Source organism: Streptomyces triticisoli (assembly GCF_003270085.1).
Taxonomy (GTDB): domain Bacteria; phylum Actinomycetota; class Actinomycetes; order Streptomycetales; family Streptomycetaceae; genus Streptomyces; species Streptomyces triticisoli.
Map to the genome: position 1 here is coordinate 1 of NZ_QFDQ01000011.1, position 56281 is coordinate 56281.

At 71.6% G+C, this 56281-nt stretch carries 50 protein-coding genes and 4 pseudogenes (1 of these 54 cut by a window edge); 23 read left to right on the plus strand and 31 right to left on the minus strand.

Going from position 1 to position 56281, the window contains the following annotated elements:
- Positions 1–119: 119 nt before the first annotated feature.
- On the minus strand, positions 120–3125 hold the full coding sequence (gene uvrA, locus DEP02_RS02275; RefSeq protein WP_112465677.1) for an excinuclease ABC subunit UvrA: 3006 nt from the start codon (positions 3123–3125) through the stop codon (positions 120–122).
- 234 nt (positions 3126–3359) lie between these two features.
- Between uvrA and DEP02_RS02280 the strand changes: the two genes are divergently transcribed.
- Together DEP02_RS02280 and DEP02_RS02285 are read left to right on the plus strand one after the other, a co-directional pair.
- Positions 3360–4046, plus strand: a complete 687-nt coding sequence (locus DEP02_RS02280; RefSeq protein ID WP_112465620.1) for a maleylpyruvate isomerase family mycothiol-dependent enzyme — start codon at positions 3360–3362, stop codon at positions 4044–4046.
- A 55-nt stretch (positions 4047–4101) separates the two neighbouring features.
- Positions 4102–4758, plus strand: a complete 657-nt coding sequence (locus DEP02_RS02285) for an MBL fold metallo-hydrolase (protein WP_112465621.1) — start codon at positions 4102–4104, stop codon at positions 4756–4758.
- Between the two features lie 201 nt (positions 4759–4959).
- On the opposite strand, the gene aroQ is transcribed toward DEP02_RS02285, so the two are convergent.
- The 7 genes from aroQ to DEP02_RS02320 all read right to left on the minus strand — a co-directional run bounded on the left by aroQ (position 4960) and on the right by DEP02_RS02320 (position 14109).
- Positions 4960–5442 (minus strand): type II 3-dehydroquinate dehydratase, encoded by a 483-nt coding sequence (gene aroQ / locus DEP02_RS02290; protein ID WP_112465622.1) that lies wholly within the window; start codon positions 5440–5442, stop codon positions 4960–4962.
- A gap of 77 nt (positions 5443–5519) precedes the next feature.
- Positions 5520–6620: a calcium:cation antiporter gene (locus DEP02_RS02295; protein WP_198668253.1), complete on the minus strand. Its 1101-nt coding sequence runs from the start codon at positions 6618–6620 to the stop codon at positions 5520–5522.
- Between the two features lie 67 nt (positions 6621–6687).
- A complete protein-coding gene (locus tag DEP02_RS02300; RefSeq protein WP_198668254.1) occupies positions 6688–7692 on the minus strand; it encodes a TerC family protein in 1005 nt (334 codons plus the stop codon).
- A 285-nt stretch (positions 7693–7977) separates the two neighbouring features.
- Complete coding sequence (locus DEP02_RS02305; protein WP_112465624.1) at positions 7978–10233, minus strand: TerD family protein; 2256 nt, start codon at positions 10231–10233, stop codon at positions 7978–7980.
- Positions 10234–10292: 59 nt separating this feature from the next.
- On the minus strand, positions 10293–10871 hold the full coding sequence (locus DEP02_RS02310) for a TerD family protein (RefSeq protein ID WP_112465625.1): 579 nt from the start codon (positions 10869–10871) through the stop codon (positions 10293–10295).
- 170 nt (positions 10872–11041) lie between these two features.
- Positions 11042–13162 (minus strand): excinuclease ABC subunit UvrB, encoded by a 2121-nt coding sequence (gene uvrB, locus DEP02_RS02315; RefSeq protein WP_112465626.1) that lies wholly within the window; start codon positions 13160–13162, stop codon positions 11042–11044.
- A gap of 53 nt (positions 13163–13215) precedes the next feature.
- Positions 13216–14109, minus strand: a complete 894-nt coding sequence (locus DEP02_RS02320; protein ID WP_112465627.1) for an MHYT domain-containing protein — start codon at positions 14107–14109, stop codon at positions 13216–13218.
- A gap of 280 nt (positions 14110–14389) precedes the next feature.
- Here DEP02_RS02320 and DEP02_RS02325 point away from each other — a divergent pair, with 280 nt between their 5' ends.
- Both DEP02_RS02325 and DEP02_RS02330 read left to right on the plus strand, forming a co-directional pair.
- Positions 14390–15265 (plus strand): glycerophosphodiester phosphodiesterase, encoded by an 876-nt coding sequence (locus DEP02_RS02325; protein WP_112465628.1) that lies wholly within the window; start codon positions 14390–14392, stop codon positions 15263–15265.
- Between the two features lie 80 nt (positions 15266–15345).
- The gene (locus DEP02_RS02330; RefSeq protein WP_112465629.1) at positions 15346–15897 is read left to right on the plus strand and encodes a methylated-DNA--[protein]-cysteine S-methyltransferase; all 552 of its coding nucleotides are present in this window, start codon (positions 15346–15348) and stop codon (positions 15895–15897) included.
- Positions 15898–15928: 31 nt separating this feature from the next.
- On the opposite strand, the gene DEP02_RS02335 is transcribed toward DEP02_RS02330, so the two are convergent.
- Positions 15929–16357, minus strand: coding sequence for a VOC family protein (locus tag DEP02_RS02335; protein WP_112465630.1), 429 nt, complete (start codon positions 16355–16357; stop codon positions 15929–15931).
- A 131-nt stretch (positions 16358–16488) separates the two neighbouring features.
- The gene (locus tag DEP02_RS02340) at positions 16489–17130 is read right to left on the minus strand and encodes a nucleoside/nucleotide kinase family protein (RefSeq protein ID WP_198668260.1); all 642 of its coding nucleotides are present in this window, start codon (positions 17128–17130) and stop codon (positions 16489–16491) included.
- Positions 17131–17239: 109 nt separating this feature from the next.
- Here DEP02_RS02340 and DEP02_RS02345 point away from each other — a divergent pair, with 109 nt between their 5' ends.
- Positions 17240–18730 (plus strand): glutamate synthase subunit beta, encoded by a 1491-nt coding sequence (locus tag DEP02_RS02345; protein ID WP_112465631.1) that lies wholly within the window; start codon positions 17240–17242, stop codon positions 18728–18730.
- A 20-nt stretch (positions 18731–18750) separates the two neighbouring features.
- Here the strand turns inward: DEP02_RS02345 and DEP02_RS02350 are convergent, their stop codons facing one another.
- The 3 genes from DEP02_RS02350 to DEP02_RS02360 all read right to left on the minus strand — a co-directional run bounded on the left by DEP02_RS02350 (position 18751) and on the right by DEP02_RS02360 (position 20812).
- Positions 18751–19608 carry an SAM-dependent methyltransferase gene (locus DEP02_RS02350; protein WP_112465632.1) on the minus strand — a complete coding sequence of 286 codons (858 nt, stop codon included), beginning with the start codon at positions 19606–19608 and terminating at the stop codon, positions 18751–18753.
- Positions 19609–19702: 94 nt separating this feature from the next.
- Positions 19703–19951, minus strand: a complete 249-nt coding sequence (locus DEP02_RS02355) for a DUF397 domain-containing protein (protein WP_112465633.1) — start codon at positions 19949–19951, stop codon at positions 19703–19705.
- The gene (locus DEP02_RS02360; protein ID WP_112465634.1) at positions 19952–20812 is read right to left on the minus strand and encodes a Sco1979 family transcriptional regulator; all 861 of its coding nucleotides are present in this window, start codon (positions 20810–20812) and stop codon (positions 19952–19954) included.
- Between the two features lie 274 nt (positions 20813–21086).
- Here DEP02_RS02360 and DEP02_RS02365 point away from each other — a divergent pair, with 274 nt between their 5' ends.
- On the plus strand, positions 21087–21704 hold the full coding sequence (locus DEP02_RS02365) for an ATP-binding protein (protein ID WP_198668255.1): 618 nt from the start codon (positions 21087–21089) through the stop codon (positions 21702–21704).
- Positions 21695–22150 (plus strand): hypothetical protein, encoded by a 456-nt coding sequence (locus DEP02_RS02370; RefSeq protein WP_112465636.1) that lies wholly within the window; start codon positions 21695–21697, stop codon positions 22148–22150. Before DEP02_RS02365 ends, DEP02_RS02370 begins: the two co-directional genes overlap by 10 nt.
- 76 nt (positions 22151–22226) lie before the next feature.
- Here the strand turns inward: DEP02_RS02370 and DEP02_RS34275 are convergent.
- A pseudogene (locus DEP02_RS34275) lies at positions 22227–22481 on the minus strand (MarR family transcriptional regulator); the annotation flags it as partial.
- Here DEP02_RS34275 and DEP02_RS02375 point away from each other — a divergent pair.
- Positions 22473–23073 (plus strand): annotated as a pseudogene (locus tag DEP02_RS02375) (ABC transporter permease); the annotation flags it as partial. The pseudogenes DEP02_RS34275 and DEP02_RS02375 overlap by 9 nt on opposite strands.
- Before the next feature lie 54 nt (positions 23074–23127).
- Here the strand turns inward: DEP02_RS02375 and DEP02_RS02380 are convergent.
- Complete coding sequence (locus tag DEP02_RS02380; protein WP_112465637.1) at positions 23128–23313, minus strand: DUF8839 family protein; 186 nt, start codon at positions 23311–23313, stop codon at positions 23128–23130.
- Positions 23314–23577: 264 nt separating this feature from the next.
- Positions 23578–23898, minus strand: a pseudogene (locus DEP02_RS35755) (DUF397 domain-containing protein); the annotation flags it as partial.
- A gap of 25 nt (positions 23899–23923) precedes the next feature.
- Here DEP02_RS35755 and DEP02_RS34290 point away from each other — a divergent pair.
- Positions 23924–24082 (plus strand): annotated as a pseudogene (locus DEP02_RS34290) (ATP-binding protein); the annotation flags it as partial.
- Here DEP02_RS34290 and DEP02_RS02395 read toward each other — a convergent pair.
- Both DEP02_RS02395 and DEP02_RS02400 read right to left on the minus strand, forming a co-directional pair.
- Positions 24054–24782, minus strand: coding sequence for an SDR family oxidoreductase (locus DEP02_RS02395; protein ID WP_112465639.1), 729 nt, complete (start codon positions 24780–24782; stop codon positions 24054–24056). The pseudogene DEP02_RS34290 and the gene DEP02_RS02395 overlap by 29 nt on opposite strands.
- A gap of 147 nt (positions 24783–24929) precedes the next feature.
- Positions 24930–26144 (minus strand): NAD(P)/FAD-dependent oxidoreductase, encoded by a 1215-nt coding sequence (locus DEP02_RS02400; RefSeq protein ID WP_112465640.1) that lies wholly within the window; start codon positions 26142–26144, stop codon positions 24930–24932.
- 247 nt (positions 26145–26391) lie between these two features.
- Here DEP02_RS02400 and DEP02_RS02405 point away from each other — a divergent pair, with 247 nt between their 5' ends.
- Entirely contained in the window at positions 26392–26697 is a 306-nt protein-coding gene (locus tag DEP02_RS02405) for a hypothetical protein (RefSeq protein ID WP_232838925.1), read from the plus strand.
- Positions 26698–26728: 31 nt separating this feature from the next.
- Here the strand turns inward: DEP02_RS02405 and DEP02_RS02410 are convergent, their stop codons facing one another.
- Positions 26729–28240 (minus strand): FAD-dependent oxidoreductase, encoded by a 1512-nt coding sequence (locus tag DEP02_RS02410; protein WP_112465642.1) that lies wholly within the window; start codon positions 28238–28240, stop codon positions 26729–26731.
- 70 nt (positions 28241–28310) lie between these two features.
- On the opposite strand from DEP02_RS02410, the gene DEP02_RS02415 reads away from it, so the two are divergent.
- Positions 28311–28952, plus strand: a complete 642-nt coding sequence (locus DEP02_RS02415; protein WP_198668257.1) for a TetR/AcrR family transcriptional regulator — start codon at positions 28311–28313, stop codon at positions 28950–28952.
- 283 nt (positions 28953–29235) lie between these two features.
- Here DEP02_RS02415 and DEP02_RS02420 read toward each other — a convergent pair whose 3' ends face one another.
- Positions 29236–30030 (minus strand): nucleotidyltransferase domain-containing protein, encoded by a 795-nt coding sequence (locus tag DEP02_RS02420; RefSeq protein WP_112465644.1) that lies wholly within the window; start codon positions 30028–30030, stop codon positions 29236–29238.
- 104 nt (positions 30031–30134) lie between these two features.
- Here DEP02_RS02420 and DEP02_RS02425 point away from each other — a divergent pair, with 104 nt between their 5' ends.
- A complete protein-coding gene (locus DEP02_RS02425) occupies positions 30135–30566 on the plus strand; it encodes a RidA family protein (protein ID WP_112465645.1) in 432 nt (143 codons plus the stop codon).
- Positions 30563–31024, plus strand: a complete 462-nt coding sequence (locus DEP02_RS02430; RefSeq protein WP_198668258.1) for a GNAT family N-acetyltransferase — start codon at positions 30563–30565, stop codon at positions 31022–31024. Before DEP02_RS02425 ends, DEP02_RS02430 begins: the two co-directional genes overlap by 4 nt.
- Before the next feature lie 57 nt (positions 31025–31081).
- Here DEP02_RS02430 and DEP02_RS02435 read toward each other — a convergent pair whose 3' ends face one another.
- Positions 31082–32386 (minus strand): FAD-binding oxidoreductase, encoded by a 1305-nt coding sequence (locus DEP02_RS02435; RefSeq protein WP_112465646.1) that lies wholly within the window; start codon positions 32384–32386, stop codon positions 31082–31084.
- A 188-nt stretch (positions 32387–32574) separates the two neighbouring features.
- On the opposite strand from DEP02_RS02435, the gene pdxR reads away from it, so the two are divergent.
- A complete protein-coding gene (gene pdxR / locus DEP02_RS02440; RefSeq protein ID WP_112465647.1) occupies positions 32575–34005 on the plus strand; it encodes a MocR-like pyridoxine biosynthesis transcription factor PdxR in 1431 nt (476 codons plus the stop codon).
- A 100-nt stretch (positions 34006–34105) separates the two neighbouring features.
- Here pdxR and pip read toward each other — a convergent pair whose 3' ends face one another.
- Complete coding sequence (gene pip, locus DEP02_RS02445; RefSeq protein WP_112465648.1) at positions 34106–35071, minus strand: prolyl aminopeptidase; 966 nt, start codon at positions 35069–35071, stop codon at positions 34106–34108.
- Positions 35016–35813: a uracil-DNA glycosylase gene (locus tag DEP02_RS02450; protein ID WP_112465649.1), complete on the minus strand. Its 798-nt coding sequence runs from the start codon at positions 35811–35813 to the stop codon at positions 35016–35018. The genes pip and DEP02_RS02450 overlap by 56 nt, the downstream gene beginning before the upstream one ends.
- Positions 35814–35868: 55 nt before the next feature.
- Between DEP02_RS02450 and DEP02_RS02455 the strand changes: the two genes are divergently transcribed.
- Positions 35869–36333, plus strand: a complete 465-nt coding sequence (locus tag DEP02_RS02455; RefSeq protein ID WP_232838926.1) for an RNA-binding S4 domain-containing protein — start codon at positions 35869–35871, stop codon at positions 36331–36333.
- A gap of 41 nt (positions 36334–36374) precedes the next feature.
- Here DEP02_RS02455 and DEP02_RS02460 read toward each other — a convergent pair whose 3' ends face one another.
- A complete protein-coding gene (locus DEP02_RS02460; protein WP_198668259.1) occupies positions 36375–37073 on the minus strand; it encodes a class I SAM-dependent methyltransferase in 699 nt (232 codons plus the stop codon).
- Positions 37074–37205: 132 nt separating this feature from the next.
- Between DEP02_RS02460 and DEP02_RS02465 the strand changes: the two genes are divergently transcribed.
- Entirely contained in the window at positions 37206–37460 is a 255-nt protein-coding gene (locus DEP02_RS02465; RefSeq protein WP_112465652.1) for a DUF6343 family protein, read from the plus strand.
- A 13-nt stretch (positions 37461–37473) separates the two neighbouring features.
- Here DEP02_RS02465 and DEP02_RS02470 read toward each other — a convergent pair whose 3' ends face one another.
- The 4 genes from DEP02_RS02470 to rpsA form a co-directional block, all read right to left on the minus strand.
- Positions 37474–37836, minus strand: coding sequence for a tetratricopeptide repeat protein (locus tag DEP02_RS02470; protein ID WP_112465653.1), 363 nt, complete (start codon positions 37834–37836; stop codon positions 37474–37476).
- 55 nt (positions 37837–37891) lie between these two features.
- Entirely contained in the window at positions 37892–38506 is a 615-nt protein-coding gene (gene coaE / locus DEP02_RS02475; RefSeq protein ID WP_112465654.1) for a dephospho-CoA kinase, read from the minus strand.
- Between the two features lie 18 nt (positions 38507–38524).
- Positions 38525–39463: a PAC2 family protein gene (locus DEP02_RS02480; protein WP_112465655.1), complete on the minus strand. Its 939-nt coding sequence runs from the start codon at positions 39461–39463 to the stop codon at positions 38525–38527.
- Positions 39464–39731: 268 nt separating this feature from the next.
- Positions 39732–41225 carry a 30S ribosomal protein S1 gene (rpsA, locus tag DEP02_RS02485; protein ID WP_112465656.1) on the minus strand — a complete coding sequence of 498 codons (1494 nt, stop codon included), beginning with the start codon at positions 41223–41225 and terminating at the stop codon, positions 39732–39734.
- A 355-nt stretch (positions 41226–41580) separates the two neighbouring features.
- On the opposite strand from rpsA, the gene DEP02_RS02490 reads away from it, so the two are divergent.
- Together DEP02_RS02490 and hrpB are read left to right on the plus strand one after the other, a co-directional pair.
- Positions 41581–42411 carry a class I SAM-dependent methyltransferase gene (locus tag DEP02_RS02490; RefSeq protein WP_112465657.1) on the plus strand — a complete coding sequence of 277 codons (831 nt, stop codon included), beginning with the start codon at positions 41581–41583 and terminating at the stop codon, positions 42409–42411.
- A gap of 4 nt (positions 42412–42415) precedes the next feature.
- Positions 42416–44908 carry an ATP-dependent helicase HrpB gene (gene hrpB, locus DEP02_RS02495; RefSeq protein WP_112465658.1) on the plus strand — a complete coding sequence of 831 codons (2493 nt, stop codon included), beginning with the start codon at positions 42416–42418 and terminating at the stop codon, positions 44906–44908.
- A 13-nt stretch (positions 44909–44921) separates the two neighbouring features.
- On the opposite strand, the gene DEP02_RS02500 is transcribed toward hrpB, so the two are convergent.
- The gene (locus DEP02_RS02500; protein WP_112465659.1) at positions 44922–46709 is read right to left on the minus strand and encodes a lytic transglycosylase domain-containing protein; all 1788 of its coding nucleotides are present in this window, start codon (positions 46707–46709) and stop codon (positions 44922–44924) included.
- Between the two features lie 193 nt (positions 46710–46902).
- Here DEP02_RS02500 and DEP02_RS02505 point away from each other — a divergent pair, with 193 nt between their 5' ends.
- Complete coding sequence (locus DEP02_RS02505; protein ID WP_112465660.1) at positions 46903–47787, plus strand: DUF4184 family protein; 885 nt, start codon at positions 46903–46905, stop codon at positions 47785–47787.
- On the opposite strand, the gene DEP02_RS33215 is transcribed toward DEP02_RS02505, so the two are convergent.
- Together DEP02_RS33215 and polA are read right to left on the minus strand one after the other, a co-directional pair.
- Positions 47699–48118 (minus strand): hypothetical protein, encoded by a 420-nt coding sequence (locus DEP02_RS33215; RefSeq protein ID WP_157977356.1) that lies wholly within the window; start codon positions 48116–48118, stop codon positions 47699–47701. The genes DEP02_RS02505 and DEP02_RS33215 overlap by 89 nt on opposite strands.
- 313 nt (positions 48119–48431) lie before the next feature.
- Positions 48432–51158, minus strand: coding sequence for a DNA polymerase I (polA, locus tag DEP02_RS02510; RefSeq protein WP_112465661.1), 2727 nt, complete (start codon positions 51156–51158; stop codon positions 48432–48434).
- A gap of 638 nt (positions 51159–51796) precedes the next feature.
- Here polA and DEP02_RS02515 point away from each other — a divergent pair.
- The 4 genes from DEP02_RS02515 to DEP02_RS02530 all read left to right on the plus strand — a co-directional run.
- A complete protein-coding gene (locus DEP02_RS02515) occupies positions 51797–54076 on the plus strand; it encodes an FdhF/YdeP family oxidoreductase (RefSeq protein WP_112465662.1) in 2280 nt (759 codons plus the stop codon).
- Between the two features lie 109 nt (positions 54077–54185).
- Positions 54186–54707 carry a hotdog fold thioesterase gene (locus DEP02_RS02520; RefSeq protein ID WP_112465663.1) on the plus strand — a complete coding sequence of 174 codons (522 nt, stop codon included), beginning with the start codon at positions 54186–54188 and terminating at the stop codon, positions 54705–54707.
- Positions 54708–54836: 129 nt separating this feature from the next.
- Positions 54837–55487 carry a Tat pathway signal sequence domain protein gene (locus DEP02_RS02525; protein ID WP_112465664.1) on the plus strand — a complete coding sequence of 217 codons (651 nt, stop codon included), beginning with the start codon at positions 54837–54839 and terminating at the stop codon, positions 55485–55487.
- Positions 55488–55775: 288 nt separating this feature from the next.
- Positions 55776–56281: the 5' end (the start) of a branched-chain amino acid ABC transporter substrate-binding protein gene (locus tag DEP02_RS02530; RefSeq protein WP_112465665.1), read on the plus strand. 724 nt of this gene lie beyond the right edge of the window; only the first 506 of its 1230 coding nucleotides appear in the window; it begins with the start codon at positions 55776–55778; the stop codon falls past the right edge of the window.

The window sequence follows — 56281 nt, forward strand, 5'->3', positions numbered from 1 at the left end:
GCCGCCGTACGCGGCGGAGGTGGGCGCGCCGTAGCGGGCGCTGCCGGCGTCGGCGTGAGCGGCGCCCCGCGGGTGGCCTCCCGTGGGGCGCCGCTCACTGTGCACGTGCGCGTGCGGGTTCAGGCCTTGCGGGCCCGGGTCGTCTTCTTGGCGGGCGTGCTGTCGACGGCCTTCGCCGCCGTGCTCGTCCGGGCCGTGGCCGTCCTCCGGGTCGTCGATGTGGCCGCCACCGCCTTCTTGGCGGCGGCCTGGCGCGTGGCCGGGATCGCGGCGTCGCTGATGCTGTCCGGCTGCAGGATCTCGCGCAGGAACTTCCCGGTGTGGCTGGCGGGGACGCCGGCCACCTGCTCGGGCGTGCCCTCGGCGACGACCAGCCCGCCGCCGGCGCCGCCCTCGGGACCCATGTCGACGACCCAGTCGGCGGTCTTGATCACGTCGAGGTTGTGCTCGATGACGATGACCGTGTTGCCCTTGTCGACCAGACCGGACAGCACCCTGAGCAGCTTGCTGATGTCCTCGAAGTGCAGGCCGGTGGTGGGCTCGTCCAGGACGTAGACGGTGCGTCCGGTGGAGCGGCGCTGCAGCTCGCTGGCGAGCTTCACACGCTGTGCCTCACCGCCGGACAGGGTGGTCGCGGACTGGCCGAGCCGGACGTAGCCGAGGCCGACGTCCTTGAGCGTCTTGAGGTGGCGGGAGATCGCCGGGACCGCCTCGAAGAACTCGGTCGCCTCCTCGATCGGCATGTTCAGCACGTCGGCGATGGACTTGCCCTTGTAGTGGACCTCCAGGGTCTCCCGGTTGTACCGGGCGCCGTGGCAGACCTCGCAGGGGACGTAGACGTCCGGGAGGAAGTTCATCTCGATCTTGATCGTGCCGTCGCCCGCGCAGTTCTCGCAGCGGCCGCCCTTGACGTTGAAGGAGAAGCGGCCGGGCAGGTAGCCGCGGACCTTCGCCTCGGTGGTCTCGGCGAACAGCTTGCGGACGTGGTCGAACACCCCGGTGTACGTCGCCGGGTTGGACCGCGGGGTGCGGCCGATGGGCGACTGGTCGACGTGCACCACCTTGTCGACGAGGTCGTCGCCGTCCACGCGCGTGTGCCGGCCGGGCACGTTCCGCGCGCCGTTGAGCTCGCGGGCCAGGTGCGTGTAGAGGATGTCGTTGACCAGGGTGGACTTGCCGGAGCCGGAGACGCCGGTGACGGCCGTGAACACACCCAGCGGGAAGGACACGTCGATGTCCTTGAGGTTGTTCTCACGGGCGCCGTGCACGGTGAGCCGGCGGGAGGGGTCGCGGGGGCGCCGGACGTCGGGCACCGGGATGGACTTCTTGCCGGCCAGGTACTGGCCGGTGTGCGACTCGGCGTTGGCCAGCAGCTCCTTCAGGGAGCCGCTGTGCACGACCTTGCCGCCGTGCTCGCCCGCGCCGGGGCCGATGTCGACGATCCAGTCGGCGGTGGTGATGGTGTCCTCGTCGTGCTCGACGACGATGAGCGTGTTGCCCATGTCGCGCAGCCGGACCAGGGTCTCGATCAGCCGGTGGTTGTCGCGCTGGTGCAGGCCGATGGACGGCTCGTCCAGGACGTACAGCACGCCGACGAGGCCGGAGCCGATCTGGGTGGCCAGGCGGATGCGCTGGGCCTCGCCGCCGGAGAGCGTGCCGGCCGCGCGGTTCAGCGAGAGGTAGTCCAGGCCGACGTCGACCAGGAACCGCAGCCGCTCGTTGACCTCCTTGAGCACGCGCTCGGCGATCTTCTTGTCGCGGGCGTCGAGCTTCAGTTCGCGCAGGAAGTCGGCGCAGTCGCTGATCGACATCGCGGAGATCTCGGCGATCGACCTGCCCATGAGCGTGACCGCGAGGACGACCGGCTTCAGGCGTGTGCCCTCACAGGTTGGGCAGGGCACCTCGCGCATGTAGCCCTCGAAGCGCTCGCGGCTCGCGTCGCTCTCGGCCTCGCCGTGGCGGCGCTTGACGAAGGGGACGGCGCCCTCGAAGGGGGTCGTGTAGACGCGCTCGCGCCCGTACCGGTTGCGGTAGCGGACCTCGATCTGCGTCTTGTGGCCGTACAGCAGGGCCTTCCTGGCGCGCTGCGGCAGGCCCGCGAAGGGGATGTCGGTGCGGAAGCCGAGGGCGTCGGCGAGGGCCCCGACCAGCCGGCCGAAGTAGTCCTTGGTGTGCCCGTGCGACCAGGGGTGGATGGCGCCCTCGTCGAGGCTCTTCTCCTCGTCGGGGACGATCAGTTCGGGGTCGACCTCCATGCGCGTGCCGATGCCGGTGCACTCGGGGCAGGCGCCGAAGGGCGAGTTGAAGGAGAAGGAGCGGGGCTCCAGCTCCTCGAAGGACAGGTCGTCGTACGGGCAGTACAGGTGCTCGGAGTACATCCGCTCGCGCTCGGGGTCGTCCTCGGGCAGGTCGACGAAGTCGAGCACGACCATGCCGCCCGACAGGCCGAGGGCGGTCTCGACGGAGTCGGTCAGGCGGCGCTTGGCGCTGCCCTTGACGGTGAGTCGGTCGACGACCACCTCGATGGTGTGCTTCTCCTGCTTCTTCAGCGTGGGCGGGTGGGAGAGCTGGATGGTCTCGCCGTCCACGCGCGCGCGGGAGTAGCCCTTGGTCTGCAGATCGGCGAAGAGGTCGACGAACTCGCCCTTGCGCTCGCGCACCAGCGGCGAGAGCACCTGGAAGCGGCTGCCCTCCGGCAGCTCCAGGACCCTGTCGACGATGGCCTGCGGCGACTGCCGGGAGATCGGTCGGCCGCACTCCGGGCAGTGCGGCTTGCCGATGCGGGCGAAGAGCAGGCGCAGGTAGTCGTAGACCTCGGTGATGGTGCCGACCGTCGAGCGCGGGTTGCGCGAGGTCGACTTCTGGTCGATGGAGACCGCCGGGGACAGCCCCTCGATGAAGTCGACGTCCGGCTTGTCCATCTGGCCGAGGAACTGGCGGGCGTACGAGGAGAGCGACTCCACGTAGCGCCGCTGGCCCTCGGCGAAGATGGTGTCGAAGGCCAGGGAGGACTTGCCCGACCCGGACAGGCCCGTGAAGACGATGAGCGAGTCCCGAGGCAGGTCGAGCGAGACGTTCTTCAGGTTGTGCTCGCGCGCGCCACGGACGATGAGACGGTCGGCCACGCCGGTCCGCACCTTTCTTGAGAGAAGTGACAGGGGCGGGGCCCCCGTGCTTTCTCAGAGTAGGGGGAGCCACTGACAACGCCGGGCGGGATTCCCGGATGCGCCCGGATGTTCAACGATTTCCGGCTCTCCGGCATGCCCGATGCCGCACCCGACCTTATAGGACGTGCATTCGATTTACGGGTGCGGTCTGCCTCCTTCACCCGATGGTGTGACCCGGCTAATGTCGGCGCCATGATTGATCACGCGCGCGACCTGGAATCCCTGCAGGACGCAACCGAGCGACTGCTGACCGCAGTCGGCGCCTTGGACAACGCGGCTGTGAGCGACCCGTCACGGCTGCCCGGCTGGACCCGGGGCCACATCCTGGCCCACCTGGCCCGCAACGCGGACGCGCTGGTGAACGTCCTCGAGGGGCGCCCCATGTACGCCTCCGCCGAGGCACGGGACGCCGACATCGAGCGGGACGCCCCGCGCCCCCTCGACGTGCAGCTCGCCGACGTGCGCGAGAGCGCGGCCCGCTTCCGGCGGGTGGCGGCCGAGCCCGCGGACTGGTCCCGCACCGTGGAGCTGCGCAACGGCGTCACCGACTCCGCGTCCCGGGTGCCGTTCCGGCGCTGGGTGGAGGTGGAACTCCACCACGTGGACCTGGGGGTCGGTTACGAGCTGGAGGACCTGCCGGCGGAGTTCGTCGAGCGGGAGATCGAGTTCCTGGCCCGGCGGTTCGCCGGGCACCCGGACGTGCCGCCCACCCGGCTGACGGACGGCACACGCGCGTGGGACACGGGCCGGGAGGCGGAGGATCCCGCCGTCACCGCCACGGGGGGACGGGCGGACCTGCTCGGCTGGCTCGCGGGACGCCGCGACGGATCCGCCCTGAAGACGACGGGCGGTGCGCTCCCGGCGCTTCCCCCGCTGTAGTGCTGTAGCCGCGTGCACGGTCCCCGGGCCGCTCCCCCGCTATAGGCTGACGACCATGATGTACAGCGGAGAGGTGAAGGTCGGCGGCCCGGCGGACGTGCACGAGCTGAAGGACCTGATGATCACCAAGATCGCGGTCGGCCCGATGGACAACAACGCCTACCTGCTGCGCTGCCGGGCCACGGACGAGCAGCTGCTGATCGACGCGGCGAACGACGCGCACACACTGCTCGGCACGATCGGCGACGACGGCATCGCCTCGGTCGTCACCACGCACCGGCACGCGGACCACTGGCAGGCGCTCGCGGAGGTCGTGGCGTCCACGCGCGCGCGTACGTACGCGGGCCGGGACGACGCCGCGGGCATCCCCGTGCCGACCGACGTCCTCGTCGACGACGGCGACACGATCCGGGTGGGCCGGGTGGAGCTCACCGCACGCCACCTCGTCGGCCACACCCCGGGCTCGATCGCGCTGGTCTACGACGACCCGCACGGGCACCCGCACGTGTTCACCGGGGACTGTCTCTTCCCCGGCGGCGTGGGCAACACCCACAAGAACCCGAAGGCGTTCGCGAGTCTCATCCACGACGTCGAGACGAAGATCTTCGACGTGCTCCCGGACGAGACGTGGGTGTACCCGGGCCACGGCAACGACACGACACTGGGCACGGAACGCCCGCACCTTCCGGAGTGGCACGCGCGCGGGTGGTGAGCCGGCGTACGGGCGTGCCCTCGCCCCCCCGTGTGAACCCTTCGCACGCGCCGGTGGTGCGCACCCGCTGGTCACTCACCTCGGTGCGCGGTCAACTGGCAGTAGCCCCGCACAGGATGACGGCTCCTGCGCGGTACGGGCCGCCGGTCCTCATTTCCCGCCCTCGGCCGGCGGCCCCGGCCGCGCGCGACGGGGCGTGGCCTACGTGTCCGCCTGCCCCGTGCCGGCCAGCGCCGCCACCCGTTCCACCGCGAAGGCGTACCCCTGCACCCCGCACCCGGCGATGACACCGTCGGCGCGCAGCGAGACGTAGGAGTGGTGCCGGAACTGCTCGCGCTGGTGGATGTTGGAGATGTGGACCTCCACCACCGGCAGTCCGTCGCAGGTGTTGAGGGCGTCCAGGATCGCCACGGAGGTGTGCGAGTAGGCGGCGGGGTTGATGACGATCCCGCAGTGGTTCTGGCGGGCCTCGTGGATCCAGTCGACCAGCTCCCCCTCGTGGTTGGACTGGCGGAAGTCGACCGTGCCGCCGTGCACGGCCGCCGTCTTGACGCACAGCGCCTCGACGTCCGCGAGCGTGCCGGAGCCGTAGATCTCCGGCTGGCGCCGGCCGAGGAGGTTCAGGTTGGGGCCGTTGAGGACCATGATGGGCGCGGTCGCCAGGGTGCGGGTGGGGCGGGTCATGTCGGGCCTCCGGTGAGATCGGCGCTTCGGTGGAGGTCTATCACGGAGCGCCGATCTCACCGGTGGCCAGTCCGCCGCTAGGGGTTGACCGCCAGTTCCAGATAGGCGGCCAGCAGCACCAGGTGGACACCGCCCTGCAAGGGGGTGGCCCGTCCCGGGACCACGGTGAGGATGCCGACGCCGACGGTCAGTGCGAGCAGCACCATGTGGGTGGAACCGAGGCCGAGGATCAGCGGCCCGGGCAGCCAGATCGACGCGATCGCCACCGTGGGGATGGTGAGGCCGATACTGGCCATCGCCGAGCCGAGCCCGAGGTTGAGGCTGATCTGCACCCTGTCGCGGCGGGCGGCGCGCACCGCGGCGATCGTCTCCGGCAGCAGGATGAGCAGCGCGATGAGCACACCCACCACGGAGTGCGACATCCCGGCGCTCTCGATGCCGCTTTCGATGGCGGGCGACACACCCTTGGCCAGGCCGACGACGCCCACCAGGGCCATGCAGAGCAGGGCCAGGCTGGTGAGCGCGGCCCGGGTGGTGGGCTTTTCGATGTCCGTCTCCGCGTTGATGACCTCGCCCTGGCGGGTCAGCGGGAGGAAGTACGAGCGGTGGCGCACGGTCTGGGTCGCGACGAACAGGCCATAGAGCACCAGGGAGGCCGTCGCGGCGAAGATGAGTTGGCCCGGGGAGTACTCCGGCCCGGGCTTGCTGGTGGTGAAGGTCGGCAGCACGAGGCAGAGGGTGGCCAGGGTGGCGACCGTCGCGAGGGCCGCGCCGGAGCCCTCGGGGTTGAAGATGGCGACCTTGTGGCGCAGCGAGCCCACGAGCAGGCTCAGACCGACGATGCCGTTGACGGTGATCATCGCCGCGGCGAACACGGTGTCACGGGCGAGCGTGGCGCTCTTGTCGCCGCCGTCGAGCATCAGGGTCACGATGAGCGCGACCTCGATGACGGTGACGGCGACCGCGAGGATGAGGGATCCGAAGGGTTCGCCCACCCGGTGGGCGACCACCTCTGCGTGGTGCACCGCGGCCAGGACCGAGCCCGCGAGGACCAGGATCAGCAGCCCGATGCCCCAGCCGGGCAGGGAACGCTCCCAGGTGAGCACCAGTAGGATGACCGCGAGCGCCGGAACGGTGCTCGTCCATGTCCCCATGAGGGCCCTGAGCCGCGCGGTCACGGTTCGATCCTCGCAGGGCTCCGGACCCTTCGCATGCGCGGTGCACACTCCCGCGTCGTCCTGGTGGTCAGGCATGGGCACGGTCCTCTGCCGCGTCGCCGTGGTGTTCCCGCACCTCCTCCACCTCGGCCTGTTTCCTGGCGGTGATCAGGCTGGTGACCGTGGTGACGGCCAGGACAGCGCAGATCACGCCGAGGGAGACCGGGATGCTGATCTCCGGGACGCTGACGCCGGACTCGTGCAGCGCGTGCAGCACCAGCTTGACGCCGATGAAACCGAGGATCACCGACAGCCCGTAGGACAGGTGGACCAGCTTCTTCAGCAGGCCGCCTATCAGGAAGTACAGCTGCCTGAGGCCCATCAGGGCGAAGGCGTTGGCGGTGAAGACGATGTACGGGTCCTTGGTCAGGCCGAAGATCGCGGGGATGGAGTCGAGGGCGAACAGGATGTCGGTGGTGCCGATCGCGAGCATCACGACCAGCATCGGCGTCATCACGCGCTTGCCGTTCTGCTGGATCCACAACTTGGTGCCGTGGTAGCGGTCGGCCACGCCGAAGCGGCGCTCGGCTGCCTTGAGCAGCCTGTTCTCCTCGAACTCCTCGTCGTCGCCCCCGCCGGAGCGGGCCTCCTGGATGAGCTTCCAGGCGGTCCAGATCAGGAAGGCGCCGAAGATGTAGAACACCCACGAGAAACTCGCGATGATCGCGGCGCCGGCGGCGATGAAGACGGCCCGCAGCACCAGGGCTATGAGCACGCCGACCAGCAGCACCCGCTGCTGGTACTTCGACGGCACGGCGAACTTCGCCATGATCAGAACGAAGACGAAGAGGTTGTCGACGCTCAGCGACTTCTCGGTGATGAAGCCCGCGAAGAACTCGCCGGCCGGCCGGCCGCCGGCGAAGAGGAGCAGGCCGAGGCCGAAGAGACAGGCCAGGGCGATCCAGACGGCGGTCCAGATCCCGGCCTCTTTGACCGACACGTCATGGGGCTTGCGGCCGATGAAGAAGTCGACCGAGATGAGGGCGGCCAGGCCCACGATGGTCAGGATCCACAAGGTCAGGGAAATATCCACAGCGCCTCCGGCAGGTGCGTCACTCGCAAACGACTTGGCGTCCTACTGCCGGAGGTCTCTTCCACCCGTGCGGCCGGGCGCGTGAGGCGCCGGGATCCAGCGGGCCGACGCCCCGGGATCCGTCCGGATCCGTACTGACGGGACGCCGCAGGAGGTAGGGAATACTCCCCTCCGTACGAAGAAACTGTAACCGCTCACCCAAGGGAAGGTAAAGCCGCAAACCGGGGAAGTTTCGAAAGTCCAGCTCAGGTGGCTTTACCGTTCCTTGGGCGTCTCGGGTCGCGGTCAGCGGTTCCAGTCGCGTCGGGCCGTCGCCACCTGGGTGAGCACCAGCTGGAGCACCTGGCTGCCCTGCGGGACCGCCGGTGGCTCGTAGGTCCAGGCGTGCCCGACCCAGGGGTCGGCGAGGTGGTCGTCGGGCACCGGGGTCAGTCGCAGCAGGGAACGCCACAGCGGGTCGAGCAAAGGACCGTAGGCGGCGGCGTCCTCGCGGTCGGCGACCATCAGCAGGTGGACCCCCACGGCCGGGCCCTCGTCGGCGAGGTAGCGCAGCTGGGTCACGGCGCGGTCGTCGAATCCGTGCGGGAAGTCGTTGACGATCAGCAACTGCTCGGAGGTGTCGAAGCCGGGCGGCAGCGCGTCGGGGGCGCCTCCGCGCACGGCCATCTGCACCAGGTCGACCCGCTGGGTGAGCCTGCTCAGGACGTCCGCGACCCCGGCGGCGCCGGCCGCGGGCGGTCCCGCGAGCACGTCCGCGTGCACCAGGGGAGCGAGGGCCCGCGCTCCGGATCCGGCCGGGTCGATGACGTGGACGTCGAACTCGCCGGGCGGATGGACGGCGAGCAGCCGGGCCGCGTGGGCCACGGCTGCCTCCATCGCCAGGCGGCGCACCTCGCCCTCGTCGGCGAACGGCTCGTCCTCGAACACGGACGGCAGGCGGCCGCTGTCGATCCACAGTCCGCGCTGCAGCGGCAGCCGGACCAGCAGGGGGATGCGCAGGGACGGGCTCTCCGGCAGGTGCAGGTCCCCGAGGCGTACGGCCATCGGGATCTCCATCGGCACCCGGTAGCCGTGCCAGACCGGGTTGTCCCAGCGCGCGTACGCCGGTGGCAGTGCCGGTTCGACGACCTCGGACTCGGCGGTGAGCTGGTCCAGGTCGCGGTCGAGGGCCGCCCTGGCCTGGTCGACGAGTTGCGTGTGCTTGGCACGGGCCGCCTCCCGGGCGGTCTCGGCCCGTCCGCCGATGCGGCTGCGCGGGTCGGCCAGTACCTGGTCGATCTCCTTCTCCATCCGCGACTCGGCGAAGTCCACGGCACTGCGGTAGGCGGCCGTGGTCCGCGCCAGGTCCTCGAACATGCCCCACACCTGGTTGTAGAGCCGCTCGTCCATGGACCATCCGGTCGCGTCCCCGGCCACGGGCTGAGCGGGCGCGGTGGGCGGCGTCGCACTCCGCTGCCGCGGGTGACGGTAGTCGACCGGACCGCCCGCGGGGGCCGTGGGCGTGGAGGGCGGGGGTACGGCCGCGGGGGCCGGGGTGCCGGAGGCGCCCGGGTCGGCCGACTGCGGCACCGGCTCTCCGGGCGCGGTCGGCTGCGGCGCCGCGCTCTGCCGCCGCGGGTGACGGTAGTCGACCGGGCCGCCCGCGGGGGCCGGGTGTCCGGAGCCGTCCGGCCGGGCCGCCTGCGGGGCTCCGCGGCCCGGAGAGGACTGGTCCGGATACGGCGGCTGCGTCGCCGACTGCCCGGGGACGCCGGAGGCCGGGCCGTCATGGGAAGCCACGGGCTGCGTCGGCACGTGGCCCGTGGAGACCGCCGGGTCCGCCTGATCCGGGCCGAAGGCCGGTGCCTGTCCGGAACGGTCACCGTCCGCCGCACGCGGCGCGGAGGCCACCGCCGACTCGGACCGGTCCGGGCCTGCTGCCCGTGCCGGGGTCCGGCGAGGACGGTCGCCGTGCTGGGTGCGTGGTGGAGGGGGTGCTATGGAGCGGGCCAGGCCCTGGGTCACCGCTTCCTCCACGGCGGTTGCCAGGCGGTGGGGCTCGGGCAGGTGCTGGTGGGTGAGGAGTTCGGGGAGGCCGCCGGTGTAGCCCTGGCCCACCGCGCGCACTTTCCAGGCGTCCTGCCGGCGGTAGAGCTCCAGGGCGATCACGGCGGACTCCGCGTCCAGGCCGGTGATCGTGTAGGTGACGAGTTCGGTGCCGTCCAGGGCCGTGACGGCGACGAAGGGGGCGGGGACCGCGCCGAAGCGGGCCGGGCCGCCGCCCGCGGTGGGCAGGGCGAGCAGGACGTCGACGCGGTGCACCGCCTCGGGCACGGCGGCCAGGTCGACGGCGAGCCGGTGCTCGGCGGCGGCCTGGCGGGAGACCTCCAGGCCGGGCAGGACGGGGGCGCCGGGGTGGACCACCCACTCGGCGCCCCGCACTCTGCCGCTGTCGTCGCCGAGTGTGGCCGCGGCCACGACCGGACTGCCGGCCGAGATCCGGATCTCCAGGCGGACCTCGGAGAGCGGGTGGTTCTGCCCCCGCACCAGCTCGGCCGTCATCGCCCTCGTCCCCCTGATGTCACTGGTGTCGCTGGTGTCGTGTGTTTACAGGCGCGGGCTCACAGGTGCGGCAGGATGACCGGGATCAGGTCCTGGAAGGTACGGCCGTTGGCGGGGGCGCCGAGGGCCGTCATCGTCCAGGCGCCGTTCACGCGGTGCACCTTCGCCATGATCTGGGCGGTGTAGTTGCCGCCGCCCGCGAGGGTGTAACGGGCGAGCTCCTCGCCGTTGGTCTCGTCGACCAGGCGGCAGAACGCGTTCTGCACCTCCTGGAACGTCTGGCCCGTGAAGGAGTTCACGGTGAAGACGATCTGGTCGATGTGGACCGGCACGCGCTCCAGGTCGACGAGGATCGACTCGTCGTCACCGCCCTGGCCGGCGCCGCCGACCAGGTTGTCGCCGGTGTGCCGCACCGAGCCGTCGTCGCTGACCAGGTGCTGGAAGAAGACGACGTCGACGGGCTGCTTGCCGGCGAACAGCACGGCGGAGGCGTCGAGGTCGATCTCGCGCGTGCGCGAGCCGAACAGGCCCCGGCGAGGCGCCGCCTGCCAGCCGAGACCCATGCGGACCGCGGTCAGGCTGCCCCCGTCGTTCTTCTGCAGACTGATGGCCTGACCCTTGGTCAAATTGACGGTCACGGCTGATACCCCTCTCGGACTGCTCCCCTGTCGCCGCGGATTCCACGGCTTCCAAGAACCCTACGCAGGAGCGCGGACATCACCGCACTCCGGTCCGCATTTTGTGTCGGTCTTGCAACACAGCGCATCCGGTCCGCGCCCCACCGGCCCCGCCACCACAGGGTGCGAGGTCAGGCCAGGCCCGCTTCCCGCATCTGCCGCAGTTCCTTCTTCATCTCCGAGACCTCGTCCCGCAGCCGCGCCGCGATCTCGAACTGCAGATCGGCCGCGGCGGCGCGCATCCGCTCCGTCATCTCCTCGATCTGCTCGGCGAGTTCGGCCGCCGGCCGGTCGGTGGGCACCGTCACCTTCGCCTTGCCCTTGGCGGACTTGGCGGACTTGGCCGGCACGGGGGCCTTCGCGTCCTTGCCGTCCTTGCCCTTGCGGTACCCGGTGCCGAGCAGCTGCTCGGTGTCGACCTCCTCGCGGGCGATCTGCGCGACGATGTCGTTGATCTTCTTGCGCAGCGGCTGCGGGTCGATGCCGTTGGCCTTGTTGTACGCGATCTGCTTCTCCCGGCGGCGGTTGGTCTCCTCGATGGCCTTCTCCATCGCCGGGGTGATCTTGTCGGCGTACATGTGGACCTGGCCCGAGACGTTGCGCGCGGCGCGGCCGATGGTCTGGATGAGTGAGGTGCCCGAGCGCAGGAAGCCCTCCTTGTCGGCGTCGAGGATCGCCACCAGGGACACCTCGGGCAGGTCCAGGCCCTCGCGCAGCAGGTTGATGCCGACCAGGACGTCGTACTCGCCGGTGCGCAGCTCGCGCAGCAGTTCGACCCGGCGCAGGGTGTCGACGTCGCTGTGCAGATAGCGCACCTGGATGCCGAGCTCCAGGAAGTAGTCGGTCAGGTCCTCGGCCATCTTCTTGGTGAGCGTGGTGACCAGGACGCGCTCGTCCTTCTCCACACGGTCCCGGATCTCGTGCACCAGGTCGTCGATCTGGCCCTCGGTGGGCTTGACGACGACCTGGGGGTCGACCAGGCCGGTGGGGCGGATGATCTGCTCGACCTGGCTGTCGGAACGCGACAGCTCGTACGGCCCGGGGGTCGCCGACAGGTACACCGTCTGGTCGATGCGCTGCTGGAACTCCTCCCACTTCAGCGGCCGGTTGTCCAGGGCGGAGGGGAGCCGGAAGCCGTGCTCCACCAGGGTGCGCTTGCGGGAGGCGTCGCCCTCGTACATCGCGCCGATCTGGGGGACGGTGACGTGCGACTCGTCGATGACGAGCAGGAAGTCCTCCGGGAAGTAGTCCAGCAGCGTGTGGGGCGGGGTGCCCGGTGCACGGTCGTCGAAGTGCATCGAGTAGTTCTCCACGCCGGAGCAGGTGCCGATCTGGCGGAGCATCTCGATGTCGTACGTGGTGCGCATGCGCAGCCGCTGGGCCTCCAGCAGCTTGCCCTGCTTCTCCAGCTCGGCCAGGCGCTCGGTCAGCTCCTTCTCGATGCCGTTGATCGCCCGCTCCATGCGCTCGGGGCCGGCGATGTAGTGGGAGGCCGGGAAGACGTACAACTGCTGGTCGTCGCTGATGATCTCGCCGGTGATCGGGTGCAGCGTGGACAGCGCCTCGATCTCGTCGCCGAACATCTCGATGCGGACGGCCAGCTCCTCGTAGACCGGGAAGATCTCGACGGTGTCGCCACGCACCCGGAAGGTGCCGCGGGTGAAGGCCATGTCGTTGCGCGTGTACTGGATGTCCACGAAGCGGCGCAGCAACTCGTCCCGGTCGGTCTCCTCGCCGACCCGGAGGGGGACCATGCGGTCCACGTACTCCTGCGGCGTACCCAGGCCGTAGATGCAGGAGACGGAGGCGACCACGACGACGTCGCGGCGGGTGAGCAGCGAGTTGGTCGCGGAGTGGCGCAGGCGCTCGACCTCCTCGTTGATCGAGGAGTCCTTCTCGATGTAGGTGTCCGACTGGGGGACGTAGGCCTCGGGCTGGTAGTAGTCGTAGTACGAGACGAAGTACTCGACCGCGTTGTTCGGCAGGAGCTCGCGGAACTCGTTGGCCAACTGGGCGGCCAACGTCTTGTTGGGCGCCATCACGAGGGTCGGGCGCTGGAGCCTCTCTATCATCCACGCGGTGGTGGCGGACTTGCCGGTGCCGGTGGCGCCGAGCAGGACGACGTCCTTCTCGCCCGCCCGGATGCGCCGGGCGAGCTCGTCGATGGCCTGCGGCTGGTCGCCGCTGGGCCGGTAGGGGCTGACGACCTCGAAGGGCGCCACCGTGCGTTCGATGTGTGAGACGGGCCGCATGACATCCACCGTACGACCCGCCACTGACATCGATATTGCTGGGCGGATCCCGGTCAGCGGTTCTGCGGGGCGCGGAGGCGTTCGCGGGCCGGGCCGGGGTGCGGGGCGCGGGCCGGGCCGCGGCGGGTGCGGGACAGGGGGCGGCCGGTGGCGTGGGGGACGAGTTCACCGGCCGGGACGCCCGGCTTGTGCTCGGCGGGGGCCCAGTCGGGCCCGCCCAGGACCATCTGCCGGTCGAACAGGACGACGGCACCGGCGAGCAGCAGGAGGGTGAGCGGGCCGACCATCATCGGCGCGAGCAGGACGGCCGGTGACTCGCCGTCGGCGGGGGTGCCGCCGGTGCCGTGCAGGTGGACGCTGACGGCGGCCATGCCGGTGTAGTGCATGCCGCTGACGGCGAGCCCCATGACCAGGCTCGCGCCGACGCTCCACAGCGGTCCCCTGACCTGTCCGGCCGCCCAGAGGGCGGCAGTGGCGGCGACGACGGCGATGACGACGGAGGCGGCGACGGTGAGGGTGTCGTACTCCAGGGTGCCGTTGAGCCGCATTCCGGCCATGCCCAGATAGTGCATGGTGGCGATGCCCAGGCCGGTGATCGTGCCGCCGGTGAACAGCGCGGAGCCGGTCGCGCCCCGGTAGCCGACGATGAAGATCCCGACGCCCACCATGACGATGGCGACGGCCAGGCTGACGTACGTCGTCGGCCGGTCGTAGTGGACGGGCGCCTCCTCGACGGTGAAGCCGGTCATCGCCACGAAGTGCATGGTCCATATGCCGGAGCCGATCGCCGCCGAGGCCAGGGCGAGCCAGCCGGGGCGCCAGGAGTTCGCGACCAGCAGGGCGCGGGTGGTGCAGCGCAGGCCGAGGGCCCCGCCCAGGCAGGCCATGACACAGGCCACCACCGGGGTGACGAGCCCGTAGCTGAATCCGTCGACCGTGCCTTGCATGCGCGGCTGCCCTTCCGCCCTCTTGAGTCCCGGAATGTCGCGAGATGCCCCCCAGTCCCAGGACCGCCACGCGGTCAGGGCTGACGCAGAGAGTATGACTCCCCCGGATCGGCCGAACGATTTTGCGGCAAAGAAACACGACCTCGCCGCAGATGTGTGGCAACGGTGGGCACACGGGGGTCAACTCCGCGTACGTCGCGTTCTCCGCGCGGTCGCGCCTTATTTACCGTCTGCTGTCATCCTTGTGCTGTCCGTGACCGTTTTGTCGCGAGGAGTACGCATGCGCGCGTGTGCAGTCGCCGTCACGACCACCGCACTGGTGGGGGCCACTCTGCTGTTGCCCACGTCCGAGGTGCGGGCCGCCGGAACCCCTGAACGGCCCCCGGTGGTCGTCGCCCACCGGGGCGCCTCCGCCTACGCCCCGGAGAACACCCTGGCCGCCGTCGACAAGGCCGCCGCGCTCGGCTTCTCCTGGGTGGAGAACGACGTGCAGCGCACCAAGGACGGCCGGCTCGTGGTGATCCACGACGACAGTCTGCGGCGGACGACCGACGTCGAGAAGGTCTTTCCCGGCCGGGCGCCGTGGAAGGTGAAGGACTTCACCGCCGCGGAGATCGCCCGCCTGGACGCGGGCAGCTGGTTCTCCCCCGCGTACGCGGGCACGCGCGTGCCGACGCTGGAGCAGTATCTGCGCCGGGTCGAGCACCACCACGAGAAGCTGCTGCTGGAGATCAAGAACCCCGAGCTGTATCCGGGCATCGAGCAGCAGCTCCTGAAGGAGCTGGCCAACGACGGCTGGCTCGACCAGCGGCATCTGGCGGACCGGCTGATCGTGCAGAGCTTCAGCGCGGACAGCCTGCGGATCGTGCACGAGCTGAAGCCCGCCGTCCGGACCGGCTTCCTCGGCCGTCCGGCCGTGGCGGACCTGAACCGGTACGCGGCCTTCGCGGACCTGATCAACCCGTCCCACGGCACGCTCTCCGCGGATTACGTGAAGGCCGTCCACGCCCATGTCGGACCGCACCTCAAGCCGCTGAAGGTCTTCGCCTGGACGGTGGACGACGCCGCCCGTGCCCGGACCGTCGCCGGCTACGGCGTGGACGGGATCATCACGAACAAGCCGGACGTGGTGCGGGCGGCGCTCGACGATGCGTGAGCGCCCCGCTCAAGCCGCCGCGGGAGCGAGCCCGGGGCAGAGCCGGGAGCGTTGTCAGTGGCGGGCCGTAGCGTAGTCCCATGGACAGCCACGAGCACAGTGAACAGGTCGTGTGGGCCGTCGTCGACACCGGCATCGGCCCCCTGCTGCTGGCCGCGACCCGCCAGGGCCTGGTCAACGTCGTGTTCCACGCCACCGACGCGATACGGGACCAGGCGCCGGCCCGGCTGGCGTCCCGGCTGGGCGGCGAGCCGGTCGAGGAGTCCGGCTCCCCGCTACTGGCGGAGCCGATACGCCAGGTCCGGGCGTACTTCGCGGGCGAGCGGCGCGACTTCGAGCTGCCGCTGGACTGGTCGCTGGTCTCGGGCTTCAACCGGCAGGTGCTGCGCGAGCTCGCGTCGACCGTGCCGTACGGCACGGTCGTCGGGTACGGCGATCTCGCCGAGCGGGTCGGGCAGCCCGGTGCCGCGCAGGCGGTGGGCGCGGCGATGGGCTCCAATCCGCTGCCGGTGGTGGTGCCGTGCCACCGGGTGGTCGAGAGCGACGGGGGCATCGGCGGATTCGGGGGCGGTCGGGAGACCAAGCGGAGGCTGCTCGCACTGGAGGGAGTGCTGCCCGAGCCGCTGTTCTGAGGTCCCTGCTCGTCCAGAGCTCCTTGCTCGTCTAGTCGTAGTGACGGGCCTCGAAGATGTTCCCGTCGGGGTCGCGGAAGTAGAAGCTGCGCCTGGCCTTGCCGCGTGCGCCGTAGGCGTCGTAGGAGAAGTCGGTCATGGGGACGTCGTGTTCCTGGAGGCGGGTGCGCAGGGCGTCGAAAGCGGCGGCGGGCAGGGACAGGCAGACGTGGTTCACCGGGTGGCCCGCGCTGTCGCCGGCGCCGGGGAGCATGTCCATGCGCCGCACCATGTCGTGCGGGGCGAGGTCGAGGATCGTCTCCTCGTTGAGGCGTACGGAGGGGAAGGAGACCTTGCCGGCGGCGAACTCGTCGACCCGTAGCGGCTCCAGGCCGACGGTCTTCTCGTAGAAGCCGGCGGCGGCGACCGGGTCGCGCACCCACAGGACGACGTGGTCGAAGCGTGGGGCGTTGTCCGTCATGTTGTCCGTCATGCCTTACAGGCTGGTGGCGTGCCGTGCGGGGCGCAAGGGGGCGACGGTGAGTCGACGGTGCCCGTCGGCTGGGACTGCGCCCCGTGCTGTGCCCACCCGGCCCGTCCGCCGTCATCGCCTCAGCCGTTCCAGGCCGGACGGCGTGGGTCGTCCGCGCGTACCAGGACGTCGGCGGTGGCGGCCGGGGCGGTTTCGGTCTCGTAGCGTTCGAAGGCGGGGAGGGTCCAGTGGTCCGGCTCGGGGGTGTGGCGGCGCAAGGCGCCCGGGGAGAGGAGGAGGTGGACGGTCAGGTCGAAGGGGAACCAGTGGCGCAGCAGGAGAGGGCCGTGCAGCAGGAGCACGGCTCCGGGCGGGAGCTGGACGTAGGGGCTGCGGGTGGCGCGGTCGGTGACCGGGTCCCACAGGTCGGGCAGGACACGGCCGTCACCGCCGGGTTCGAGGGGGCCGAAGACCTCGCGCCACAGGGCACCGGTGTCGAGCCAGCCGTCGTAGTAGGAGTCCACGTCCCGGTGGCCGTGTTCCAGGCGGAGGGAGGCCGGGCGCAGGAAGCCCTCGGTGCCGACGACCAGCGAGGGCCGGCCGAGCGGGCGCAGCGCTTCGGCGACGCGTCCGGCGAGGTCGCCGGGGCGGGCGGCGGGGGCGCCGTCGAAGGCGACGCGCGGCCAGGGGCTGCCGTCGCCGAGCTTCAGGTCGAGCAGGCGCTCGGCGAGGCGGTCGGCGAGCCGTTCCCAGGTGATCGCTTGAAGTCGCACACCGCCCATGATGCGGCAGGCCTCGCCCTTCCCACCGGGCCCGCCGGGCACTGTGCGCACGCCGCTCGCGGACGTATCGTGGCCGGAAAGACGTGGTGCCCAGGCAAGGGGGACGGCCATGGCCGATCCCAAGGGTTTCATGACCACACCCCGTCGGGAGTGGCCGCGCCGGCCGGTCGAGGAGCGGGTGCGGGACTGGCGCGAGGTATATGTGCCGGGCGGGTTGCTGCCGATCATCAGCAAGCAGGCGGACCGGTGCATGGACTGCGGGGTGCCGTTCTGCCACGAGGCCTGCCCGCTGGGCAATCTGATCCCCGAGTGGAACGACCTGGTGTCCCGGGAGGACTGGCGGGCGGCGAGCGACCGGCTGCACGCGACCAACAACTTCCCCGAGTTCACGGGGCGGTTGTGTCCAGCGCCGTGCGAGGCGGGGTGCGTGCTGGCGATCAACCAGCCGGCCGTCACCATCAAGAACGTGGAGTGCGCGATCGCCGACCGGGCATGGGAGGAGGGGTTCACCCCGCCGCAGCCGCCGGACCGGCTGTCCGGGCGGACCGTCGCGGTGATCGGTTCGGGGCCGACGGGGCTGGCCGCGGCGCAGCAGCTGACCCGTGCGGGGCACACGGTCGCGGTGTACGAGCGGGACGACCGGCTCGGTGGGCTCATGCGGTACGGCATCCCCGCGTTCAAGATGGAGAAGCACCATCTGGAGCGGCGGCTGGAGCAGATGTGGGCCGAGGGGACCAAGTTCCGTACGTCCACGGTGGTGGGGCGGGACGTGGGGGCGGCGGAGCTGCGGGCGCGCTACGACGCCGTAGTGATCGCGACGGGAGCGACTGCGTGGCGGGAACTTCCGGTCCCCGGGCGGGAGCTGGCCGGGATCCACCAGGCGATGGAGTACCTGCCGCTGTCCAACCGGGTGTGCGAGGGGGATCTCGACACCTCCCCCGTGTGCGCCGCCGGCCGGCATGTCGTGATCGTCGGCGGCGGGGACACGGGGTCCGACTGCCTGGGCACGGCGGTGCGGCAGGGCGCCGCGTCCGTGACGCAGCTGGACATCTACGCCCAGCCGGGCACGGAGCGCGACGACGACACCGAGCCGTGGCCGACGTACCCGAAGATCTACCGGCTGTCGGCCGCCCACCAGGAGGCGGGCGCCCTGCGCACGGCGCCCGCCGCGGACGCCGACGCGCGGCTGTTCGCGGCGTCGACGCTCCGCTTCACCGGTGACGCCGAGGGACACGTGTGCGCGTTGCACCTGGTCGAGGTCGACGCGCGGCGCCGCCCCCTGCCGGGCACCGGGCGCACGCTCCCCGCCGACCTCGTCCTGCTCGCGCTGGGCTTCTCCGGCCCGTCCCGGGAGGACGGCCTGATCGCCCAGCTGGGCCTGGACCTCACGCCCCGCGGCACGATCGCCCGCGACGGCGCCTTCGCGACCAACGTCCCCGGCGTCTTCGCCGCCGGGGACGCGGCCCGCGGCCAGTCCCTCATCGTCTGGGCCATCGCCGAGGGCCGCGCGGTCGCGGCAGCCGTGGATCACTACCTGACCGGCGCCCCTTCACGACTCCCGTCCCCGATCGGCCCGTACGACCGCCCGATGCGGGTCTAGCAACGCGACCGGGCCGGGCGTCACGGCTTGCGGGCCACCGCCCCGTACCCCGGGATCACCCCGTCGTCCTGGCCCGGGACCGGGTCGCCCAGCTCCGGGTGCCACTTGTGGACGATCTCGACGCCCGGGTCCACCAGCTCCAGGCCGTCGAAGAAGCGGGTGAACTCCTCGCGGGAGCGCAGGGCCAGGGTCACGCCGGCCGCCTTCAGTCTGGCCGTGGCCTCCGTCGCTGAATCGTCCGGGCTGAAGTCGGCGGTGGCGTGGGTCATCATCACGTAGCTGCCGGACGGGAATTCGGCGAGGAGACGGGAGACCAGTTCGTGGGCGCCGTCCTCGTCGGGGATGAAGTGGAGCAGGGCGATCATGGAGAGGGCCACGGGCCGGCCGAGGTCCAGGACCTTCCGGGCGCCCTCCATGATCGTGGCCGGGTCGCGCACGTCGGCCTGGAGGTACTCCGTGACGCCCTCGGGCGTGCTGCGCAGCAGGGCCGCCGCGTGGGTCAGCACGATGGGGTCGTTGTCGCAGTAGACGACGCGCGCGTCGGGCGCGACCTCCTGGGCGACCTGGTGGAGGTTCGGCTCGGTCGGGATGCCGGTGCCTATGTCCAGGAACTGCCGTACGCCCTGCCCGGCCAGCCACCGCGTGGCCCGGTGCATGAACGCGCGGTTGACCTTGGCCATCACCGGCACCCGCGGTTCGAGGGCCACCATCTGCCGGCCCAGCTCCTCGTCGACGGGGTAGTTGTCCTTGCCGCCGAGGTACCAGTCGTACATCCGTGCGGGGTGCGGCCTGCTCGTGTCGATCGCGATCCCGTTCTCGACCTCGATCCTGTTCCCGGTCTCGTTCCCGGTCCCGTTCTCGTTCTCACGCGCGGTCATACGACACCTCTTAAGCATCCAAGGAAGAAGGGGCAGAAGGAAGTCATGATCAAGTCAACACCACATCAAGGGAGTTGAGAGCAGAACAAAAAACTCAGGCGAGCAGGAAGTCCGCCACCCCCGCCTTCGCACCCTCGATGAACGCCGTCATCTCGTCCGTCGTGTAGATGAGCGCCGGCCCGTCCGGGTCGGTCGACTGGCGGACCGCGATCCGGCCGTCGGCCAGCTTCATCGCCTCCAGGCAGTTGCCTCCGTTGCCACCGCTCCACGGCTTGTGCCAGCCCTCGCTGCCCAACTCGCGGGCGGGCATGCCGTTGTAGATGCGCTGGTAGACGCGTTCCATTCAGAGCTCCTTGCGGAGATCCCGGAGGATCTCCTTCGTGCGATGTGCTGTGGCGGCCTGCGCCGCCATGCGGTCCATGACCTCGAGGTGGGTCGCCACCTCCTGGCGCGCGTCCAGGTAGACGGCACCGGTCAGGTACTCGCTGTAGACCATGTCCGGCAGTTCGGGCATGGCGAATCGGAACAGCACGAAGGGCCCGTACGTGCCCGGGTGCGGCCCCGAGGAGAACGGGGCGACCTGGAGCGTCACATTGGGCAACTTCGTGGCCTGAAGCAACTTGTCGACCTGTGCACGCATCACCTCGGGGCCGCCGACCCGGCGGCGCAGCGCGGTCTCGTCCATCACCGCCCAGAACCTGGGCGCGTCGGGACGGGTGAGCAGGTCCTGGCGTTGCATGCGCAGCGCGACATGGCGCTCGATGTCCTCGGGGCTGGTCTGGCCGATGGCCCCGGACTTGAGCACGCCGCGCGCGTAGTCCTCGGTCTGCAGCAGGCCGGGGACGAAGTGCGGCTCGTACGACCGGATGAGCGTGGCGGCGCCCTCCAGGCTGACGTACATCGAGAACCAGCCCGGCAGGATGTCGTGGAAGCGCTGCCACCAGCCGGGGCGGTTGGCCTCCTCGGCGAGCCGCATGAAGAGCCCGGCCTCGTCGTCGGGGACGCCGTACGCCTTCAACAGCAGTTGCAGGTAAGGGATTTTGAGGGCGACCTCGGCCATCTCCATACGGCGTACGGTCGCGGGGGCGACGTGCAGGACGCGGGCGGCCTCCTCACGCTTGAGCCCCGCACGCTCCCGCAGGTCCAGCAGGCGCCGGCCGAGCACGACCTGCCCGACGGTCGGCGCGGACCGCGGCTCACTCACACTCCACCTCCACGACTCGGGGACAGCCTTGCGACGCCGTTCGACGATCCGTTCCGGGGGTCGAGCAAGGCCCCCCGGGCGATCCCCAGGAGGCTCCCCCGGCGATCCCGGGGCGGCACCAACTGGCGCCACTCGACGCGCTGTTGCGTGCAGTGTGCCATGACCTCTCACCGCGTCACCCACCACTCTGCATTTTTCAGAGTGCCACTTGCCAAGTGTTCATGGCGGGGAGATAGTGGCAAGCGTGATTCCGTCCCCGCCCTTAGGAACAGACATGTCCGCGAGCCCGTTGGGCTCCGGCGCTCCCATGGGAGCGGGCCCCGGTGAGGCCGCTGTCCTGCGTCGGTTCCGTTTCGAACTGGCCGCGCATCCCGCTTCTCCCGCTCAGGCCAGGCGCCTGACCAGGGCCCGGCTGACCGGCTGGTCCGTGTGCGAGGACACCTGCGAGACGGCGGCCCTGGTCGTCTCCGAGCTGGTCACCAACGCCGTCGTGCACACCGCCAGCAGCCAGATCGTGTGCGAACTACAAAACAGTGCCGGCCTGGTGCGCATAGCCGTACGCGACGAGGGGTGCGCGCCGGGCGAGCCGCACCCGTCCCCGCAGCTGCCGGAGGAGGAGCACGGGAGGGGCCTGCTTCTCGTCGACGCGCTGTGCCGGGCGTGGGGGGCGCAGGAGTACGGCCCCGGCCTGGTGGTGTGGGCGGAGATCCCCCGCGGGTCCGCTCCCGCGCACAACGCCCCTCCCGCGCACCACACTTCTCAGGTGCAGGAGACGCAGGAGATACGGAGCGACCTGGGCTGGGGCGCCCGCCCCAAGCCGGGCCCGTCCCGCGACACGGGCGACGAGGGCGACCCGCAGGCACACCACGGAACGGGGGCCGTATGGCTGTGACCGGTACCGGCACCCTGGGCGGTTCCGGCCGTGCGCTCAGCCTGAACACGCTCGTACGCCTGGGCCGCGACGCGCGCACCCCCGGCGCACCCCGACGCCTGCCCCTCCCCGAGGGCATGACGACCCCTCTGGGCTACGACGCGGTGGCGGTCCCCGCCCAGCTCGGTTCCGAGCTCATGTCCCGCCTCCCCCGCGTGGGCTGCGTCTACGCCGACCGCGCGCACTGGTGGTGGGCAGTGCCCGCGGACTCCGACTACGCCCTGCACTGGCCGGCCCCCGCCCACTACTCCACGGGCGCGGTCCTCCCCGCCACCTCGCACCCCGCCCTCACCCTGGTCCACCGCCCCCAGGGCACGATCCCCTACACCCCGCCGATCCCCCTCTACCTGACCCTGTGCCGGACAACAGGAGCCACCCCGGCCTGGTGCCGCCCCGTCACGGCGTGACGCACGCCCCGGTCGGCGGCCCCCGCGTTCCGGCACGTGCCGTGGTCACGGCGCTGCCCGTCCGCCAGGACCGCCGTCAGGTCCGCTCGGAGCCGGCTTTCGTGTAGAGGACTTCGCGGGCCTGCTCCGCGGCGCGGATGATGCTCTCGCCGACGAAGTCGAGGGAGCGGGCGACGTTCTCCAGGCGGGCGGCGGCCGGGGTGTCGCGGCCGAGGACGGCGACGCCCTGGCGCGCGGTCTCGGCGAGCTGGGCGTTGACTCGGGCACTGTCGATCATCGACTGGTACCAGATGTCGTCGACGATGCAGCGCTCGCGGCGGCGTTCGTCGCGTATCTCGTCCCGGGCATCCTGATGCTGACCGTCGCCTTCACCGCGATCGGCAGCGCGGTGGCGGTCGCCATGGATACGACCGAGGGCATCATCGCCCGCTTCCGCACGATGGCGATCCACCGCGGGTCGGTGCTCATCGGGCACGTCGTCGGCAGCGTGCTGCAGTGCGTGACGAGCGTGGCCCTCGTCGGGGCCGTCGCGGTGGCCCTCGGGTTCCGGTCCACGGATGCCACCGCCGTGGAGTGGATCCTGGCGGTGGGGCTGGTGGCACTCCTCGCCCCGGCGCTGAACTGGATCGCGGTCGGAATGGGCCTGTCCAGCCCGAGCCCCGAGGCGGCCGGCGACAACGCCCTGCCGCTGATGATCCTGCCGCTCCTCTCCAGCGCCTTCGTCCCGGTCGACGCGATGCCGGGCTGGTTCCCGGCCGGTCGCCGAGTACCGGCCGTTCACCCCGGCCGTCGAGACCCTGCGCGGGCTGCTGCTCGGCACCGAGATCGGCCACAACGGATGGCTGGCCGTCGCCCGGTGCCTCGGGCCGGCCGTGCTCGGCTCCTTCTGGTCCACGTCGCTGTCCGACCGCGACCCGGAGTAGACCCGAGGTGGACCCGAAGCAGACCCGAGGCAACCGCCCCGACAGCACGGGCGGTCACGCCGTCGCGTCCGCCGCCCCCTCGCCGCTGCGGACGATCACCAGGAACGTGTCGGTCGCGAGGTCCATGACAACCTCGGCGGGAAGCCCCTCCTGGCGCCGGGCATGGGCGAACTCCTCCGCCGGCCAGGAGCCGCGCGGACCGCCTGCGGGAAAGCGTTGGAGCACCGTTCGCCCGTTCACCTGGCACCTCCACCTTGTCGTGCTGTGGTTCAGAGATTTAAACGCCAAGCATGGGGTCAATGTCTCGCCCCGTGACGGTACTGAGACGTACTCGACACGAGTTCAAGGTCAGAAGCGCGTCCTACCTCACACTTTCCACTGTTTCCGGTACGGTCCGCTTCGCTCTGCGCACCCTCCGCATTCGCCTCCGTCCGGACAGGGGGCGGGTACGCCAGTGCCCCGTGACCCAAGGCGAACGGTCACGGGACACGGCACTGCACTGCTCTACGCGGTGTGCTGAGCGGCGAACCCGACGAACTCCGCCCAGGCGTCCGGCGTAAGGCTCACCACCGGGCCTGCCTTGTCCTTCGAGTCACGTACGTGCGTGGCGCCCAGCCAGGCGTACACATGGAGCTGGATCGCCTCGGCCTCCAGCCTCGCCGCATCCCGGAAGAACGGCGGATACTGCGCCTGCGCCACCTCCTCCTTCCCCGCCTTCAAGACCCCACCCGCGCCGAGCACTTCGTCAGCCCTGTCGATGAACCTCGGCGGCGGGATCCGCCTCCCCTGCTCAAAGCTGGCGATCGTGGACGCCGAGTACCATGTCCGACAAAACCCCGTGCCCAGAGGCGAGTCGGGCCGGGGTCTGCTCCTGGTGGAGGCGCTGGCGGACGACTGGGGGGTGATGCCCCGGCCCTGCGGCCCCGGCAAGGTCGTCTGGGCGCAGGTGCGGCTGCCGGGGACGGGCGGCCAGGAGCCGGTCAGACCTGTTCGAAGTGGAACGCCTTGATGAAGCAGTCGCGGGGCTGGGCGACAGCGAAGAGGACGCACTCCACGAGCGACTGCGCGGTGAGCGCGTCCTCGGCCCCGCGCGGTGTGGTCTCCCACTCCTCGGAGAGCGGGTCGGGGTTGTCGAAGTCGGGCGGGTAGAGGGAGATCATCCGGACTCCCCGGGGCCGCAGGCGCTTGGAGAGGATCTCGGTGAACCCCGCCTGGGCGCTCTTGGCCGCGTAGAAGGCGGCGTGCGCGTCCGAGCGGTGGTGACCGGCGGTTCCGCAGGCGGAGACCATGGTCACCACATCCGGCTTGTCCGAGTTGAGCAGGAGAGGGAGGAAGTTCTTCACGGCCAGGACGGTGCCGGTGGCGCCGGAGGCAATGGTGTCGACGACGGCGTCGTCGGAGACGGAGGTGAGGTCCGGGCTTCCGAGGTAACTGGCACCGTTGTTGATCAGCACGTCGACGTGGTCGGTGTGCCGGGCGACGCCGGCGGCGAAGTCGCGGATCGAGGCGGGGTCCGTCAGGTCGCAGGCGAAGGCGTGGACCCGCTGGTGCCCTCGGTCGTGGATCTCGTCGCGGACGCGCTCGGCGGCGGCGAGCCCGCGCGTGGAGAGGAAGACCTCGGCGCCGAGGTCCGCGAGGCGGATGGCCAGGGTGCGGCCGAAGTCGCGGCCGGCGGCGGTGATGACCACGCGGTGGTCGTCGAATCTCATCTCGGTCCTCCTTGTTCGTGGCCCGGACGGCGCGGTGGAGTGCGGCGGCCGCCAGGGAAGTGGGGCTCACCGGCGATCTTCCGCTTTCGCCGGCGGCCGGTCGATCCGGCCCGTCGCGGTCGGGCCGGATCGACCGAACGTCTCTGGTCAGACTGCCCGTTCGGCGGCGGCCGGCGTGGTCGGCGCCTCGCCGCGCTCGGCCTGCAGCAGCTGCCGACGCTTGGCGCCTCCCGAGATGCGGTGCAGGCGGTACGAACCGGGCTTGCGTGCCTCACCGGCCAGGTGCTTGACGATGCCCCGGCACACGAACTCCTTGAGCCTCGCGCCGGGGCGGCCGGCGATGTGGAACCACAGCGCGACGTCGTACCGGTGGGCGAACTGGAAGATGCCGGCGCGTCGGCCCAGGCTGATGCACTGGCCGGCGAACACCTGGTTGAGGTCCGAGGGCTGCTCGCCCACGATCCGGCTGAGCACCGTGTCGGCGGCCCGCGCGCCCAGCGGCATCGCGGCCTGGCAGCTCATCCGCAGCGGCAGGCCGGACGGTGCCGCCGAGTCGCCGGCCGCGACGATGCGCTGGTCGTCCACGCTGGTCAGCGTCTCGTCCGTGCGCAGGCGGCCCACGGCGTCGGTGCTCAGTCCGCTGCGCGCGGCCAGGTCCGGCACGCCGAAGCCGGCGGTCCAGACGGTCACCCGGCTCGGCAGCTCGCGGCCGTCGGCGAGCCGTACGGCATCGCGCGTCACCGCCGTCACCTTCGTGCCGGGGCCGTCGAACACGGTCACCCCGAGCCCGGCCAGCCGCTTGGCGACCGAGCGCCGGCCCCGCGGGTGCAGGTACGGGCCGAGCGTCCCGCCACAGACCAGGGTCACGGTGCGGCCTGCCTCCGCCAGCTCGGCGGCGGTCTCGATGCCGGTCGGACCGGCTCCGACCACCGTCACCGCGGCCGTCGCGGGCGCGGCGTCGAGGACCGGTCGCAGCCGCCGCGCCTCCTCCAGGGTGGCGATCGGATGGGCGAACTCGGCCGCTCCGGGCACGCGCGGATCGGCGCTGCCGCTGCCCACGGCGTAGACCAGGTAGTCGTAGCCGACCGTGCCGCCGTCCGCCAGCGCCACGCGGCGCCCGGCCGCGTCGATCCGGGTCACGGTGTCGACCACCAGCCGGACGCCGTCGGCCAGGACGTCCCGGTAGTCGACGACCGCGTCGTCGGACCCGCCCACCAGCTGGTGCAGGCGGACCCGGTGGACGAAGGCCGGGCGCGGGTTGATCAGCGTCACGGTCACGTCGTCGCGCCGCGTCAGGCGATTGGCGGCCATGACGCCGGCGTACCCGCCGCCGATCACGACGATGTCGGTGCTCTCAGCCATGGGGTCTCCTCCGGTTCCAGGGGTTCGACCTCAAGACACCGCGTCATCGGCCACTGTGACAGCATGTGAGACACATCACTGACCGACTGGGGGAAGTCCGTCGGTGGGGCTCTCACCAAGGCCGTACCGGGCCCGTTTGGCAGGTATGCGCCACAACACGCCACCTGCGGCTGCTGAGTCCTGTCGTCGAACGTGGGTCGGTAGGGTCTCGCGGACGGACTTCGAGCAGATGGTGAGCCGCGCAGTGGTGCGAGACCTTTACAACATCCGGTTGCGGCCCGCGGAGGACACCGCAACACCGCTGACCGACGAGGAGGAGCAGCGCTTCCGCGCCCTTCTGTTCAGCGAACTCGGCAACAAGATCGCCGACCAGGGCTACGCGCGCTTCCCCGCGTACACGCCGGAGGACCGGCGCCGGCTGGTCGATGTCGCGCACCGCCTCACCGCCCACTGGGGGCAGCAGGTGTTCGTCGAGGCCGAGGACCGGACCCGCCTCAGGCTCTGCCTCGCCGGATACGAAGTGCTGCCGAAGACGTTACCGGTGGACTCCTGAATCCGTCCGTCCACTGATCTCGGTCCGTGGATCATGGTTTCGCAAGGTTGCCTGCGATTGCGGCGAGCAGGGCGTCGCCGCAGGCGGCGGAGGTGTCCGCGGCCCAACAGACGTAGCCGTCGGGGCGGATGAGCAGGACGGCAGCGCCCAGGTCGTCGGTGCATGCGGCGCGGACGAGGTCGACTCGTGGCGGGAGCCGGAGGTCGGCCGGGACCGTTCCGGCCAGATCGAGCAGGACGGCGTGCCCCGAGCCGAACAGCGTCGACAGCCGGGTGGGACCGGCTTCGGTGACCAGGACGGCGTCCGGCATGCGCTGTCCGGTCAGCGGATGCTCGCCGGGCAGCTCGTAGCTCAGCGACAGGCCGGACGTCAGTCCCGCGAGATGGCGGTTGGTGTGGGGCAGGCGCAGCAGGTCGGTGAAGATGTCACGCAGGGCGGCCACGTCCTCGCTCGGGTTCGGGTCCGCCAGGACGCGCTGCGCCGAGGTGTGGTGCAGGACCTGGGCTCCGGCCGGATGCCGTTCGGCGTGGTAGCTGTCCAGGAGGCCGCTCGGTGCCCGGCCCTGGACGGTCGCGGCCAGTTTCCAGCCGAGGTTGAACGCGTCCTGGATGCCGAGGTTGAGCCCCTGGCCACCCAGCGGCGGGTGGATGTGTGCGGCGTCGCCCGCGAACAGGACGCGGCCCGCGCGGTAGTGCTCCAGCTGTCGCGTGGCGTCGCTGAACCGCGAGGAGTTGTCCACGGCACCGAGGGTGGTCCCATGGCCGTACACGGCCTGCAGCGCGGCGGCGATCTCCTCGGAGGTGACGGGGGTGTCGCGGTCGGTGTCCGCCTGGTCCGTGCGCCCGAAGGTGAACCGGTACAGGTCTCCGCCGAGAGGCGCCAGCATGGCCCAGTAGCCGCCCGCATGACGGGTCAGGGTGCTCATGTGCCCCAATTGCCGTGGCACCAGCGACGACACGGCGGACAGGCGGATGTCGGCCAACACCGCCTGATGGGTCCCGGACCTGCCGGGAAACGGCAGGCCGAGCAGTTTCCGCACCGTACTGTGGCCGCCGTCGCACGCCACCAGAAAGCGAGCCCGCACCTGCGGGCCGTCCGCCGTCACGACCACACCGTCGCCGTCCGGCTCGACCCCTGAGACGGCGGTGCCGAGCAGAACCCGCGCGCCGGCGGTGATCGCCCGCTCTTCGAGTACTTCCTCGACCTCCCACTGAGGGATCGCGATCGGGAAAGGGTGCCTGGTCCGCCAGGGTGTGCAGTCCAAGGGCACGGGCAGGGCCGCGAAATGCCCGCCCACCGGATCACGCGGTGCGGCCCGCTGCAGCAACGGCTCCAACAACCCACGTGACTCCAGCAGTTCGGCAGTACGGGGCTGAATCCCGCCGCCCTTCGCCTGCTTGGTGCGCTGGGGCAGCTTCTCCAGCACCAGGGTCTCGACCCCGGCCAGAGCCAGTTCGTACGCCAGCATCAGTCCGGTCGGGCCGGCGCCCGCGACGACGACCTCGGTCGTGCTCTCCGTCAACACCGCCACTCCATCCCTCATCTCGACTCGGAGTAAATGTATACCAGGTGCAGAAATCCTCTCGGGGCAGCTCTTTGCTACGGTGGGTGCCGTGGACGGCAAGCCAGGGCTACGGGAACGAAAGAAGCAGCGGACCCACGCGGCGATCTCCGATGCGGCGATCACGCTGTTCCTCGAACACGGCTTCAACCAGGTCTCGGTGGCCCAGGTGGCCGAGGCGGCCGAGGTGTCCAAACGCACGCTCTTCGCCTACTTCCCGACGAAGGAAGATCTCGTGGTGCACCGCCTCGCCGACCACGAGACCGAGCTCGCACGCGTCGTGCGGGCCCGCCCGCCCGGCACCGCCCCGCTGACCGCGGTGCGCGAGCACTTCCTCGAGGGACTGCGCGAGCGGGACCCGATCACCGGACTCAACGACCACCCCCAGGTCCGCAGGCTCCACCGGATGATCCTCGACGCACCCTCGCTGATGGCCCGGATGGAACGGTTCAAGACCGGCGCCGAACGCGCACTCGCCCAGGCACTGCGGGAAACGGCGGACACTCCGGAACTGACGGCGCGGCTGGCCGCCGTACAGATCGTCGCGGTCCACTGGGCACTGGCACAGGACAACGCCGAACGCCTGGCGTACGGGGAGCCGGCCGACAAGCGCCATGCGGGTGCGGTGGCCGACGCGGCACACGCGTTCGCGCTGCTGGAGAACGGATTGCGGCACCTGCCCCCGCGGCAGTGACTCCAGGCACCCGGGCATGACGCGCCGGTCGGCACATGCTGTCGCCGGGCGAAGACAGGCCGGGCGGGCGCATCGGGGAGTACCTGGCGGCCACCGCTCGTTCCTGGCAGGAGGACCTGAATCCCCCGAGCAGACCTGACCGACTTGACAGTGTGGGCCCTCCACCGCCGCACCCGCGAACTCCGGAGAGCCCGCTTCCTCCTCTTCACGACGGCCACACGCGCACGCGGCGTCCTGACCATCACGTGGCACAAGCCGGCGAGCCGCTTCTTGGATCCGCTGCTCAGGTCCTCAGGCTGCCAGGTCGGCCGGTGGGAGGCTGCCCGGCCTGCCGGACCAGGGCTTCGGCGTCGCCGAGGGCGGTGATCAGCGCTCCGGGCTCCGGCTCCAGCCCGGCCACGATGTCATTGGCCTCGCGCAGCCCCGCGCGGGCGATCAGGCCCTTGTCGTTGGTGGTCCACTCGCCCCGGGCGGCCAGCACGGCGTGGGCGGCCTGGGTCGCGGCGAGGGCGATCGCCCCGGCGACCTGGGTGAGGGCGCCCCTCGGGGCGTGGCCGGCCTTGGCGTAGGCGAGGGTGGCGGTGGCCAGGCCGTACCAGTACTCGGGCGCCGACCGGCGCAGGGCCGGCGGGTAGGCGGAGGGGCGGGGCAGCTCACCGCGCAGCACCTGGTTGACCGCGAGCTCCGCCACCACCAGGTAACTGGGAATCCCGGCGAGGTGGAACAGCAACGGCTCCACCCGGAACCGCCCCCGCTCCGCCTCCGCCCACTCGTGCTCCACGACGCCGAGATCCCGGTAGTGCACGTCGACGCGCCGCCCGTCGATCCTCAACCAGGCCCCACCGTTGAACACGCCCCCGCCCCAGCCCCCGATCCCGGAGACTTCCCCTTCCCACCCGACGGCGCGCAGATCGGCCGGATCCAAACGGTCGCGGTAGTAGACGGCGAGGTCCCAGTCGCTGTCGGGCCGGTGGGTTCCCTGGGCCCGGGACCCGCCGAGGGCCACGGCCCGCACGCCGGGGAGGGCGGCGAGGCGGTCGGCGGTGTCCCGCAGGAACGAGGAGTCGTCCGTCGTCATGGAGTCATCACTACGTCGGTTATTCCGGTGCCGCCACTCGTTTTTTGGTTCATGCTCGGGAAGTTGCCCGTGTCCGTCCCACCCTCCCGTCCCAGGAGCTCGCCGTGATCCGTCGCGTCACCGCCCCCGGTCTCTTCCCGCCGCCCACGTACTCCCATGCCTCTGTCGTCGAGGCGGGGACGAGGCTGGCGTTCCTCGCCGGATCCGTACCGCTGGATGCTCGTGGGGAGCTGGTCGGAGCGGGAGATCCGGTGCGGCAGGCCGAGCAGGTGATCGCCAACCTGGCGGAGCAACTGCGGGCGGTCGGCAGCGACTTCGCGCATGTGCTGTCGACCGACGTGTACGTCGTCGCCAGTGAGCCCGCCGTGCTCGGCGCCGTGTGGGATGTGGTCGAGGCGTCCGGGCTCAGTGCGGGGCCGCACGCGTCGACGCTGGTCGGGGTCGCGTGTCTCGGATACACGGGGCAGTTGGTGGAGATCACCGCGACGGCCGTCGTACCGGAGGAGGAAGAGGGAGAAGAGGGGGAGAGCGCGTGAGTGCTGAGCGTGCCGTCCTGCGGCGGGCCGCCGGCTCCGACTCCCGGGCCGCTGCCGACGTCTGGCTGCGGTCCTTCGCCGCCGCGCTGCCGACCGTCGTCCGGCCGCGCTCCGACGACGAGGTGCGTGCCTACTTCAGGGATGTGGTGGTGCCCCGAGGCGGGACCTGGGTCGCCGAGGCCGACGGTGGCAGCGGCATCGTGGGCGTCATGGTGCTCGACGGCGAGGTGCTGTCGCAGCTGTATCTCGACCCGGACTGGCGCGGTCGCGGCCTCGGCGACCGTTTCGTCGCGCTCGCCAAGGAACGCAGCCCGCGGGGCCTGTCCCTGTGGACCTTCCAGGTCAACGAGCCCGCCCACCGTTTCTACGAGCGGCACGGTTTCGTCCCCGTCGAGCACACCGACGGCGGCGGGAACGAGGAACGGGAGCCGGACGTACGGTACGTGTGGCGGCCGTGAGACCGGCCCGAGCCGCTCGGCGCAATGCTTCCGGAAAGACCTTTCCCAGGCCGTGGGTCAGCCGTGGACGGGAAAGTTGCTGCGGATGGTGTTGTGCGGGTCGCGGCGGTGCTTGAGGTGGCGCAGCCGGGCGAGGGTCGCGGGGGTGAAGGCGTCGGCCGCCGTCTCACCGGGGTTGAGGAAGGTCAGCGGTTTGCGGCCGCTGACGGGCAGGGCGTGCGCGAGGTCGCGTTGCCTGGCGGTGACGGCCTTGGCGGTCGCCGGGTCGGTGGGGACGCCGAACAGGTAGAGGGCATAGGGCTCGGTCAGCGGGCCGTGCGGTGTGTCGGACGGACGGGTGAACGCGCCGCCCAGATGCCGGATCTGGACGCTCAGCAGCGGGGCAACGGGGTCGGCGAGCAGTGCTTTGGCCGCAGCGCCGTCCAGTTCGGTCAGTAGTTCACCGCGGGAGATTCCCGGGCTCGGGGTGGTGGGTTCGGCCGTGATGGTTCCGAGTTCGGAGGCCGGCATGGTCCGCCTGCTGTCCGAGAGCGGCCGGGGAAGGTGGTGCAGCCGGCCGAGCAGGTCGCGGGCCTCGCTCTCGTCGCCGAGGTGGGTGACGTCGATGGCGACCATGGGGTCGGCGCCGGGAAAGTGCAGCAGGTCCAGCCAGACGGTCAGCTCGTCGGGGGCGGTGGCGGTGATCTCCCGATAGGCGTCCATGACCTCGGGCGCGTGTCGGGCTTTCCACAGGATTCGACCGCCGTACACCTGCGGTGCCGGGTGCAGTGTCGTCTCCAGGGCGGTGACGACGGCGAAGTCCCCGCCGCCACCGCGCAGGGCCCAGAACAGGTCCGCGTCGGTCTCCGCTGTGACGTACCGCCGCCGTCCCTCGGCGTCGACGACGTCGAAGGCGGTCACGCTGTCGGCGACCCAGCCGTGCGTGCGGCCGAACCAGCTCAATCCGCCGCCGAGGGCGACGCCGGTGACACTGACGACCGGGGAGCTGCCGGGCAGGCCGGTCAGACCGTGTCGGGCGGCGAGGGCCTGCACCCGCCCGGACGGCACACCCGCCCCGACGCGGGCCCGGCGGCCGACCGGGTCGATCTGCAGGCTGTCCAGCCTCCCGGTGCGTAACAGGATCGTGCCCTCGGTACGGCCGGTGGCGCCGTGCCCGTTCGGCTGGACGGCGACGCCCAGTCCGGCAGAGCGGGCATGACGGACGAGCGCGGCGACGTCGTCGGCGTCGGCGGCCTCGACCACGGCCGCCACCGGTTGTTCCACGGCCCGGTTCCATGGGCGGCGAGCGGCGTCGAAGCCGGGGTCGTCCGGCATCAGGACGCGGCCGCGCACGACGGAGGACAGTGTGTCCACACCGTTCATGTTCTTCTCCTCATGTTCTTTTCTTTGCGTGAGTCAGGCGGCGGCGTGTCGGGCCGTGCCGGTGTCGATGGGTGCGTGCCGGCGGCGGGCGGGGGTGAATCCGGGCCGAGGTGTTCGAGGGGCGGTGTTCTCGTTCGCCACGACCACAACGCTAGGGGCGTGAAAGACCTTCGGTAGGGTTCATTTCCGTGGCAGATTCATGGGTCAATCCGGCGGAGCGGCTCGGTAGCGACCTGCATCTGGAGCTGGCCGGTCCCGGCAGCCGCCGCTCCGTGCTCATCCGGGCGCTGCGGGAAGCCGTGCGGGACGGAAGACTGGCCCCGGACACCCGGCTGCCTCCGTACCGCTCCCTCGCCGCCGACCTCGGCCTCGCCCGCAACACCGTCGCCGAGGCCTACGCCGAACTGGTCGCCGAGGGGTGGCTGGTCGCCCGGCAGGGCTCGGGTACTCGGGTGGCGCCCCGCACCGGACCCGCCCGAGTCCCGGGCGTGGCGAGGACGACGCCCGCGCGTGCGGTGCCTCCGGCCCACAACCTCAGACAGGGGCAGCCCGATGCCGCCTCTTTTCCCCGCTCGGCCTGGCTGGCCGCTGCCCGCCGCGCGCTCAGCGCCGCACCCAACGAGGCCTTCGGCCCGGGTGATCCGCAAGGTCGCCATGAACTGCGCCGGGCACTGGCCGAGTACCTGGCGCGTGCTCGCGGCGTGCGAACGACGCCGGAGCAGATCGTGGTGTGCTCCGGCGTCGCCCATGCGCTGCGGCTGCTCTTCGGCGGCCGAGTCCTGCGCGGCCCGCTGGCTGTGGAGTCGTACGGGCTCGCCTTCCACCGTTCCATCCTGGAGGCGGCTTCCGTCCGTACGGCCCCGCTCCCGCTCGACGAGCGCGGTGCCCGTACCGACGAGCTGGGGAGTCTCAAAGGAGTACGGGCAGCGCTGCTCACACCGGCGCATCAGTTCCCGACCGGCGGCCCCCTGCACCCGCGGCGGCGCGTCAGTGCGGTGGACTGGGCCCGAACCGGTGGTGGCCTGATCCTGGAGGACGACTACGACGGCGAGTTCCGCTACGACCGGGAACCGGTCGGCGCGGTTCAGGGCCTGGACCCGGAGCGGGTCGTCTACATCGGCTCGTTGAGCAAGAGTCTGTCACCGGCGCTGCGGCTCGGTTGGATGGTGCTGCCCGAGCACCTCCTCGCCCCCGTCCTGACGGCCAAGGGCGAGCGGGAGGCCTGGGCAAGCGTGGTGGACCAGCTCACCCTCGCCGACTTCATCGACTCAGGCCACTACGACCGTCACATTCGCCGCATGCGCCAGCGTTACCGCATCCGCCGTGACCGCCTCGTCGCCGCCCTCGCCGCCAACGCCCCGCACATCACGCCCACCGGCATCGCCGCCGGACTGCACGCGGTGCTGCGCCTACCGCCCGGAACCGAGCCTTCCACCGTCAAGGCCGCCGCCTCCCGGTCCATCGCCCTGGACGGGTTCGCCGACTTCCGCCACCCGGCCGCCACCATGCCCGCCCATGACGGCCTGGTCGTCGGCTATGCCACCCCGCCGGACCACGGCTACGGACCCGCGCTGGAAGCGCTGTGCCACATCCTCCCCCCGGCCCGGACCGAGAGCTGACCGTGATGATCGCTGTGGCTCCGCTCTGGGGTCTGACCCCAGAGCGGAGAGGCGCTTCGGTTGTCCTTGCCGGGATTCGTCGGCCGTCAGCGCTGAACGCTCAGCGCCGGGCGTAGTCGTCGGTCGCCGTCACCAGGGCGTCCGCCATGGCCGGGGTGCCCGCGTCGTGGCCGGCCTGGCTGACGGTGATCAGTTCGCTGTCGGGCCAGGCGTGGTGGAGGCGCCAGGGGGTGCCGAGGAGGTTGCCGAAGTCGAGGCTGCCCTGGACGAGGGTGCCGGGGATGCCTTTGAGGAGGTGTGCGTCGCGGAGGACCACGCCCTCGTCGTTGCCCTCGCCGAGGAAGTGGTCGTTGCCGAAGTAGTGGGTGACCGTGCGGGCGAAGGCCATGCGGAAGGCGGGGTCCTCGTAGCGTGGGACGGAGCGGGGCGGGGCGGGGATCGTCGCCGTCTCCCAGTCGGTCCAGGCGCGTGCGGCCCGTTCCCGGACGGCCGGGTCGGGGGATTCGAGCAGCCGGTTGCAGGCGGCGGCGAGGTTGCCGTCGCGGTCGATGTCCTCGGGCAGTTCGGCCAGGAAGCGTTCGAAGGGTTCCGGGAAGATCTTTCCCAGGCCGTGGGTCAGCAGGGCCACCTCGGGGTTCGAGCCGGTGGCGACGCCTGTGAGGACCAGTTCGGAGACGGCGGAGGGGTGCGTCTGGGCGTACCGCAGGGCCAGCACCGAGCCCCAGGAGGCGCCCCACACCAGCCATCGCTCGATGCCGAGGTGGCGGCGCAGCAGCTCCAGGTCGGCGATCAGGTGCGCGGTCGTGTTCACGCTCATGTCGGTGCCGTACGCGCTCGCATGCGGTGTGGAGCGTCCGCAGCCGCGCTGGTCGAGCAGCACGATCCGGTACGCGGCGGGGTCGCAGTAGCGCCGGTAGCCGGGGGTGCAGCCGGAGCCCGGTCCGCCGTGCAGCATCACCGCCGGCTTGCCGTGCGGGTTGCCGCAGGTCTCCCAGTGGACGCGGTTGCCGTCACCGACGTCGAGCATGCCCTGGTCGTACGGTTCGATCTCCGGATACAGGCCCATCGGGGCACCGTAGCCGCGGTGCGTGGGCCTGGTCGCCCTGTTTTCCGTCGTAGAGGCCGGCTGTCCGTGCCGCTGTGCGCAGGACGGTTCGCAGCATGCCGGGGGTGAGTCTGCCGGTGAAGGTGTTGCGCTGGCTGACGTGGTAGCAGCCGAAGAGGGTGATGTCGTCGAGGGCGACTTGGGTGGCGTGGGCGAAGGGCGGGCGGGGGCGGGGGAGCTGCCAGCCTGCTTCCGCGAAGGCCTGGAGGGCGGCCTGCCAGCCGAAGGCGCCCAGGACGACGGCTGCGCGGAGGGTGGGGCGCAGGAGGGTCAGTTCCTGGACGAGCCAGGGGCGGCAGGTGTCGCGTTCGGTGGGGGTGGGCTTGTTGGCGGGCGGGGCGCAGTGGACGGGGGCCGTGACGCGCACTCCGTACAGTTGCAGGTTGTCGTCGGCGGAGGTGGCGGTGGGCTGGGAGGCCAGGCCCACGTCGTACAGGGCCTCGTAGAGGACGTCTCCGGAGCGGTCGCCCGTGAACATGCGGCCGGTGCGGTTGCCGCCGTGGGCGGCCGGGGCCAGGCCGATGACCAGCAGGCGGGCGTCCGGGGGACCGAAGCCCGGTACCGGGCGGCCCCAGTACGTCTGGTCGGCGAACGCAGCCCGCTTGGTGCGGGCCACCTCCTCCCGCCAGGCGACCAGCCGCGGGCAGGCCCGGCAGCCGGTGATCCGCTCGTCGAGGGCGGCGAGACTGCTGGGGTGGTCCATGGGTCCACAGTAATTTCCCGGGGGGTGGTGAGGTGGTGCGGCTATGGTCGGACGCATGGCTACCCGGAACGAGCAGGGCGTGGACCCGAAGATCGCCGCCGTCGTCGCCGCCGCCGAGGCCGCCGGTCCGGCCGCCGGTGAGAACGTGCGGATCGACAGCTGGATCTGGGCCGTCCGTCTGGTCAAGACCCGCTCCATCGGCGCGACCGCCTGCCGGGGCGGGCACGTCCGGGTGAACGGGGAGCGGGTGAAGCCGGCCCACTCGGTGCGCATCGGGGACGAGGTGCGGCTGCGGCACGAGGGCCGCGAGCGGATCGTCGTCGTCAAGCGGCTGATCCGCAAGCGCGTGGGCGCCCCCGTCGCTGCCCAGTGCTACATCGACAACTCCCCGCCGCCCCCGCCCCGCGAGGCCGTCGCCCCCATCGGCATCCGCGACCGCGGCACCGGCCGCCCCACCAAGCGCGACCGTCGCGAGCTGGAACGCCTGCGCGACCTGGGCAGCCGCCCCCGGGAGCGGTGACACCCGCGCCTCATCCCTGCCGCCGCGGCGCCCGCGACAACTCAGTGTGCCCCTTCTCGCGCCGCCCTCGCCCACATCCTGTCCTTCGTCAGGTACCGGTCCACCTTCAGGTCCGCCTCCGCCAGCGCCTCCTCGAACTGCTCGGTCGTCATCGGCCGGGAACGGAACGTCTGGGTCCAGGTCACGTCCGGGAACACGTACTCGGTGTGCACCGCGTTCACCCCGTCCCCGACCGGCTCCGCCGACAGGACCCGCACGGTGTAGCCGGCGGGGTCCACCCGCTCGCGCGGCAGGTTGACGTGGTAGTCGGCGCCCTCCCTCTGGATCAGTACGCAACCGTCCTGCGCGACATGCCGTGCGCAGGTGCGCAGCAGCCCTCGCCGCACCTCGGCGTCGCCCGTGTGCACGAGGAAGGACGCGAGCATCACCACGTCGAAGGTCTCTCCCAGGTCCAGGTCCTCGATCGGGCTGCATATGGTCCGCGCCCCGCGCACCCGCCGCAGCATCTCCGGGGACTCGTCCACCGCCGTGACGGTGAAGCCGCGCTCCAGCAGTGGACGGGTCACACGGCCCGCACCGCAGCCCAGCTCCAGGATGTGCGCGCCGACGGGCACGGCCGCGGCGATGATGTCCGGCTCGGTCCCGGCCGTCAGTCGCGCGTACAGCTCCACCGCGCAGCCGTCCGGTGTGATCGTCCCCGGGCCCGTCCCATGATGGCCCTCACGCATTCTCAGCTCCATGCCCGGACAACGGCCCACCTCCGCACGGCCGTTCCCCCCCCAGGCGTGGTTCACCCGATCGAGCGACGCCAGTACGGCTTTGGTGCAGATCCCGGGCACGGAGTACGTTTCAAGGAGGAGTGGTGATCGATTATGCGTACGGGTAGTGAACCCACGACCGCGCGCAGTGCTCTGCGCGCGCGGTTCTGGCTGAGTGTGTGGGGGCTGGTCTGGGCGACCTTCGGCACGGTCTTGTTCGTGCTGGTGGGGCTGACGGGGTGGGCGGTGGTCTGCGGGGTGTTGTGGCTGGTGATCGCCATCGACCTGGCAGTGATCGTGCGGCACATACGGCAGGGGCCTCACTATCAGCCCGGGCGGGACATACCGCCGTACTGGCCGCCGGAGTAGGGGCCGACCGGCGTCAGGTGTCGAAGTGGGCCCGCTCCAGGTACTCCGGCTTCGGGTCCAGTGCCGCCGCCAGCCGGAAGTGGCGCCTGGCCAGGTCGAGGCGGCTCTGCCGTTCATAGGTGCGGGCGAGCACGAAGTGGGCGTAGGCGTTGTCCGGCTCGCGCTCCAGCACGATCGTGAACTCCAGCTCGGCCGATCGCAGCTGCGCGGCGGCGAAGAAGGCGCGGGCGCGCAGCAGCCGGGCCGCCGTGTTCTCCGGGTGCGCGGCTATGACCCCGTCGAGCAGCTTCACCGCGCCCCGTGGGTCCCGCGCGGCCAGCAGTTGTTCGGCGGCACGGTAGTGGATGACATGCGTCTCGGGAGTACGTTCGGGCACGGCTGATTCCTTCCCTCGGCGGGGTCGTTCACGCCCCGGGCCGGCCCGCCTTTCCCTACGGTTCCGCCCGGGGCGCCCGCGCTCTGCGGGTGAGGTCCGTCCAGACCTCTCGTACCCGCTGCCGCAGCCGCTCCAGCGGTACGTCGTTGTCGATCACGATGTCCGCGATCTCCAGGCGCTTCTCGCGCGCCGCCTGTGCGGCCATGCGCGCGCGTGCGTCCTCCTCGGTCATGCCGCGCAGTCGTACCAGGCGGTCGAGCTGGGTCCCGGGGCTCGCGTCCACCACGATCACCAGGTCGTACAGCGGGGCCAGGCCGTTCTCCGTCAGCAGCGGGACGTCGTGGACCACCACCGCGTCCTCGGCGGCGGCCTCCTGCAGTTCGCGGGAGCGGGCGCCCACCAGGGGGTGCACGATCGCGTTCAGGACGGCCAGCTTCTCCGGGTCGGCGAAGACGATCGCGCCCAGCCGGGGCCGGTCCAGGCTGCCGTCCTCGGCCAGGACGTCCCGGCCGAAGGCCTCCGTCACCGCCTGAAGTCCGGGCGTGCCCGGAGCGACCACCTCGCGTGCGATGCGGTCGGCGTCGATCAGCACGGCCCCGCACTCCACGAGCAGCCGCGACACCTCGCTCTTACCGGCTCCGATACCCCCGGTCAGGCCCACGGACAGCATGACCGGAAGCGTATCCGATCAGGCCTCGCCCTCCCGCTCCGCCAGGAAGCGTTCGAACTGGCGGCCGATCTCGTCCGCCGACGGGATGTCGACCGGCTCGGCGAGCATGTTGCCCCGGGTCTGCGCGCCCGCGGCGGCGTCGTACTGGTGCTCGAGCCCCTGGACGAGGGCCGTGATCTCCTCGTCGCCCTCGCGGACCTGGCGGTCGATCTCGGTCTGCGTACGGTGCGCGTCGTTGCGCAGGGAGTGGGCCACGGTCGGCAGGACCAGGCCGGTGGCCGAGGTGATCGCCTCCAGGACCGTCAGCGCCGCGTCCGGGTACGGGGAGCGCGCGATGTAGTGCGGTACGTGCGCGGCCACGCCCAGCACGTCGTGCCCGGCCTGCATCAGGCGGTACTCCAGCAGCGCCTCCGCGCTGCCCGGCACCTGCGCCTCCTCGAAGGGGCTGCTGTGGCCCGGTACGAGGTCGCTGCGGTTGCCGTGCGGGGTCAGGCCCACCGGGCGGGTGTGCGGGACGCCCATGGGGATGCCGTGGAAGTTCACCGACAGGCGTACGCCGAGCCGCTCGACCATCTGCCGTACGGCCGCCACGAAGCGCTCCCACTCCACGTCGGGCTCGGGCCCGGACAGCAGCAGGAACGGCGCGCCCGTCGTGTCCTGGACCAGGCGCAGCTCGATGCCGGGCACCTCGTACCCGGTCCAGCGGTCGCGCTGGAACGTCAGCAGCGGGCGGCGGGCCCGGTAGTCCACGAGCCGGTCGTGGTCGAAGCGTGCCACGACCTGGTGGGGCAGCGAGTCCAGCAGCCGGTCGACGATCTGGTCGCCGGTCTGACCCGCGTCGATGTATCCGTCGAAGTGATAGAGCATGACAAGCCCGGCCGACTCCTGGGCCAGCGCCATGTCGACGACTGCCAGACCCTTCGGCTCCCATGCGTACAAACCCTGCGGATCAAGCACTGGTGATCGCCCCTCCTCGTGTCCGTAGGTTTACAACGAGAAACGGAGCCTCGGCATTCCCGAGTCTTCTGCGGAGGCACGACGAACCGCACGCCGGCCTTTTAGGGCGCGGGGAGCGCCGGTCTTTTAGGGGCGCGGGGAACTGCGCGACCAGCCACAACGAACCGGCACTCAAAAAGCAGCCGGCACCACCCCGAACAAGCCCGAGGGGCCGCACCTTTTCAGGTGCGGCCCCTCGAAACTACCGGCTAAGCCCAGCGGCTAGCCCTTAGCTCTGGCCCCCGGCCAGCTTCTCCCGCAGCGCGGCCAGCGCCTCGTCCGAGGCCAGCGCGCCGGAGCTGTCGCCGCCCTCGGAGGAGTACGAACCGCCGCCGGACGCGGCCGGAGCGGCGGCCTCGCCACCCTCGGCAGCGGCCTGGGCGTCCGCCTCGCGGGACTTGACGACCTGCGCCTGGTGCTGCTCGAAGCGGGTCTGCGCCTCGGCGTACTGGCGCTCCCACTCCTCGCGCTGCTTCTCGTAGCCCTCGAGCCAGTCGTTGGTCTCGGGGTCGAAGCCCTCGGGGTAGATGTAGTTGCCCTGGTCGTCGTAGGACGCGGCCATGCCGTACAGGGTCGGGTCGAACTCGACCGCCATCGGGTCGGCGCCGAAGGACTCGTTGGCCTGCTTGAGGGACAGCGAGATCCGGCGACGCTCCAGGTCGATGTCGATGACCTTGACGAAGATCTCGTCGTTGACCTGGACGACCTGCTCCGGGATCTCCACGTGGCGCTCGGCCAGCTCGGAGATGTGGACCAGGCCCTCGATGCCCTCGTCCACGCGGACGAACGCACCGAACGGAACCAGCTTCGTGACCTTGCCGGGCACGACCTGGCCGATCTGGTGGGTGCGGGCGAACTGCTGCCACGGGTCTTCCTGGGTCGCCTTCAGCGACAGGGAGACACGCTCGCGGTCCATGTCGACGTCGAGGACCTCGACCGTGACCTCCTGGCCCACCTCGACGACCTCGGACGGGTGGTCGATGTGCTTCCAGGACAGCTCGGAGACGTGGACCAGACCGTCGACGCCACCCAGGTCCACGAAGGCACCGAAGTTGACGATCGAGGAGACCACACCGGAGCGGACCTGACCCTTCTGCAGGGTCGTGAGGAACGTCTGGCGGACCTCGGACTGGGTCTGCTCCAGCCAGGCACGGCGGGAGAGGACCACGTTGTTGCGGTTCTTGTCCAGCTCGATGATCTTGGCCTCGAGCTCCTTGCCGACGTACGGCTGGAGGTCGCGGACACGGCGCATCTCGACGAGGGAGGCCGGCAGGAAGCCACGGAGGCCGATGTCGAGGATGAGACCACCCTTGACGACCTCGATGACGGTACCGGTGACGATGCCGTCCTCTTCCTTGATCTTCTCGATGGTGCCCCAGGCACGCTCGTACTGGGCGCGCTTCTTCGAGAGGATCAGGCGGCCTTCCTTGTCCTCCTTCTGGAGGACAAGGGCCTCGATCTCGTCGCCGACGGCCACGACATCGTTCGGGTCGACATCGTGCTTGATCGAGAGCTCGCGGCTCGGGATGACACCTTCGGTCTTGTAACCGATGTCGAGCAGGACCTCGTCCCGGTCGACCTTCACGATGACGCCGTCGACGATGTCGCCGTCGTTGAAGTACTTGATCGTCTCGTCGATCGCTGCGAGGAATGCTTCCTCGTTACCGATGTCGTTGACCGCTACCTGCGGGGTGGTGGCGGTGGTCTCGGTGCTGCTCGTCATGTGGGAAAGGGCTCCGGTACGGACATGAAGTCGTAGGTACTGCTTACGCCGGGAGCCCGTTTCGCTCTGTAGAAGCCGGACAGCCAAGGAAGCGCCACACCAGACCACTGACGATCACTGGTGGCGCCTCGACAACCGAGGGGACATACAACAGATGCGAGCGCAGCCTGCTCCGTCCGAGGTGCGCAGGCCCGCAGCGCAACTTGTAGCATACGGGGGCGGCCGGGCAGGGTCAATGCGCGAAGCCGCACACCCGGGGCAGATCCCCCCATTTCCGGCACAAAACCCGTCTTGCGCGTCTCGCGAGGCGCGTGGCCCGCGTGTGACCTGACGGAAGAGTACGACGAGGGAGCCGATCATCCAAGAGTCCGAATCCTTCAAGGCGGTCGAAGCGTTCGAGCCGGAGGCCACCCGGCGTGAGGCCGGGATCGCGGAGAGTTCCCGGGCCAACCGGGGCTGGTGGGACCGCAACGCGGACGAGTACCAGATCGAACACGGCACGTTCCTCGGCGACGACCGCTTCGTGTGGGGCCCGGAGGGCCTGGACGAGGTGGAGGCGGAGCTGCTCGGCGACCCGGACGAGCTGAAGGGCAGGGACGTCCTGGAGATCGGCGCCGGCGCGGCGCAGTGCTCGCGCTGGCTGGCCGGGCAGGGGGCGCGCCCGGTCGCCCTGGACCTGTCCCACCGCCAGCTCCAGCACGCGCTGCGGATCGGCGGATCGTTCCCCCTGGTGTGCGCCGACGCCGCCGCGCTGCCCTTCGCGGACGGCTCCTTCGACCTGGCCTGCTCGGCGTACGGCGCGCTGCCGTTCGTCGCCGACCCGCGCGCGGTGCTGCGGGAGGTGCGGCGGGTGCTGCGGCCGGGCGGGCGGTTCGTGTTCTCGGTGACGCACCCGATCCGCTGGGCGTTCCCGGACGAGCCGGGTCCGGAGGGGCTGTCGGTGTCCGCGTCCTACTTCGACCGTACGCCGTACGTGGAACAGGACGAGGACGGCCGCGCGGTGTACGTCGAGCACCACCGGACCATCGGCGACCGGGTACGGGACATCGCGGCCTCCGGTTTCCGCCTGGTGGACCTGGTCGAGCCGGAGTGGCCGGCCTGGAACACCTCCGAGTGGGGCGGCTGGTCGCCGCTGCGCGGGAACCTGATCCCGGGGACTGCGATCTTCGTCTGCGTACGGGACTGACCGCGTGATCCGTCATCAGGAGCTGGACGCGCTGCCGGTGCGCGGGGCGCTGCCCGCGCTGCGCGAGGCGCTGGACGGTCACGGGACCGCCGTTCTGGTGGCGCCGCCCGGTACCGGCAAGACCACGCTGGTGCCGCTGGTCCTGGCCGGGCTGGTCGGCGCAGGGCCCGCGCGGCGGGTCGTCGTGGCCGAGCCGCGGCGGATCGCGGCGCGGGCGGCGGCCCGGCGGATGGCGTGGCTGCTGGGCGAGAAGGTCGGCCGGAGCGTCGGCTTCACGGTGCGCGGGGAGCGGGTCGTCGGGCCGCACGCGCGCGTGGAGGTCGTCACGACCGGTGTGCTGCTGCAGCGGCTGCAGCGGGACCAGGAACTGGCCGGTGTGGACGTGGTGGTGCTCGACGAGTGCCACGAGCGGCATCTGGACGCGGACACGGCGGCGGCGTTCCTGTGGGACGTACGGGAGACGCTGCGGCCCGAGCTGCGGCTGGTGGCCGCCTCGGCGACCACGGACGCCGAGGGGTGGGCGCGGCTGCTGGGCGGGGCGCCGGTGGTCGAGGCGCACGGCGTGTCGCATCCGGTGGAGGTGGTGTGGGCGCCACCCGCGCGGGCGGTACGGCCGCCGCACGGGATGCGGGTGGACCCGGCGCTGCTCACGCACGTGGCGTCGGTGGTGCGGCGGGCGCTCGCCGAGCGGGACGGGGACGTGCTGTGCTTCCTGCCGGGGGTGGGCGAGATCGGGCGGGTCGCGGGGCAGCTGGGCGGGCTCGGCGGCGTGGATGTGCTTCAGGTGCACGGGCGGGCGCCGGCGGACGTGCAGGAGGCGGTGCTGTCGCCGGGGCGGCGGCGCCGGGTGGTGCTCGCCACGTCCGTGGCCGAGTCGTCGCTGACGGTGCCCGGGGTGCGGGTGGTCGTCGACTCGGGGCTCGCGCGGGAGCCGCGGGTGGACCACGCGCGCGGGTTGAGCGCGCTGACGACGGTACGGGCCTCGCGGGCGTCCGGGCGGCAACGGGCTGGGCGTGCCGGGCGTGAGGCACCGGGGGCGGTGTACCGGTGCTGGGCGGAGGCCGAGGACGGCCGTCTGCCGGCCTTTCCGGCGCCGGAGATTCAGGTGGCCGACCTGACGGCGTTCGCCCTTCAGGCGGCCTGCTGGGGCGATCCCGACGCCTCCGGGCTGGCGTTGCTGGACCCGCCGCCGGGCGGGGCGATGGCGGCGGCGCGGGAGGTTCTGGGGGCCGTGGGGGCTGTGGACTCCGCGGGGCGGGCCACGGAGCGGGGGCGGTCGCTGGCGCGACTGGGGGTGCATCCGCGGCTGGGGCGGGCGTTGCTGGACGCCTCCGACGGCGTGGCCGGGGAAGTTGTCGCGCTGTTGAGCGAGGAGGTGCCGCGGGAGTACGGGGATGATCTCGCCGCGGCTCTGCGGGGTGTGCGGCGTGGGGGTGACGCGTACGCGTCGCGGTGGCGTGCGGAGGTGCGGCGGCTGCGGGCCGTCGTGGGGGAGGTCTCCCGTCCGGCCGCCCGTCCCGCCGGTTCGCGGGCGGACGCCGGGGTCGTTGCCGCTCTGGCGTTTCCGGAGCGGGTGGCCCGGCTCGACGGCGGGTCGTACCTCATGGTGTCCGGGACGCGGGCCGAGCTGCCGGAGGCGTCCGCTCTGCACGGGGAGCCGTGGATCGCCGTGGCCGTGGCCGACCGGCCGGTGGGCAGGAGTCACGCGCGCGTGCGGCTCGCGGCGGCCGTCCCCGAGGACGTGGCCCGCTTCGCGGCCGGGGCGCTGTACGAGGAGCGGGACGAGGTGCGCTGGGCGGACGGGGACGTCGTCGCCCGGCGGGTGGAGCGGCTGGGCGCCGTGGAGCTGTCGGCGCGACCGCTGACCGACGCCGATCCCGCCCTCGTACGGGAGGCGCTGCGCGAGGGGCTGCGGCAGGAAGGCTGGGGGCTGCTGCGGTGGTCACCGGAGTCCGGCGTCCTGCGGCAGCGCCTCGCGTTCCTGCGCCATCACCTGGGGGAGCCCTGGCCCGACGTGTCGGAGGACGCGCTGCACGCGCGCGTGGAGGAGTGGCTGGAGCCGGAGCTCGGCCGAGCCCGGCGCCGCGCCGACCTGGCCCGCATCGACGCCGGGCAGGCGCTGACCCGCCTGCTCCCCTGGGCCACCGGCGACGCCGCCCGCCTGGACGAACTGGCCCCGGAACGGATCACGGTCCCGAGCGGCTCCCGCGTCCGGCTGGACTACACGAACCCCGAGCAGCCGGTACTCGCGGTGAAGCTCCAGGAGATGTTCGGCCTGGCCGAGACCCCCACCGTGGCCGGCGTGCCCGTCCTCGTCCATCTCCTCTCCCCCGCCGGTCGCCCCGCCGCCGTCACCACCGACCTCGCCTCCTTCTGGAGGGGCGGTTACCGGGACGTACGGGCGGAACTGCGCGGGCGGTACCCCAGGCACCCCTGGCCCGAGGACCCCACGACCGCGCAGCCGACCCGGCACACCAACGCCCGGCTCGGGCGCTGACCGCTCGGGCCGGCTACGAGGATGCCGACGGGCTCGGTGACGGGTTCGCCGGGTCCGCCGGATCCACCTGCAGCTCCACCGTCAGCGTCGCGCCGCCGGCTGTGGTGATGCGGAGCAGGAACGTGCCGGTGGTGTCGTCCGCGTACAGCTTGGGCAGCTTCAGCAGGCCCTTGGCGTCCGTCCGGAGGTCCTTCAGGGTGCGGGCGGGGTTGCCGTCGGCGTCCTTGAAGTGGGGGCCCTTGTCGTTCTCGGCGGGGTCCTCGTCCGACGTGATCAGGGTGGCGGTGGCCGCGACCTTGTCCGCGGCGGCGCCCTTGTAGGTGGCCCTGACCTCGACCTCGTCGGCGAACTCGCCGCCCGGCGTGCAGGTCAGCGGGGTGTCGGAGGTGCGGGTGAGGGTGTCGGCGGCACGCTCGGTGACGGTGGCCGGGTAGGCGACGCCGGGGAACATGCGGCCGGCCACCGTCGCGTGGACCCGGAAGTCGCCCGTCCGCTCGCCCGCCTGGAGGGCGGGTGCCACCGCCACGCCCGAGGCGTCGGTGACGACCGTGGCGACCTTCTCGCCGCCGGTGAAGGTGGCGTCGGTGTCGCCGATGACCGTGAACCGGATCCGGACCTTGCCGACCGGCTTGCCGCCCTTCGTCTCGGCACGCGTGCTGATCCTCTCGGAGAACGCGTCACCGGCCATGGCGGTGAGCCTGCCCGTGCCCGCGTCCTCGAGGCGGTCCACGGTGTCGGTGGCCGTGGGCGGCGGGGTGGGCTTGCCCGGGGCCGGCTCCTCCGGGGTGGACGGCGGGGCCGGCGGCGTCGGCTGGGCCGGCTTGGAGGGCTTGGACGGCTTGGACGGTGCCGAAGGCTTCGGGCTCGGGCTCGTCGTACCGCCGCCCGGCTTCGCCGTCCTGCCGGGTGCGGGGCTCGACGTGCCGGGGGACGGACCGGTGCCCGCCCCGGCCGTCTCGTCGCTGCGCCGGGACGGCAGCGGGCCCGTGCCGTCCGGCACCGAGTGGGCGCCCTTGCGGTAGTACTCCAGCCAGGACAGGACGGTGTTCAGGTAGTCCCGCGAGTTGTTGTAGCTGAGGATCGCGCGTTCGAGGTCGGCGGCGGTGGACAGGTCCCAGCCGAAGCGGCACAGGTAGTGGCCGGCGGCGAGGGCGGCGTCGTAGACGTTGTTGGGGTCCTTCTTTCCGTCCCCGCTGCCGTCGCGGCCCGCCCAGGCCCAGGTGGACGGGATGAACTGCATGGGGCCGACCGCACGGTCGTACACGGTGTCGCCGTCGTAGGCTCCGCGGTCGGTGTCGCTGATGTGGGCGAAGCCGATGCCGTTGAGAGGGGGGCCGGTGATCCGGGAGAGAGTGGTGCCGTGCGCGTCGACGTTGCCGCCGCGCGCGTGGCCGGACTCGACCTTGCCGATGGCGGCGAGCAGTTGCCAGGTCAGGTTGCAGCCGGGCTTGGCCTCGCGCAGCTTGGCCTCGGCCTTCTTGTAGGCGTCGAGGACGGTGGCGGGTATGCGGGCTTCGGCCGGTCCCTGGACGACGGGGGTGCCGTCGGGGGTGCCCGTGGTGGGCGCCGGGCTGGGGCTGTTGAGGGGCGGCAGTTCCGTGTAGTACGGCGAGTTGCCGGTCGCGGCGCCGTCGGTGTTCGCCTCGGGCCCCGTGGGGGTCGCCCCGGCGGCGGACTGTCTGCCGTGGCCGTCGGCCGTGACCCCGGGAGCCTGGGAGGCGGACAGGGCCGCGACCGCCGCTGCGGCCACGGCCGTGGTCGCCGCTCCCTTGCGCAGCCTGCTGCCGAAGTGCGCCGCCATACAGTGAACCCCTCCCGTGGACGCCCCGGCGTCCGTCCGTGCAGGTGACCCTACGACAACTTCCTTTCCTCCGACACCTGTTCGTGTCCGTTTTTCACCGGTTGGACACGAGGTTTCGCACAAGGCGTCACACGGGGGCCGCGCCGGCGGGTCCCGCATACTGGAACGTCAACTGCCTCTTGAAGGAGTTCCGTTGCCGTTCACACTCAGTCATGCGGCGGCCGTACTGCCCGCCGTGCGCGGCGACGGGTCGGGTCGGGGCCGGCTGGTGCCGGCGGTGCTCGTGGCGGGCTCCTTCGCGCCCGACATGACCTATTACGCGGCGAGTGCCGTGCCCGGCGCGATGCAGTTCGGCGCGGTCACGCACTCCCTGCCCGGGGTGCTCACGCTCGATGTGCTCATCGCCTGGGCGCTGGTGGGGCTGTGGCTGGTGGTGCGCGAACCGCTGGTGGCGCTGCTGCCGCGCCCGCTTCAAGGGCGTACGGCGGCGCTGGTGCGGTGCGGGGCGCCACGCGCGCGCGTGGGGGCGTCCTCGGTGCTGTGGTGGTACGTCTCCGCCGCGCTGGGCGCGCTGACGCATGTGGTGTGGGACGAGTTCACCCACCTCGACCGGTGGGGGATGCGGCAGTTCCCGGTGCTCGGGCAGCAGGTGGCGGGCCTGCCGGTCTACACGTACCTGCAGTACGGCAGCTCGGTGGTGGCGGCGGTCGCGATCGCCGCCTTCCTGGTCCGCGCGCTGCGACGGGTGCCGGCGGGTGAGCCCGCGGGGGTGCCCGCGCTGTCGGTGCGGGACCGGTGGCGGGCCGGGGCCGTGCTCGTCGGCTGCGCGGCGGCCGGGGCCGTGCAGCGGCTCGTCAGGGCCTGGGCCTTCCTTCAGGAGGCCGGAGCCGGGGCCGGCGTCGGGGCCAGGGTGCGGGACGTGGTGCCGACGCTGTGCTTCGGCGCGGGCACGGGACTGCTGGTGGGGCTGCTGGTGTACGCCGCCGCGGTCAGGGCGTGGCGTCCGGCTCGGGGCCCTGCCGGTGACCCCGGTCCTGACCGGGCCGGTGCGGGGGCGGGCCTGCGGAGCGGTCACTGACGGGGGCGGGTGTCACGGTGGCGACGAAGACGGTGACGTGCCGGGCCGGGCCCGGCCGGGGCAGGTGCGCGAGGAGGAGCGCGAGGTAGCCGCGGGCGACGTCGGCCCACAGCCACCAGGGGGGTGTCGCTCCGGGGGCGGGCCCGCCGGGCGTCAGCCGGCGGCGGAGGTGCCGCGCGGCGCGGCACAGGGGCGTCGTCAGGCCGGTGGGGACGCGGGCGGTGTTCGCGTCGGCCGCGAAAGGCGGAACCGATGGCGGCGGCTCGGCGGGGACCTCGCCGATGTCCGCCCGGACCACCGCCGGCCGGTGGTTGAGCGTGCGTATACCCATGCCCGCATCCTGGCGGGCATGGCTGACGACTGCGTTTCTGCGGGGGCCACGTGAGTGACGGGCCCGGCCTCGCGGGGACACCCCGGAGGGGTCCCCGCCGGGCGGGCCACTGCGCCGAGGGTCCGGCTGACGCCTCCGGGTCGCAGAGCGCTCGGCCTGCCGCCACGGGCACTGCGGGCAGGGGACACCGCGGTGTCCCCTGCCCGCCAGGACGGGTGGGGCCGAAGCGGGGCAGAGCCCTGGCCCGGTCTCCGGGGCGAAGCCTCGTCGGGCTGGGGCGGAGCCCCGGATCCCCGCCACCGCGCCGCGCAGGCTAGTGCGCCGCCGACTCCCAGTCCGGGCCGACACCCACCGAGACGTCCAGAGGGGCCCTGAGCCGGACCGCGCCGGGCATCTCGTGGCGGATGATCTCCTCGGTGGCCGCGCGCTCGCCGGGGGCGATCTCCAGGACGATTTCGTCGTGGACCTGCAGCAGTATCCGGGAGGCGAGGCCGGCCTCGCGCAGGGCGCGGTCCACGCGCAGCATGGCGATCTTGACGATGTCGGCCGCCGTGCCCTGGATCGGCGCGTTGAGGGCCATCCGCTCCGCCATCTCACGACGCTGGCGGTTGTCGCTGTTGAGGTCGGGCAGGTAGCGGCGGCGGCCGAAGAGGGTTTCGGTGTAGCCGGTCGCCCGTGCCTCGTCGACCACACGGTGCAGATAGTCCCGTACGCCGCCGAAGCGCTCGAAGTAGGCGTCCATCAGGGCGCGGGCCTCGGCCGCCTCGATGTTCAGCTGCTGGGAGAGGCCGAAGGCCGACAGCCCGTACGCCAGGCCGTACGACATCGCCTTGATCTTGCGGCGCATCTCCGGGTCCACGGCCGAACGGTCGACGCCGAAGACCTGGGAGGCGGCCGTGGTGTGCAGGTCCTCGCCGGAGGTGAACGCCTCGATCAGGCCCGCGTCCTCGGACAGGTGGGCCATCACGCGCAGCTCGATCTGGCTGTAGTCGGCGGTCATCAGCGACTCGAAGCCCTCGCCGACGACGAAGCCGCGGCGGATGGCCCGGCCCTCGTCGGTGCGGACGGGGATATTCTGCAGGTTGGGGTCGGTGGAGGACAGACGGCCGGTCGCGGCGACCGTCTGGTTGAAGGTCGTGTGGATACGGCCGTCCGCGGCGATGGTCTTGATCAGGCCCTCGACGGTGACGCGGAGCTTGGCCTGCTCACGGTGACGGAGCATGATCACCGGCAGCTCGTTCTCCGTCTGGCCGGCGAGCCAGGCCAGGGCGTCGGCGTCGGTGGTGTAGCCCGTCTTGGTCCTCTTCGTCTTCGGCAGGGCGAGCTCGCCGAAGAGGACCTCCTGGAGCTGCTTGGGCGAGCCGAGGTTGAACTCGTGGCCGGCCGCCGCGTGCGCCTCCTTCACCGCCTGCTGCACCGCGCCGGCGAACGTCTGTTCCATCGTTTCGAGGTGGGCGCGGTCGGCGGCGATGCCGTGCCGCTCCATGCGGGCGAGCAGTGCGGAGGTGGGCAGCTCCACGTCGCGCAGCAGGTCGGCCGCGCCGACTTCCTGGAGGCGGTCCTCGAAGGCCTCGCCCAGGTCGAGGATGGTGCGGGCCTGGATCATCAGGGCCTCGGCCTCGGCGCCCTCGTCCGCGCCGAAGGCGAGCTGGCCGTCGGCCTGGGCGGCGGGGGCGAGCTCGCGGTGCAGGTACTCCAGGGACAGCGCGTCCAGGTCGAAGGAGCGGCGGCCCGGCTTGACCAGGTAGGCGGCGAGCGCGGTGTCCATGGTGACGCCCTCGACGTGCCAGCCGTGCTCGGCGAGGACCCGCATCGCGCTCTTGGCGTCGTGGAAGACCTTGGGCCGGCCGGTGTCGGCCAGCCAGTCGGCGAACGCGCCCTCGTCGGCCTCGTCCAGCTGGGTCGGGTCGAACCAGGCCGCGGCTCCCCCGGGCGCGGCGAGCGCGACCTCGGCGACGGAGCCCGTGCCCAGCGCCCAGGCGTGAACGGTGGCGACACCGAGGGTCTGTGCGCCGTGCTCGGCGAGCCAGCCGGCCAGCTCGCCGGTGCCGAGCACGCTGCCGTCCAGCTCCACGCCGTCCGCGGCGACCGGGGTGGTCTCGGCCTCGTCGGCGCCCGGGTCGACGGCGAAGAGGCGCTCCCGCAGGGAGGGGTTGCGGATCTCCAGGGTGTCCAGGATCATCGCGACGGCCTTGCGGTCGTACGGCGTGCGCGCGAGGTCGGTGACCTCCCTGGACAGCTCGACGCTCCGCTCCAGCTCGGTGAGACGGCGGTTGAGCTTGACGGACTCCAGGTGCTCCCGCAGGTTCTGCCCGGCCTTGCCCTTGACCTCGTCGGCACGCTCGACGAGCTGGGCGAAGGAACCGAACTGGTTGATCCACTTCGTGGCCGTCTTCTCGCCCACGCCGGGGATGCCGGGCAGGTTGTCGGACGGGTCGCCGCGCAGGGCGGCGAAGTCCGGGTACTGGGCGGGCGTCAGCCCGTACTTCTCGACGACCTTCTCCGGGGTGAACCGGGTCAGCTCGGAGACACCCTTCGTGGGATACAGCACCGTGGTGTGCTCGCTGACCAGCTGGAAGGAGTCCCGGTCGCCGGTGACGATCAGCACCTCGAAGCCCTCGGCCTCGGCCTGGGTGGCGAGGGTGGCGATCACGTCGTCCGCCTCGTACCCCTCGACGGCGAAGCGGGCCGCGTGCATCGCGTCGAGCAGCTCGCAGATCAGCTCGACCTGGCCCTTGAACTCGTCCGGCGTCTTGGAGCGGTTCGCCTTGTAGTCGGCGAACTCCTCCGAGCGCCACGTCTTGCGGGACACGTCGAACGCCACCGCGAAGTGCGTGGGTGCCTCGTCACGCAACGTGTTGGCCAGCATCGACGCGAAGCCGTAGATCGCGTTCGTCGGCTGCCCGGTCGCGGTGGTGAAGTTCTCCGCGGGCAGCGCGAAGAACGCGCGGTAGGCCAGTGAGTGCCCGTCCATGAGCATCAGCCGCGGGCGGCTGCCGCCGGGGGTGCTGTCGGTCTTCTTCGATGCTGTATCTGCCACGTCCCCGATCCTGCCACGGACCGCTGACAGTCGGCTCCGCCCTCGGGCGGGGCGGGGGCTCACCCACGGTGGGGTGAGGGGTTCCGTCCCCGGGGCTCCGCCCCAGACCCCTGTTCGGGGCTGCGCCCCGGCTTGGCCCACCCGGCCCGCCCGTCTCGGTAGGAGGAGAGGTCCCGTCCCTGGGGCTCCGCCCCAGACCCCGTTCGGGGCTGCGCCCCGGCTTGGCCCACCCGGCCCGCCCGTCTCGGTAGGAGGAGAGGTCCCGTCCCTGGGGCTCCGCCCCAGACCCCGTTCGGGGCTGCGCCCCGGCTTGGCCCACCCGGCCCGCCCGTCTCGGTAGGAGGAGAGGTTCCGTCCCTGGGGCTCCGCCCCAGACCCCGGCGGGGGCTTCGCCCCCTGCGCCCCCAGCGGGGCCGCCACGACGGCCCGCCCCCGTTCGCCCCGGCATCACGGCGTCGCCGTGCGCGTGCCCATGCCCGCGGCGCCGATCCGCAGCGCTCCTTGCCGCTGCGCGCCCTGTGCGGACTCCCTCCGGCCGTAATCTCCAACGTCGTTGACACCGACGTCTCCTCGGGGAAGAAACGGCGTGGGAAGATCGTGGGTGGTCTTCAGTCCGCGTGGTCGAAGGGGAGCGTGCGATGGTGGCGAAGGCGCCGAAGGGGGATCCGGTTCAGGACGCGCCGGAGGTCGTCGAGCCGCAGCACGCGGCGGCGGGGTTGCCGGCCATCGGGCACACACTGCGGATGGCACAGCGTCAGATGGGGGTGCGGCGCACCGCGTTGACGTTGCTGCGGGTCAACCAGAAGGACGGGTTCGACTGCCCGGGGTGCGCGTGGCCGGAGCCGGAGCAGCGGCATGCGGCGGAGTTCTGTGAGAACGGGGCGAAGGCGGTCGCCGAGGAGGCCACCCTGCGCCGGGTCACCCCGGAGTTCTTCGCCACGCACCCCGTGTCCGAACTGGCGGAGAAGAGCGGCTACTGGCTGGGGCAGCAGGGGCGGCTCACGCATCCGATGTACCTGCCCGAGGGCGCCGATCACTACGAACCGGTGAGCTGGGAGCGGGCCTTCGACATCGTCGCCGAGGAGATCTCCGCCCTGGCCTCCCCCGACGAGGCCGTCTTCTACACCTCCGGCCGCACCAGCAACGAGGCCGCGTTCCTCTACCAGCTCTTCGCCCGCGAGCTCGGCACCAACAACCTGCCCGACTGTTCCAACCTGTGCCACGAGTCCTCCGGCTCGGCCCTGTCGGAGACGATCGGCGTCGGCAAGGGCAGCGTCCTGCTGGAGGACCTGTACAAGGCCGACCTGATCATCGTGGCCGGGCAGAACCCGGGGACGAACCACCCGCGCATGCTCTCCGCCCTGGAGAGGGCCAAGGCCGGCGGCGCGAGGATCATCAGTGTCAATCCGCTGCCCGAGGCCGGTCTCGAGCGGTTCAAGAACCCGCAGACCCCGCAGGGCATGCTCAAGGGCGCCGCGCTCACCGACCTGTTCCTGCAGATCCGCATCGGCGGCGACCAGGCCCTCTTCCGCCTCCTGAACAAGCTGGTCATCGAGACCGAGGGCGCGGTCGACGAGGAGTTCGTCCGGCAACACACCCACGGGTACGAGGAGTTCGCCGCCGCCGCCCGCGCCGCCGACTGGGACGAGACGCTCGCCGCGACCGGTCTGACGCGCGAGCGGATCGAGGAGGCGCTGCGCATGGTGCTCGCCTCGAAGCGCACCATCGTGTGCTGGGCGATGGGACTGACCCAGCACAAGCACTCCGTGCCGACCATCCGCGAGATCGTCAACTTCCTGCTGCTGCGCGGCAACATCGGCCGGCCGGGCGCGGGCGTGTGCCCGGTGCGCGGCCACTCCAACGTGCAGGGCGACCGCACCATGGGCATCATCGAGCGGCCCGCCCCCGCCTTCCTGGACGCCCTGGAGAAGGAGTTCGGCTTCGCCCCGCCGCGCGCGCACGGCTACGACGTCGTACGGGCCATCCGCGCCCTGCGCGACGGTGCGGCGAAGGTGTTCTTCGCCATGGGCGGCAACTTCGTGGCCGCCTCCCCCGACACCGACGTCACCGAGGCGGCCGTGCGCCGCGCCCGGCTGACCGTGCACGTGTCGACCAAGCTCAACCGCTCGCACGTCGTCACGGGCGCGCGTGCCCTGATCCTGCCGACACTGGGCCGCACCGAGCGCGATCTGCAGGCCGGCGGCGAGCAGTTCGTCACCGTCGAGGACTCCATGGGCATGGTGCACGCCTCCCGTGGCCGGCTTCAGCCCGCGAGCGTCCACCTGAAGTCCGAGCCGGCCATCGTGTGCCGGCTGGCCCGCCGGGTGCTGGGCGAGCACAGCGTGGTGCCGTGGGAGGAGTTCGAGAAGGACTACGCCACGATCCGCGACCGCATCGCCCGCGTGGTCCCCGGCTTCGAGGACTTCAACGCGCGCGTGGCCCGCCCCGGAGGCTTCACGCTCCCCCACGCCCCGCGCGACGAGCGCCGCTTCCCCACGGCCACCGGCAGGGCCAACTTCACCGCCGCGCCCGTGGAATACCCCGAGCTGCCCGAGGGCCGGCTGCTGCTGCAGACGCTGCGCTCGCACGACCAGTACAACACCACCGTCTACGGCCTGGACGACCGCTACCGCGGGATCAGGAACGGCCGGCGGGTGGTGCTGGTCAACCCCGAGGACGCGCGGGCGCTGGGCGTCGCCGACGGGTCGTACGTGGACCTGGTCGGCGAGTGGAGGGACGGCGTGGAGCGGCGGGCGCCCGGCTTCCGGGTCGTGCACTATCCGACCGCGCGCGGGTGTGCGGCGGCGTACTACCCGGAGACCAACGTCCTGGTGCCGCTGGACGCCACCGCGGACACCAGCAACACCCCGGCCAGCAAGTCCGTCGTGGTGCGTCTGGAACAATCGGCGACCGACTGAGCGTTCGCTCAGTGAGCAGTCGGCCAGCCGTCGGTCAGCGACCCCGGCCGGCGACTCCGCTCAACACGCCGATCAACACGCCGATCAACGACGAACGGAGCCGGACGCCATGGGCGAGCAGCACCACGTGAAGTTCCCTCAGGAAGTCCTCGACGAGTACGCCGCCCTCGGCATCGACCTGCCCGCCCTGTTCTCCGCCGGACACCTCGGCACCCGCATGGGCGTGCAGATCCTGGAGGCGTCCGCCGACCGCGTCGTCGGCACCATGCCGGTGGAGGGCAACACCCAGCCCTACGGGCTGCTGCACGGCGGCGCCTCCGCCGTCCTCGCCGAGACCCTCGGCTCCGTCGGCTCCATGCTGCACGGCGGCAGCTCCAAGATCGCCGTCGGCGTCGACCTGAACTGCACCCACCACCGCGGGGTCCGCTCCGGCCTGGTCACGGGCGTGGCCACGCCCGTCCACCGGGGACGCTCGACGGCGACGTACGAGATCGTCATCAGCGACGAGGAGGGGCGGCGGGTGTGCAGCGCCCGCCTGACCTGCCTGCTGCGCGACGTGAACCCGGGCGACGGCAACCCCGGCGGCCCCGGCAACTCCGGTGGCCCCGGCAGCCTCTCCGTGGCCGGCTGAGCCACCGAGCGGCCTCCCCCCGGCCGTTGCTCCCGGACCCGGCCGACCCTAACGTCGTGGCATGGCAACGGGAGGAGCCCCCCGGCCGGGGGCACGGGAGGCCGACGGTGCCGGCAAAGGGCCGTCGCGGTGAGCGGCATCGGTCCGCTCGAACCGGGCGAGGGCACGCGCGCGTGGGACGCGCCCGGCCCCGACGACCCGCCCCGCACCACCCCGGCGCACGGCCCCCTCGCACGGTTGCACCAACGGCACCGCCGCGCCGTCCTCACGGCCGCCGTGCTCATCCTCCTTCTCGCGGGCGGCGGTTACCTCCACGCCACCCGTGACCACACCCCGCGGCCCGCGCCCTCTGCCCCGTCTTCCCCCTCGCCTTCGCCCCCGCCCTTTCCCTCCCAGGTCACCGATGTCTCCTACCTGGACGCGGTGGTCACGCCGCCTGGCGACACGGGGGCCAGGAGCTTCAGCTTCGCGGTGCTGGTCAGTGTGCGATCCGGCCCGCCCGTGACCGTGACCCACATCGGCCAGCCGTACGCGGGACTCTCCGTCACCTCCGAGCCCCGGCCCCCTTTCCGCACGAAGGCGGGATCCGCACAAAAGATTGTCATCACCATGCATGTAAAGGAATGCACGGAGGTTCCGGAGAGCGCCACACTGCCTTTTCTGAACGTGACACTGCGTAATGTAAGAACAATTCAAGCGCACAGTTTCATCCTCGGCCCACGCTACGCGCAGGACCTCTCCCATGCTCTTCAGGTAGCCTGCGGCAACGATTTCAGGTAATTACCAAAACGCCCGAGACGCCTGAACCCAACTCTCCGCTTCCTGCAGGTTCTTGGAACCCGGACCGGGCGAATCGGCCTGAATTCCACTGTTCCGCCCGTGCACTACCGCTCCGCATTAGGTCGGGTGATAACAAGAACATCACAGCATCGCTCAGACCCTCCTCGATGTTCGCTGCTCACGCCTAGAGTCACGGCCAGTCACGGCGCGGTCGGGAAAGATCTTCGGACCGACGCTCGACTCGGTCTCTTCCAGGGGGGAGAGGCTGCGCCAGGGAAAGGACTGATCGTGCGTCAACGTTCGCTCATCGCCATCACCGCCGCGCTGGCAGCGGGAGCGCTCACCCTCACTGCCTGCGGCTCACGAGGCGGAGACAAGGGCTCGGACTCCGGCAACGGCGGCACCATCGTCACCATCGGCGTCGACGCCCCGCTGACCGGCGACCTGTCCGCACTGGGCCTCGGCATCAAGAACTCCGCCGACCTGGCCGCCAAGACTGCCAACAAGCAGAACTTCGTCAAGGGCATCACCTTCAAGATCCTGCCTCTCGACGACCAGGCGCAGCCCTCCTCGGGCCAGCAGAACGCCGTCAGACTCGTCGCCGACAAGACCGTCCTCGGCGCCGTCGGCCCCCTCAACTCCTCCGTCTCCGAGTCCATGCAGAAGGTCTTCGACGACGCGAAGCTGGTCCAGGTCTCCCCCGCCAACACCGGCCCCTCCCTCAGCCAGGGCCCCGACTGGCGGACCAAGAAGGTGCGCCAGTACAAGTCGTACTTCCGCACCTCGACCACGGA

Coding starts and splice junctions, on each gene's coding strand:
- DEP02_RS02515 (WP_112465662.1), top strand. CDS start 51,797: ATGGTGGCGAAGGCGCCGAAGGGGGATCCGGTTCAGGACGCGCCGGAG.
- DEP02_RS02400 (WP_112465640.1), bottom strand. CDS start 26,144: ATGGCTGAGAGCACCGACATCGTCGTGATCGGCGGCGGGTACGCCGGC.
- coaE (WP_112465654.1), bottom strand. CDS start 38,506: ATGCTGTCCGTGGGCCTGACCGGGGGTATCGGAGCCGGTAAGAGCGAG.
- DEP02_RS02410 (WP_112465642.1), bottom strand. CDS start 28,240: ATGAGGGATGGAGTGGCGGTGTTGACGGAGAGCACGACCGAGGTCGTC.
- DEP02_RS02435 (WP_112465646.1), bottom strand. CDS start 32,386: ATGAACGGTGTGGACACACTGTCCTCCGTCGTGCGCGGCCGCGTCCTG.
- DEP02_RS02325 (WP_112465628.1), top strand. CDS start 14,390: ATGCGCGCGTGTGCAGTCGCCGTCACGACCACCGCACTGGTGGGGGCC.
- DEP02_RS02370 (WP_112465636.1), top strand. CDS start 21,695: ATGGCTGTGACCGGTACCGGCACCCTGGGCGGTTCCGGCCGTGCGCTC.
- DEP02_RS33215 (WP_157977356.1), bottom strand. CDS start 48,118: ATGGGTATACGCACGCTCAACCACCGGCCGGCGGTGGTCCGGGCGGAC.
- aroQ (WP_112465622.1), bottom strand. CDS start 5,442: ATGACCCGCCCCACCCGCACCCTGGCGACCGCGCCCATCATGGTCCTC.
- DEP02_RS02395 (WP_112465639.1), bottom strand. CDS start 24,782: ATGAGATTCGACGACCACCGCGTGGTCATCACCGCCGCCGGCCGCGAC.
- DEP02_RS02340 (WP_198668260.1), bottom strand. CDS start 17,130: ATGGGCGGTGTGCGACTTCAAGCGATCACCTGGGAACGGCTCGCCGAC.
- uvrB (WP_112465626.1), bottom strand. CDS start 13,162: ATGCGGCCCGTCTCACACATCGAACGCACGGTGGCGCCCTTCGAGGTC.
- DEP02_RS02350 (WP_112465632.1), bottom strand. CDS start 19,608: ATGACCGCGCGTGAGAACGAGAACGGGACCGGGAACGAGACCGGGAAC.
- DEP02_RS02355 (WP_112465633.1), bottom strand. CDS start 19,951: ATGGAACGCGTCTACCAGCGCATCTACAACGGCATGCCCGCCCGCGAG.
- DEP02_RS02455 (WP_232838926.1), top strand. CDS start 35,869: ATGGCTACCCGGAACGAGCAGGGCGTGGACCCGAAGATCGCCGCCGTC.
- rpsA (WP_112465656.1), bottom strand. CDS start 41,225: ATGACGAGCAGCACCGAGACCACCGCCACCACCCCGCAGGTAGCGGTC.
- DEP02_RS02460 (WP_198668259.1), bottom strand. CDS start 37,073: ATGGAGCTGAGAATGCGTGAGGGCCATCATGGGACGGGCCCGGGGACG.
- DEP02_RS02320 (WP_112465627.1), bottom strand. CDS start 14,109: ATGCAAGGCACGGTCGACGGATTCAGCTACGGGCTCGTCACCCCGGTG.
- DEP02_RS02465 (WP_112465652.1), top strand. CDS start 37,206: ATGCGTACGGGTAGTGAACCCACGACCGCGCGCAGTGCTCTGCGCGCG.
- DEP02_RS02345 (WP_112465631.1), top strand. CDS start 17,240: ATGGCCGATCCCAAGGGTTTCATGACCACACCCCGTCGGGAGTGGCCG.
- DEP02_RS02335 (WP_112465630.1), bottom strand. CDS start 16,357: ATGACGGACAACGCCCCACGCTTCGACCACGTCGTCCTGTGGGTGCGC.
- pip (WP_112465648.1), bottom strand. CDS start 35,071: ATGGGCCTGTATCCGGAGATCGAACCGTACGACCAGGGCATGCTCGAC.
- DEP02_RS02330 (WP_112465629.1), top strand. CDS start 15,346: ATGGACAGCCACGAGCACAGTGAACAGGTCGTGTGGGCCGTCGTCGAC.
- DEP02_RS02520 (WP_112465663.1), top strand. CDS start 54,186: ATGGGCGAGCAGCACCACGTGAAGTTCCCTCAGGAAGTCCTCGACGAG.
- DEP02_RS02305 (WP_112465624.1), bottom strand. CDS start 10,233: ATGACGGCCGAGCTGGTGCGGGGGCAGAACCACCCGCTCTCCGAGGTC.
- DEP02_RS02280 (WP_112465620.1), top strand. CDS start 3,360: ATGATTGATCACGCGCGCGACCTGGAATCCCTGCAGGACGCAACCGAG.
- DEP02_RS02420 (WP_112465644.1), bottom strand. CDS start 30,030: ATGACGACGGACGACTCCTCGTTCCTGCGGGACACCGCCGACCGCCTC.
- DEP02_RS02285 (WP_112465621.1), top strand. CDS start 4,102: ATGATGTACAGCGGAGAGGTGAAGGTCGGCGGCCCGGCGGACGTGCAC.
- DEP02_RS02450 (WP_112465649.1), bottom strand. CDS start 35,813: ATGGACCACCCCAGCAGTCTCGCCGCCCTCGACGAGCGGATCACCGGC.
- DEP02_RS02365 (WP_198668255.1), top strand. CDS start 21,087: ATGTCCGCGAGCCCGTTGGGCTCCGGCGCTCCCATGGGAGCGGGCCCC.
- DEP02_RS02500 (WP_112465659.1), bottom strand. CDS start 46,709: ATGGCGGCGCACTTCGGCAGCAGGCTGCGCAAGGGAGCGGCGACCACG.